The following is a 55,680-nucleotide window of genomic DNA, read 5'->3' on the forward strand; positions in this document are numbered from 1 at the left end:
TTATTAAGCTTGGCGCCTTTGCATGGCATAATGAGCATCTTTTAACTTATGAATAAAAAATTTATATTTTGTATCACTTGTTTTCGTATTCAACATTTCATGTTCACATTCAGTACAAATCAGTGACTGATACAGATGTATACCTGTTATTTTTTGCTGATCGCAAAATAAACATTTCTCCACATAAGGCTGGATGATTTTCTGCGAATTTATACTCACTGGCTCCACCTCCCTAAAAACAGTCTTGCCAATAATAAATACATGCATACAAAATTCAGATAATTTTAAATTTACCTTTACTTTAAAATAGGTGGCTAAAACACGCATTTTATTCATAGTCAGGCAATGGTACAATAAAATAGAGTTAAAAGGAAATGAGGAAGAACAGTGCATGAAATGACGCCTTTATATAATAGATTGGAAGAGTTTATTCAGAATAAACCTATTTCTTTTCATGTCCCAGGGCATAAAAATGGTTCTTTAATGGACAAACATAACTTGTTAAAGAATGCATGGAACTTTGATGTAACAGAGCTTAACGGGCTAGATGACTTGCATTCAGCAAGTGGGGTAATATTGGAGGCAGAGAAACTGCTAGCAGCTTTATATAACACAAAAAAAAGCTTTTTTTTGGTTAATGGCTCAACAGTAGGCAATTTAGCTATGATTATGTCTGCTGTGAATGAAGGAGACCAAATCCTTGTACAAAGGAACAGTCATAAATCTATTATGAATGGCATTAAACTCACAAAGGCAAAACCTATTCTGCTTAATCCGAGCTATGATTTAGAGTGGAAAGTAGAAGGGACTGTTTCATGTGAAACAATTTTAGAAGCAATAAAAAAATATCCGAGTGCAAAGGTCCTTATTCTCACCTCACCCAATTATTATGGAATGATTGGAGAGTTAGGAAGAATAATTGAAATAGCTCACAAGCATGGGGTAACAGTATTAGTAGACGAGGCTCATGGAGCCCATTTTGCTGGCTCAGCTCACTTTCCTCCGTCTGCTGTAGAATTAGGCGCGGACATAGTTGTCCAATCTGCACATAAAACACTACCTGCATTAACGATGGGTTCATATCTCCATTTCAACTCAGAACGGGTTTCTTTAAATAAACTGCAAATGTATTTAAGCATCCTTCAGTCAAGTAGCCCATCTTATTTAATTATGGCATCCCTTGATTTGGCGAGAAGTTATTTGGGTACTTATAAGGAAGAAGACTTTATATACTTATTAGAAAAGCTTCAAAAGTTTAAAGCTGAATTGTCAACATTAAGTCAACTGAAAGTAATGAATTATGGAAACAAAGCTGGTGACCCTCTAAAATTAACTATTCAAAGCAGATGTAAGTTAACAGGTTTTGAACTTCAAGAGAAGTTTGAGGAAGCTGGAGTCTATTGTGAAATGGCTGATTTACATAATGTCTTGCTTGTATTGCCTTTGCTGAAGAACAAGATGTCATATCCTTTTGAAGATGCTTTTGAGAAAATTAAGAAGGCTGTAAGTCCATATAAGGCGTTGAATTTGCCAGTGGAGGAAGATAAAGGTGCAGCTATAAATCTATATACTAATATAGTAGAATTAAAGATAAATGAATTGGAGCAACCTAAGTACTCTAAACACGAAATTTTATTAGAAGATTCAATAGACAAAATTAACGCAGATTCTATTATCCCTTATCCACCAGGTGTACCATTGCTGATGCCGGGAGAAGTAATTACTGGTAAACATATTGAAACATTAAAGGTGCTTGTAGCTAATGGCTGTAAGTTTCAAGGGAATTCATCTATATATGAAGGCAGAATTGCAGTTTTTATAAAGAAGTAAGGAGAATAACATGACAAGAGGTATTTTTATAACAATGGAAGGGCCAGAGGGCGCCGGAAAAACAACCATTTTAGAGATGCTGTATAAACACTACAAAGACAAAGGCATCAAGATTGTAAAGACAAGAGAGCCTGGAGGAATTAGGATTGCCGAAAAAATCCGCGAGATTATATTAAACCCTGACCATACAGAGATGGATGGAAGGACAGAGGCGTTATTATATGCTGCTGCTAGAAGACAGCATTTAGTTGAAAAGGTTATACCAGCATTAGCAGAAGGTAGTATTGTTCTTTCTGACCGCTTCATAGACAGTTCTCTTGCTTATCAGGGTTATGCCAGGGGGATAGGCATAGAAGAAATATGGAAGATAAATGAGTTTGCCATTGGCGGTGTAATGCCTGATTTAACCCTGTATTTTGACCTTGATCCAGAACTAGGGCTAGCAAGAATAAATAAATCAAATGAACGGGAAATAAATAGGCTTGATCTAGAGCAATTGGATTTCCATAAGCGTGTCCAAGCAGGATATTACAAAGTTATTGAGAAGTTTCCTGAAAGGCTGCATAAACTAGAAGCTTCACAAAGCATAGAGGATGTATTTGAACAAGCTCAACAAGCCATTAATCAGGTATTGAACAGAAACAGGTAAAGTGAGCTTTCATTTTTCCATTTATATATGCCTGTTTAATTATTTATTGTTATAATAGGAAAAAGCAGTAATTCTGGTAAAACTATAATAAAGGGGTTGGATAAAATGAAGTTAATTTTAACAGTAATCCAAGATAAAGACAGTGCTAAGTTATTGAATGCCCTTGTAGAACATAACTTTAGAGCTACTAAATTAGCTAGTACCGGGGGATTTTTGAAATCTGGGAATACAACCTTTATGATAGGGACAGAAGATATACGCGTGGAAAAAGCTTTGCAAATAATAAAAGAAAACTGCCAATCACGTGATCAGTTAGTTGCCCCTGTTTCACCTATGGGAGGAAATGCTGATTCGTATGTACCGTATCCTGTTGAGGTGGAGGTAGGTGGAGCAACTGTATTCGTGCTGCCTGTTGAACAGTTCAAGCAATTCTAAGGCTTAAGAATATGGTTGGAACTTAAATATATTACCTCTATATATAAAGGATTTTTTTAATGATGCTTTTATCGGAGGAAAAAAATGAAAATAAATAAAGACATTCGTGTGAGTACAGATGCTACTAAGCAAGAGATAAAAAGCGGACAAGTGGAAACGAAATTTAGGGAGCTTGTCACAAGGCAGAGTGAAAAGCTTCAATCTGGTCAACTGCAAACATTGATAAAGAGTATAGATGATACTGGCAACAGATTGGGCAGGTCACAAAATCTTAAGGATTTAAACAAGTTCAAATCGCTGGTCAAGCAGTTTGTAAAGGAAGCAGTAGATTACGGCATCGGATTGAAAAAAGATAAATCATGGGATCACTTCGGACAAGGCCGAGATTTGAGTGTTGTTCAGGTTGTGGATGAAAAGCTTGTCGAGCTTACTGAAGAAGTGATGAGTAAAGAAAAAAACAGCCTGAACATTTTAGGGAAAATAGGAGAAATTAAAGGCCTATTAATTAATATATATATGTAAGAGAGTGATCGTGTTGATAAAAACATGGGAACAGCTTGAACAGGAGCAGCCAATTGTTCTAAGAATGGTCCGAAACAGTCTGAAAAAGGACCGACTTGCACATGCTTATCTGTTTGAAGGAATGAGAGGAACTGGCAAAAAGGAAGTCAGCCAAATTCTTACGAAAAGCATACTTTGTACAAGGTTAATAGACGGTTATAAGCCTTGTGAGGAATGCTCTAATTGCAAACGAATAAATAACAGCAACCATCCGGACGTACATATTGTCGAACCGGATGGTTTGTCCATAAAGAAAAACCAGATTCAAAGCCTGCAGGAGGAGTTCTCCAAAACAGGGGTAGAATCAAAACAGAAGATTTATGTAATTGTACATGCTGATAAAATGACTACGAATGCAGCAAACAGTCTGCTGAAATTCCTGGAAGAACCACATGCAGAAACTACAGCAATCCTTTTGACTGAACAAATACATCAGATTCTCCCAACCATTTTATCGAGGTGCCAAGTCTTATCCTTTACTCCTCTTTCCCCAATAAAAATGCAGGAGCAGCTTATAGCAAATGGAATGAAAGCAAGTGGAGCGCCATTAATTGCGCAGATCACTAATGATTATGATGAAGCGTTTCGACTAAGTTCTGATGAATGGTTTGTACAAGCGCAAAAAATAGTGGTAAAATTGTATATGACTCTTAAAGGAAATCCTTTAGAAGCATTAGTTGCCCTTCAAAGAGAGTGGTTTGTTCATTTCAAAGAGAAAGATCAGTATGATAGGGGATTGGATTTACTGTTGCTGCTGTTTAAGGATTTATTATATATTCAACTAGGCAAGCAGGAGCAAATAGTCTATATAAATGATCGGCAACAGTTAGAAGAGCTTGCGCTTAAATCATCATCCCAAATGCTGACAGAGCAAATGACGTCCATCTTTGAAGCTAAACGAAAGCTGCAGGGTAATATGAATCCACAGTTATTGATGGAACAGCTTGTATTGAAGCTGCAGGAGGGATCTTCAGTTGTATAATGTTGTAGGAATCCGCTTTAAAAAAGCTGGAAAAATATATTACTTTGATCCGAATGATATGGATATCCAAAAAGGGGATTTCGTAATCGTAGAGACAGTGCGTGGAGTGGAATATGGAAAAGTTGTCATTGCTCCCAAGCAGGTTGACGAAAATGATGTAGTCTTACCTCTTAAAAAGGTACTCCGAGTCGCGGATCAGAAAGACCAATTAATTGTAGAGGAAAACCGGATTGCGGCAAAAGAAGCATATGAAGTTTGTTGTGAGAAGGTCAATCTGCATGAGTTAGATATGAAGCTTGTAGATGTAGAATATACATTTGATCGCAATAAAGTAATTTTTTATTTTACCGCAGACGGCAGAGTCGATTTTCGTGAACTCGTAAAGGATCTAGCTTCGATTTTTAGGACTAGAATTGAGCTGCGCCAGATTGGTGTTCGCGATGAGGCAAAAATGCTGGGCGGCATCGGTCCATGTGGTAGAATGCTTTGCTGTTCAACATTTTTAGGCGATTTTGAGCCAGTATCAATTAAAATGGCTAAAGACCAAAATCTTTCCCTAAATCCAACCAAAATATCAGGACTTTGCGGCAGACTTATGTGCTGTCTTAAATATGAGAACGATGAATATGAGTCTGCAAAAGAACAGCTTCCAGATTTGGGTGAGTGGATTAATACACCTGATGGAAGAGGTAAAGTAGTAGGTTTAAATATATTAGAACGTGTACTCCAAGTGGAAATTTCTGAACAAGAACGAGTGCTTGAATATACATTAGAAGAAATACTGCAAAAAGATACTGTTTCAGTTCAATCCACGGACTAATGAGGTGGCAGAGTGGATAAAAAAGAAATTTTTGATTCAGTAATTAATATGGAGAGTCAAATCGGCCATTTATATCAGCAATTAGGTGAGCTAAAGCAGCATGTGGCAGAACTGATTGAAGAAAATAATACATTGAAGCTGGAAAACGAAAATTTAAGAAGACATTTGGAGAGCCAGTCACAAAAAGAGAAGGAACAAAAGGAACAGACGAAAAAGAAAAATCGAAAGTCCACCAAGATTTTGGAAGAAAAGAATATGGATATTGGCGAAGGATATGACAATCTAGCGAGGCTTTATCAAGAGGGTTTTCATATTTGTAACCTTCATTTCGGAAGTCCAAGAAAAGATGGAGATTGTTTGTTCTGTCTATCCTTCCTTAATAAAAAATAGGGTGTGTCCTTCTAAATAGGGCACCCTATTTTTTTAGCTGTTAATGATTACAGCAAGATAATTAGAGAATGATTATGATAATATTTGCTTAGGCTAGTATTATGGAATACATATATAGATGGAGGTAACAAATTGGTTCAGCTAGTAGGAGATGAAAGGCTTGATTACTTGTTGGCAGAGAAGCTTAAAATTATTCAAAGTCCAACTGTGTTTTCGTTTTCTTTAGATGCCGTATTATTGGCAAACTTTGCAACTGTTCCTATTGCGAAAGGAAAAATTGTAGATCTTTGCAGTGGAAATGGTGTAATTCCGTTATTTTTAAGTTTGAGAACGAGAGGCTCTATAATAGGAGTGGAAATTCAGGAACGGTTATATGATATGGCTTGCAGAAGTGTTGCCTATAATAACTTAGAAGAAAAAATAAAGATGGTAAATGGTGATATTAAAGAAGCTCCTGCGCAGCTTGGGTTTGAAAAATATGATGCTGTTACTTGCAACCCTCCGTATTTCCAAACAGATTCTGTTGATGAAAGGAATACAAACGAACATTTGGCTATTGCACGACATGAGATTCTTTGCACGCTTGAGGATGCAATTCGAGCTGCAAGTCAGCTTGTTAAGCAGGGAGGAAAGGTTTCATTTGTGCACAGACCAGGAAGACTCCTTGATATTATTACATTAATGAGAGCATATCGACTAGAGCCAAAGCGGATAAGGTTTGTATATCCAAAGGAAGGAAAAGAAGCAAATATCCTGCTAGTCGAGGGAATAAAGGATGGCAAGCCGGACTTGAAAATACTGCCCCCTTTATATGTGTATAAAGGGTTAAATGAGTATACAGAGGAAATGAGCCGAATTTTGTATGGAGACAGCTAATCATTATTTTTATGTCTTACTTTGCAGAGATAATACTTATTATGCTGGATACACAAATAATCTGGAAAAACGCATTAAAACACATAATGAAGGAAAAGGCGCCAAGTATACTAGGGCAAGAAGGCCAGTCCAGTTAATTTATAAGGAAGTTTTTGCAGATAAATCTCAGGCTTTGAAGGCAGAATATGCTTTTAAACAATTGAGCAGGAAAGAAAAAGAGTCTTATATGAGGAAGGAAATTGGTGTTGAACATGTGGCAGCAAAAAAGCTATAAGAATGATAATGGTCTTCTTTATTTAGTCCCTACTCCAATAGGCAACTTGGAAGACATGAGTTTTCGGGCTGTAAGAATTTTGAAAGAAGCAGATGTAATTGCAGCAGAGGATACGAGGAATACAAAGAAACTGTGCAATCATTTTGAAATAACGACCCCAATCGTAAGCTATCATGAACATAATAAAGAAACGAGCGGCCGCAAGCTGATTGAATCATTGCAAGCTGGTAAAACAATAGCCTTAGTCAGCGATGCTGGAATGCCAACCATCGCAGACCCTGGGTATGAGCTTGTAGTGGCAGCAGTAGAAAGCAAGCTTCCCGTCGTTCCACTGCCTGGTGCAAATGCAGCCTTAACTGCTTTAATAGCATCAGGTTTGCCGACACACCCTTTTTATTTCTATGGTTTTCTTAACCGACAAAAAAAAGAGAAGAAAAAGGAGCTAGAGGCGTTAAAGAAAATTTCTGGAACTGTATTGCTATATGAATCTCCTCACAGGTTAAAGGAAACCTTACAGTTGATTAGAGAAATTCTCGGCAACAGAAATATCTCCCTTTGCAGGGAATTAACAAAAATCTTCGAGGAATTTATCAGAGGAACAGTAGATGAAGTTATCGAATGGGCAAATTCAGATGAGATACGAGGCGAATTTTGCATCGTTATTGAAAAGGGAGCTGCAGAAGAGGATCAGGACGAGCAATGGTGGATGAACTTAACAATTGTTGAGCATGTAAATCATTATATTGAAACAGATGGCCTGCAGGCAAAAGAGGCAATTAAGCGTACAGCTGTCGACAGAAGCATGCCAAAGCGGGAAGTATACCAAGAATATCATATAGATTAAAAAAAGCATGGAGCTCATCCCTTGAGCTGCCATGCTTTTTTATTATTACTTAGAAAGTTCAAATGAACTTTTGATTTCATTTATAAGCTGTTCTGCACCTTCACGGCTTAGGATTAGTTTACCGCCTGCTAATGACAGGTTATCATCAGAAACTTCACCAGTAACTTGGCAAGTCATGTTAGGTTTATATTTTTTCAAGATGATTTTTTCATCATCCACATAAATTTCTAAAGCATCTTTCTCAGCAATTCCTAATGTACGTCTTAATTCGATAGGTATTACAACACGACCTAATTCGTCAACTTTACGAACAATTCCAGTAGATTTCATTTCCTTTTCTCCTCCCGATGAACCTTATATATATTTTTTTCGCTAATATTCGACAAATTTCTTTGTTTGTATATATAATACCAGCCATTCCCATATACGTCAATTATTTTATTTTTAAATTGAGATAATTCCAGGAAAAACCTATATTTATAGGTTAAACAGCATATTATATATACTTTTAATACCAAAATAAGTGTATAAATGTAAAATGAATTAAAGCCAAAATAGAGAAATGTATTAAAGAGAATTCGACAAAACTCAACATTTTAATGTCGAATCAGCCATTCATTATAGTGAACAAAAATGAGGAGCAGAGAAGCATGCGGCCAGTTGCAAAAACTTTGGATTTTGGGTATATTTTGATGGTATGTAAGGGCACAATGGCAATGATTAGCTGCCATTTTTTATGGCATTTCTTCATTATGTAAGGAAGTCTACAAATATACCATAAAATTTTCCGATGCAATTATATGTCTTGTAGTTTTAAGATTAGTGTAAGTATTGATACAATAAGAATTATGCATATTACATAGCATTATTGAATTAGGAGGGAAAAAACGTTGAAAGAGCAAGAAACTTTCTATATAACAACCCCAATATATTATCCTAGCGGGAATCTTCATATTGGACATGCATACACAACGGTTGCTGGGGATGCAATGGCTAGATATAAGCGATTAAAGGGCTTTGATGTTCGTTATTTAACTGGGACTGATGAGCATGGCCAAAAAATCCAGCGAAAAGCAGAAGAAGCAGGTATTACGCCTCAACAATATGTAGACGGAATTGTTGCAGGAATAAAAGAACTTTGGGATATGATGGATATCTCATATGATGATTTCATCCGTACGACAGAAAAAAGACATACAGAAGTAGTTAGCAAAATGTTCCAAAAGCTTGTCGATCAAGGTGATATTTACTTGGATGAATATCAAGGATGGTACTCTGTTTCTGATGAAACATATTATACAGAACTTCAGCTTGTAGACCCTGTATATAATGAAAATGGTAAAGTCATCGGCGGAAAAAGTCCTGACAGTGGTCATCCTGTGGAGCTTGTAAAAGAAGAATCCTACTTCTTCCGTATGGGCAAGTATGCAGATCGACTTCTGAAGTTTTATGAAGAGAATCCTGGGTTCATTCAGCCAGAATCACGCAAAAATGAAATGATTAATAACTTTATTAAGCCAGGCCTTGAAGATCTAGCTGTTTCCCGTACAACATTTGACTGGGGAATTAAAGTTCCTGGAGATCCAAAACACGTTGTATATGTTTGGATTGATGCGTTGTCCAATTATATTACAGCACTAGGATATGGTTCAGATAACGATTCACTTTATCAGAAATTCTGGCCTGCAAATGTCCATTTAGTTGGGAAGGAAATCGTACGTTTTCATACAATTTACTGGCCAATCATGCTGATGGCATTAGATTTGCCGCTTCCTAATAAAGTGTTTGCTCATGGTTGGATTTTGATGAAAGACGGAAAGATGTCCAAATCAAAAGGCAATGTTGTTAATCCGGTAACATTAATTGAAAGATATGGACTTGACGCATTGCGTTATTATTTACTTCGTGAAGTGCCATTCGGTTCTGACGGTGTATTCACTCCAGAGGGATTTGTTGAAAGAGTGAATTTTGATTTAGCGAATGATTTAGGAAACCTGTTAAACAGAACAGTTGCTATGATCAACAAGTATTTTGACGGAGTTATTCCTGAATACAAAGGTTCTGAAGGTGGCTTTGAAAAGTCACTAGTAGAAGCTCATCAGGAAACGAAAGCACTGTACGAGAGTCATATGGATAATATGGAGTTTTCGGTTGTGTTAACGAATTTATGGCAGCTTGTCAGCAGAAACAATAAATATATTGATGAAACTCAACCATGGGTATTGGCGAAGGAAGGAAAAACGGATGAGCTTGCAACAGTAATGGTTCATCTAGCTGAATCCTTAAGACGTATTGCTGTCCTTTTAAAACCATTCTTAACAAAAACACCGGATAAGATCTTCCAGCAGCTGAATGTTCAGGAAGAACAGTTAAAAACATGGGCAAGCCTTGACCAGTTCGGTGTAATCCCTGCAGGAACAAAGGTAGAAAAAGGAGAACCTATCTTCCCAAGACTTGATATCGCAGAGGAAGTAGAATACATCAAAAAAGAGATGCAAGGACCTGCTGCTGAAGAGAAGAAGGAATCACAGCCGGCTGAGAAGCAAGAAGTTCCTGAGTCGGAAGAAATTACTATTGATGATTTTATGAAAGTGGATTTACGAGTAGCGCAAGTTCTTCAGGCAGAACCTGTGAAAAAAGCAGACAAGCTGCTGAAGCTTCAACTGGATTTAGGTTATGAGCAAAGACAAGTAGTCTCAGGTATTGCTCAATATTATAAACCAGAGGAATTAGTCGGCAAAAGAGTAATTTGTGTTACAAATTTGAAGCCTGTTAAGCTGAGAGGAGAATTATCTCAAGGTATGATTCTTGCAGGTAGCCAAGATGGTGTTCTAGCACTTGCTTCTGTTGCTGAATCGCTTCCATTAGGCTCAAAAGTTAAATAAAAACTGGTTGAAAAACATAGGAATTGCACTTAAGATGCATATTTCTATGTTTTTCTTTCAAAATAGAGGATATTTAGTCAGCAAGTTGGGGAATAGAAAATAAACATGAATAATTATGGATAAAGAAAGGGTTTCATTATGTTATTTGACACACATACACATTTAAATGCAGAACAATTTAATGACGATTTAGAAGAAGTAATCGGCAGGGCAATGGAAGCTGGAATGGAAAAAATGATCGTAGTCGGCTTTGATCGTCCAACGATTAAAAGGGCCATGGAATTAATCGAGCGGTATGATTTTATATATGCAAGTGTCGGCTGGCATCCTGTTGATGCAATTGACATGACTGAGGAAGATTTAGAATGGATTGAATCATTGGCTAAACATCCAAAAGTTGTAGCAATTGGGGAAATGGGCTTAGATTATCACTGGGATAAATCACCAAAAGATGTCCAAAAGGAAGTATTCAGAAAGCAAATTCACTTGGCAAAAAAAGTGAAGCTTCCAATTGTTATTCATAACAGGGAAGCAACTGCTGATATTGTTGAGATTCTCAAGGAAGAAGGCGCAGCGGAAGTTGGTGGAATTATGCACTGCTATGGAGGAAGTGTCGAGACTGCAAAGGAATGCATCGACATGAATTTTTATATCTCATTAGGTGGGACTGTCACTTTTAAAAACGCTAGAAAGCCGAAGGAAGCAGCAGCAGCAATTCCGTTGGACAAGCTGCTTATTGAGACAGATTGCCCTTACCTTGCGCCAACACCACATCGCGGCAAAAGAAATGAACCAAGCTATGTGAAGCTTGTAGCAGAAGAAATCGCAGCAATAAAAGGAATTAGTTATGAGGAAGTTGCTGCCAAAACAACAGAAAATGCAAAAAAATTATTCGGCATAAAATGATAAGAGATGGTGTCGAATCATTGAAAAGCTTGTCCTAATATTACTTTGTTCTAAGAAGTTCTACATTGCTTCCTTTTCTCATAGAATGTTCATGTCGAGATTTCTTTCTTTCCTTTCATGGAGTTTTTTTGCATAATAGGAGATACGTTCAAAGAATGTAGAAGGGTTGACAGCAGACACGATACTCTATATAATCACTCCGAGAGAAAAGGAGGCGTTTTTCATCGTAATCCAAAACATGAAAAGCCTGTTTTCCAAGTCTTTGAGCAGAAAGAAATGGCCCATTATTATTGCTAGCTTCATAGTTTTTCTAAGTGGTTTAGGATTTGTTGTTTACGAATCAACGAAAAAAACTGTGGCGCTGTCATTAGATGGGAAAGAGAAGGTCATCGAAACGCACTCATCCACTATTCAAGATATATTTGATGAACTTGATATTGCCATACGCTCAGAAGATGAGGTGTTTCCCACGTTAGACACAAGAGTGGCTGACGAGATGGAGGTTGTTTGGAAGCAAGCAAAACAGGTTGAATTGAGCAAAGACGACGAGAAGAAAACGGTATGGACAACAGCAGAAACGGTTAAGGAGTTTCTCGAGGAACAAAAAATCTCTTTGAATGAACACGATAAGATCAATCAAAAGCAGAATAAGCATATAAAGAACAATATGGAGATTGTTGTACATACTGCATTTCCAGTTACACTAGTAGACGCAGGATCGAAAAAAGAACTATGGTCCACTTCGACTACGGTCGCTGACTTTTTAAAACAACAGGAGATATCACTTACGAAATTAGACCGAGTTGAACCAGATCTAAAGGAAGTAGTGAACAAGAAGGACGTTGTAGAAATTACACGTATAGAAAAGGTCACCGATGTAGTGGAACAACCGATTAATTATGCTGTTGTTACCCAAAAGGATGATAGCCTTGAAAAGGGAACAGAAAAGGTACTAAAGGAAGGTAAAAACGGTCTAAAGTCTAAAACCTTCGAAGTTACTTTAGAAAACGGCAAAGAAGTTTCGAGAGAACTGCTTAGTGAAAAAGAAGTTAAGGAAAAACAGGACAAAGTAGTTGCAGTAGGCACAATTGAAGTTACGCAAATTGCTTCCCGCGGTGAAGATGCCAGCGAAGAAGGCACAGAACTTTACGTTAACTCAACAGCTTATACAGCCAGCTGCAATGGATGCTCGGGACATACTGCTACTGGAATTGACCTCAAATCAAATCCGAATGCAAAAGTAATTGCGGTTGACCCAAGTGTTATTCCGTTAGGAACAAAGGTATATGTTGAAGGCTACGGATACGCGGTAGCCGGTGATACAGGCGGTGCTGTGAAAGGTAAGAAAATCGACGTCTTTTTCCCGACGAAGGCAGAAGCCTATCGATGGGGAAATAAACAGGTAAGAATTAAGATTTTGAAGTAACCTTTTTTAAAGCTTCTTACATGCATGTGTTTGTTAGTGTCTGCAAAAACCTAATACACATTGAACATCTACTATTAGCACATCTTTAACAGAGGAGTTATTCCTCTGTTTTTTTCTTTTGAACGGATTTTGTTGAAAAGAAAAATTTGAGCTATAATAACCTTTAGAATTTCATTTAACTCTTTTCTATAATATATAGACGTTTATTGTTACAAAAATGTTTCATTTTTTTTGCAAAACTTAAATTTTTTTTTGGAGGCTTCATGAAACTTAGAGAAATCATTGTAGTGGAAGGAAGAGATGACACTACCGCTGTCAAAAGAGCAGTCGATGCTGATACAATTGAAACAAATGGTTCTGCCATCAATAAGGCAACAATTGAGGCAATAAAGCTGGCTAATGAAACGAGAGGAGTCATAATACTGACTGATCCAGACTTTCCTGGCCAAAAAATAAGAAATACAATAGAAAAGCACATACCTAATTGTAAACATGCATTCATTGCAAAGGAAAAGGCATTGCATAAGCATGGAAAGGGTGTTGGTGTAGAACATGCCTCAGTGGAAGTGATTAGAGAGGCGCTCAAAGAAGCCCATCACATGGAAGAAAGCATTATAGAGCAAATTACTAAAGAGGACTTACTAGATGCACAGCTGATTGGCGGACCTGGATCGAAGGAGCGAAGAGAAAAGCTGGGCAAGATATTAAAAATAGGGTATACAAATGGCAAACAGCTTCATAAAAGGCTGATGATGTTTAACATCTCCAAGCAGGACTTTGCAGCAGCGGTTAATGCTATTTGGCAGGAGGAAAAAGATGTATAAAGATATAGCAACACCAGTAAGAACAAAAGCTATCTTAGAGAAATATGGATTTTCTTTTAAAAAGAGTCTTGGTCAAAACTTTTTAATTGATACGAATATATTAAGAAATATTGTAGACCATGCAGAGTTGTCGGAGTCTTCAGGTGCAATTGAGGTTGGACCAGGAATTGGTGCATTAACAGAACAGCTGGCAAAGCGTGCAAAAAAAGTTGTTGCCTATGAGATTGACCAGCGTCTGTTGCCTATTTTGAGCGAAACGCTTGAGCCATATCCGAATGCTAAGGTGATCCATTCGGACGTACTGAAGGCAAATGTAAAGGAAATGATTGAGGAAGAATTCGCAGGTATTGATGATATTATGCTTGTGGCTAACTTACCTTATTATGTAACTACTCCAATCATTATGAAAATTTTGGAGGAGAACTTGCCGCTGCGCGGAATTGTCGTGATGCTCCAAAAGGAAGTAGCTGACCGTATATCAGCTCGTCCAAGTACGAAGGAATATGGTTCCCTATCAATAGCGATTCAATATTACACAGTTCCAGAGGTTGTAATGATCGTGCCTAAGACAGTATTTGTACCACAACCGAATGTCGATTCTGCTGTTATCAGGCTGACGATTAGGGAAAAGCCTTTAGTTGCAGTTAAAAGTGAGGAATTCTTCTTCCGAGTGACTAGAGCTAGCTTTGCTCAACGGAGAAAAACCATTTTAAATAATTTAACAAGCCAGCTTGAAAATGGTAAGGAGAAAAAAGAAGCGATTATAGCTGCCCTTGAAACTGCTGGAATTGAGCCTTCCAGACGAGGAGAATCTCTTTCTATTGAAGAATTTGCTGCACTTAGCGATGCGCTGTATGATTCGTTTTAAACCGTTAATAAACATTGAAGGACCGGCCCTTTTAATTGAGGGGCCGGTTTCTTTTTTATAGGTGACAGGTGATGGGGTAAATTGTTCCTCACATCTTTCTGGACTTTTGCATAGTTTAATGAGAGGTAGATAAGAAACATTAGCCCATTCATTAGGCAGGGCGTACTGGAGTGACGACTAGTGAGCATAAACATCATGGATATCGTCGGCAGAAAATCCTATCATTGTGATTTAGCTTTTCGAATTATTGATATAAAGGAAGAAAATGGACGCAAATATGCTGTTTTGTATGGGGAGGATTTCCGTCTCATTGCAGACGCTCCTTTTGATGACTTAATTTCTATCAATAAGCCGATGCAGAGAAAGATGGCGCAAGAGATTCAATTTTTAGAGGAACAATCATTAGCACTATTTAGGCAGGATGTAAACCTGCTGAAAAGGAAACAGGAGTATTCTTCTACAGATGCTTACAGTAAACCAATTAACTATTTTCAAATGCCTGGGAAGGTATTGCATTTGGATGGAGATCCTAACTACTTGAAGAAATGCCTTGATCTATATGAAAAAATAGGAATTCCTGTAACGGGGGTTCATTCTAATGAGAAGGAAATGCCGGGTAAAATCGGGAAGCTCCTTGAGTATTATCGGCCGGATATACTTGTAGTAACCGGCCATGATGCTTATTCTAAGTCATTAGGAGACAAGAAGGACATAAATGCGTACCGCCATTCTAAATATTTTGTGCAAACAGTTATGGAAGCAAGGCGGAGAGTTCCACATCTGGATCAGCTTGTAATTTTCGCAGGAGCTTGCCAATCGCACTTTGAATCCCTTATACATGCAGGAGCAAACTTTGCAAGCTCTCCTTCAAGGGTCAATATTCATGCTCTAGATCCTGTGTATATTGTAGCGAAAATAAGCTATACACCATTCATGGAAAGGGTAAACGTTTGGGATGTGCTGCGAAATACGCTCACAGGGGAAAAAGGGCTTGGTGGTATTGAAACAAAGGGAGTGCTGCGCACAGGCATGCCGTTTAACACGAATGCATCTGAATAGTCTAAGGACTTAAGAAAAGTGTATAATACAGAAAAATCACGATATAGATAACAGGTTTTCTCGAAAAGAGGGAGCTTGTTTTTTTTATTTAGAAAGGCTCCTTTATAAAAAAAACTTTAATACATAATTATGGTAGAATGGGAAAAAATAAAATTGTTGAAAAATAGAAGAAAAATAAGAATAAAAAATATTGACAACTTCTAAAAGAGACTGTTATAATTTATATTTTTGTTTGACTCTATTGTGTCAGTGTGATATACTTTACACAGTGAGGTGGACCGAAAATGGCAAAAACATTATCAGATATAAAAAAAGCTCTTGATTCGAATTTAGGGAAAAGATTGATGCTGAAGGCTAATGGCGGTCGTCGTAAAACGATTGAACGTTCAGGTGTATTGGCTGAAACATATCCCTCTGTGTTTGTGGTAGAGTTAGATCAGGATGAAAATGCATTTGAACGGGTATCGTACAGTTATGCAGATGTTTTAACAGAAACGGTTCAAATTACCTTCTATGAAGATACATCAGGACAAGTTGCTCTAAGCTAATATATATTGTAGAGACTAGCAGTTACCACGTGGTTGCTGCTTTTTTCATGGGGAAAATCTGTGATAACTGGAAATAGAAACAGTACATGAAAAAAAAACAGGGTTACATACTATAACTACCGTGAATAATGAAAGGAGAGGTTTAAGGTTGAGTAGACGAAGAGGAATTATGTCAGAAGGGCTAAAAGAAGAAATTGCAAAAGAACTAGGTTTTTATGATGTTGTCCAAAAGGATGGATGGGGCGGCATCCGAGCTAAGGATGCTGGGAACATGGTCAAGAGGGCAATTGAAATCGCTGAGCAGAGTCTTCTAAATAATCAAAAGTGAATTTTGATTCCTTTAAATTAAATCCTGTTTACAAAAATTAACTATCAAGGATTTATTCACGGCATCAGGTTTAACTCTGCACCCTTTTCACTATAGGGAAGGGTGTAGGGTTAGGTCTTTTTTTGCACCTTTTTTCTAACAAGTAAAAAAGCTAGGAAACGAGCGGAAAAAACATAAATGATTCTTAGTATTTTGCTTTAAATGACATATTTTATGGTAAAATCACTATAGCCATAAAATGCTGTGAATTTATTCATTAAACATAAAGCAATCAATAGTTTGCTTCTTTGTTTTTTGTTTCATACATAGAAGAATTGGGTTATTATATCAGTCATTCTTTTTATTTCCTATTGTGTGGTACAATAGGACGAAAAAGCGGACTTATGAAAATGTTAAGTAGGTGGAAATATTGAAGCTTTTGGTGAAGGCACCAGCTAAAATCAACTTATCGTTGGATGTATTGAGTAAAAGGCCGGATGGCTATCATGAGGTAGAAATGATCATGACAACCATTGACCTTGCAGACAGAATTGAACTTATTCTGGAAGAGAAGGATTCCATAAAGATAAATTCCCTTAATCGATTTGTACCCGATGACCAAAGGAATCTTGCTTATCAAGCAGCAAATCTATTAAAGAAAAAGTTTAATGTTAAAAAGGGAGTTACAATTAAAATTGAAAAGAACATCCCGGTTGCAGCAGGACTTGCAGGGGGAAGCAGCGATGCTGCAGCAGTATTGAGGGGTCTAAACAAGCTGTGGGACCTTCAATTGACCCTTGATGAGCTTGCTGAGATTGGAGCGGAAATCGGCTCTGATGTGAGCTTTTGTGTATATGGGGGCACGGCCCTCGCAACTGGCAGAGGAGAAATGATTAAGGAAATCCCTGCTCCGCCTATTTGCTGGGTAGTGTTGGCCAAGCCCTTTATAGGCGTGTCTACAGCGGATATTTACAAAAAGTTGAATGTCTCGCAAATTAATCACCCTGATACTGAAGGTATGATTGAGTGCATTCGCACAGGCGATTATGAAGCAATGTGCAATAATGTCGGGAATGTACTAGAAGATGTAACGTTAAATCTGTATCCTGAGGTGGCTCAAATAAAGGACCAGATGAAAAAGTTCGGGGCAGATGCAGTATTGATGAGCGGCAGCGGTCCGACTGTCTTTGGATTAATCCAGCATGATTCAAGAATGAACCGTGTATATAATGGATTAAGAGGTTTTTGCGACCAAGTATTTGCAGTCCGCATGATGGGGAATCGTCATACCCTTGATTAAATCCGTATAATACTGTAATATTAACTGTAAAATATTCGGATTTTTGGAGGTTCGCCTTATGAAATTTCGTCGTAGTGAACGTTTAATAGACATGACGAATTATTTATTAGAGCATCCAAGGCAATTAGTTTCCTTATCTTATTTTTCCGAAAGGTATGGTTCTGCTAAATCTTCCATCAGTGAAGACTTAGCGATAATAAAAGAAACCTTTGAGGAAAGAGGAATAGGGATTCTGCAAACATTGCCAGGTGCTGCAGGTGGCGTGAAATATCACGCTAAAGTTAATGAAGAGGAAGCAAAAGCATTCATAGAGGAGCTCTGTCAATTAATAATGAAACCTGACAGGCTGCTTCCCGGTGGATATCTTTATATGACAGATATTCTAGGAGATACGGCTCTTGTACAAAGGGTAGGGAAAATCTTTGCGTCTGCTTTTGCTGAAACAAATATTGATGTTGTGATGACAGTGGCAACAAAAGGGATCCCGCTTGCCTATGCTGTTGCTTCATTCTTGAATGTTCCAGTTGTGATGGTAAGAAGGGACAGTAAAGTAACGGAAGGATCAACAGTGAGCATTAATTATGTATCAGGCTCATCCAAGCGGATTCAAACGATGGTTCTTTCAAAACGAAGCTTAGAGCAAGGCTCCAACGTACTTATTGTCGATGATTTCATGAAGGCAGGCGGCACAGTGAATGGCATGATCAGCCTATTGGATGAATTTAATGCTAACGTTGCCGGTATTGCCGTCTTGATTGAGGCGGAAGAAGCGGAGGAAAGGCTTGTTGATGATTATTTGTCATTGGTAAAACTTTCTGGTGTGGATGTTAAAGAAAAGAAAATATCTGTTGAAGTTGGAAATTTTTTTGATAAGAACCAATAGGGGGATAATGAAAATGAAAATTGTACAAACAAATGATGCGCCAGCAGCAATTGGTCCATATTCTCAAGGAATTATTGTCAATAACATGTTCTACAGCTCCGGCCAAATCCCTTTGACTGCAGAAGGAGAATTAGTTACTGGTGACGTACAGGAACAAACACACCAAGTATTTAAAAATCTTGCAGCGGTACTGAAAGAAGCAAATGCTTCTTTTGAAACTGTCGTGAAAGCTACTGTTTTCATTAAAAACATGGATGACTTTGCAGCAATTAATGAAGTGTACGGTCAATATTTTAATGTACATAAACCTGCACGTTCTTGTGTAGAAGTAGCAAGATTGCCTAAAGATGTACTAGTTGAAATGGAAGTAATCGCATTAAGTAAGTAACTTTAGGTAGGAATATGTTAGTTTTTGTAACTAAAGCTAGCGTTTTTTAGGATTTTATCTTAAATATTCTAAAAAATTTTGCTGATTAAGAAGGAGTTATGGAAATTCTGTTGAATTACTTAACTAGATTTTATCTTCTAGTAAAGGTGGTGAACAGAATGGAAGTAACTGACGTAAGACTACGCCGAGTCAATACGGATGGACGAATGAGAGCCATTGCCTCTATTACTCTAGATAATGAGTTTGTTGTTCACGATATTAGGGTCATTGACGGAAATAACGGTTTATTTGTCGCAATGCCTAGCAAACGGACACCAGATGGTGAATTTAGGGATATTGCTCATCCGATTAACTCCGGGACAAGAGGTAAAATCCAGGAAGCTGTTTTAACAGAGTACCACCGTTTAGGTGAATTAGAAGTTGAATTTGAAGAAGCTGGTGCTTCCTAAAGAATAATGAGCAGCTAGAGCCTACTTCCGAAGAGTAAGGCTCTTTTTTTTGCGACTACAGATAGTTGAAGCATAATTTTATATAGATATAGAAATAATTTGCACATGTGAATTATTACAGTGGAAAAAAGGTAAGCGGATTCTTAGCATCCGTAAGAAAAGTAAATAAAAAAATCATTGATGAGAAACCCTTATACACCTTATTATTTCAGCTGTTTTTCATATATTTGGATACAAACATTCCTTGAAATCATGCTGTAATTAGGATATATTTTTAATGGATAAAAAGGTTAAATTGGAGGCCCGTTAATGATAAATCGATACGCAGTGATTTTGGCCGCAGGACAAGGAACAAGAATGAAGTCTAAGCTATATAAAGTGCTTCATCCAGTTTGCGGCAAGCCGATGGTGCAGCATGTAGTCGATCAAGTATCAAAGCTTCAAATGGAGCGTATTGTAACTGTTATAGGCCACGGTTCGGATCAAGTTAAAGCACAGCTTGGAGATAAAATCAGTTATGCTTATCAGGCTGAACAGTTAGGAACTGCACACGCAGTTATGCAGGCTAAGGAGTTTCTTCAAGATAAAGAAGGAGTCACAGTCGTTGTTTGCGGTGATACACCTTTGATTACATCGGAGACGTTAGAGGCTCTTTGCAGTTATCATTTAGAAGTTTCCGCTAAAGCAACAGTATTGACTGCAGTTGCAGACGACCCGACAGGTTATGGACGGATTGTACGGAACGATATTGGTGAAGTTGAAAAAATTGTTGAACATAAAGATGCTTCGGATGACGAAAAGAAAATTGTCGAAATAAATACTGGTACGTACTGTTTTGATAATGCAGCTCTGTTTGAGGCATTGAATAATGTCACAAATGAAAATGCTCAAGGGGAGTACTATTTGCCTGATGTCATTGAGATTTTCAAAAAACAAGGTGAAATAGTATCTGCATATAAGACAGAGGACTTTAATGAGACGATTGGCGTGAATGACCGGATTGCATTGGCTGAAGCTGAAAGACTCCTTAAGAAACGTGTCAATGAAGCTCATATGCGCAATGGTGTCACGATTGTAGATCCATCAAATACTTATATCGGCACAGATGTTACGATTGGAAATGATACGGTCATCTTGCCAGGCACAATAATTTCAGGGCAAACAGCTATTGCTTCCGATTGTGTTATTGGACCAAATACGGAAATAAGCAATTGTGTTATTGGAGAAAATACTGAAATCAGGCAATCTGCTGCATTTGACAGCAAAATTGGTTCGAATGTAAATATTGGACCTTTCGCCCATATCCGTCCTGCCTCCGCTATAGGTGATGACGTGAAAATAGGTAATTTTGTTGAAATCAAAAAGGCGGAATTTGGGGACAGAAGCAAAGCTTCCCATTTAAGCTATATCGGTGATGCGACAGTTGGCAGTGATGTCAATATAGGCTGTGGTACGATAACAGTCAATTACGACGGCGAAAATAAGTTTTTGACAACCATAGAAGATGGTGCATTCATTGGCTGTAATTCCAATTTGATAGCACCAGTCAAAGTAGGCAAAGGAGCTTACGTTGCAGCTGGTTCTACTATTACAGATGATGTTCCAGCGGATGCGTTATCCATTGCACGGGCCCGACAAGTTAATAAAGATGAGTACGTGAAAAAGTCAAAGCAAGATTGAAAGAAGTAAAAAGTGGAATAAGAGGGAATTAATCCTGTCTTATTCCTTGCTGAAATTAGGACAAGCTATTAATTAGGAATAAAGCCAGTGGAGGTTCATCATGCTAGTTAAAAATACAGATCCAAACTTAAAGGTATTTACCTTAAATTCCAATCCGGCGTTGGCAGCGGAAATTGCCAAAACAATCGGCGTAGAACTAGGTAAGTGCTCTGTTACACGTTTCAGTGATGGAGAAATTCAAATCAATATTGAAGAGAGCATTCGTGGTTGTGATGTTTATATTATTCAATCAACAAGTTCTCCTGTAAATGAGCACATCATGGAGCTTCTTATCATGATTGATGCTTTAAAACGCGCTTCTGCTAAAACAATTAACTTGGTAATACCTTACTATGGTTATGCACGTCAAGATCGTAAAGCTCGTGCACGTGAACCAATTACAGCTAAGCTGGTAGCGAATCTGTTGGAAACTGCAGGAGCTACTCGTGTTATAACGTTAGACTTGCATGCACCGCAAATTCAAGGATTCTTCGATATTCCTATCGATCACTTGATGGGTGTGCCAATTTTAGGTGAATATTTCAGCAAAAGGGAATTCGACGGCGATATTGTCATCGTATCACCAGACCATGGCGGTGTAACAAGAGCTCGTAAGCTTGCAGAGCGTCTTAAAGCACCAATTGCTATCATTGATAAACGACGTCCTAAACCGAATGTGGCTGAAGTCATGAACATCGTCGGAAATATCGAAGGAAAAATTGCTATTCTTATTGACGACATCATTGACACTGCTGGCACAATTACTCTTGGAGCAAATGCTCTTGCTGAGAATGGAGCGAAGGAAGTGTACGCTTGCTGTACACACCCTGTTCTGTCTGGACCTGCAATGGAAAGAATTAAGAATTCAAAAATAAAAGAGCTTGTAGTTACAAACTCTATTGAGCTTCCAGAAGAAAAGCTTACAGATAACGTAATTCAACTTTCTGTAGCAGAATTGCTTGGAGAAGCAATAATCAGAGTTCATTCCGATCAGTCAGTAAGCTATCTTTTTGATTAAGAAATATGTCGCTCTCTGTTAAGGGGAGCGACTTATTTCTATTGGGATATTGGTCTTCTGTATTCTTTCACTCTTAGGAAAAAATTACCTAGTTACTAACTAGTATGTTTAAAATAGCTAGTTTTAGGGAATTTTTTATATATAGTGATTTGAATATAATGGAGGCGAATTTTATTATGAGTGCAACATTACAAGCAAAAAAGCGTACGGTTTCTAAGCATTCGGTGTTAACGGATTTAAGGACTAAAGGAGACATTCCAGGCGTGGTTTATGGTTCCAAAGTGGACAGCACATCTATTACGCTAAATGAAGCGAACTTTTTAAAAGTATTGAAGGATGTTGGACGCAATGGAGTTATTTCCTTGGATGTCGATGGTGATAAGCACAATGTTGTGCTGAACGAATATCATTCTGATCCGATTAAACGAACAATTCTACATGTTGACTTTTTAGCGGTTGATTTATCAAAAGAAATAACTGCAACAGTCAGAATCAATCTTACTGGCGAATCAAGCGGCGTAAAGGATGGCGGCGTTCTGCAGCAGGCGCTGCATGAAGTCGAAGTAACAGCAAAGCCTAACGATATTCCTGCTGCTATTGATATTGATATCAGCAGCCTGCAGGTTGGCGAAACGCTATCTATCTCTGATATTAAAGGATATGACAATCTGGAAATTAACCATGAGGCAGAAGAAACCATTGCTTCCATACTTCCTCCAAGACAAGAGGAAGAAATAAGCACTGGTGAGCAGCAAGATGGTGGAATTCCAGAAAATGTAGAAGGCAGAGAAACGACTGTTGAGGAAACAGATTAATTTTTATTAGGTAATATGGACCTTTTGTATGTATTTAATGATTAAATGCTTAAAAAAGGAAGGTATGCATTAAATGGATGTAGAATATCAAATAGGATGGCAAGTTGTGCTTGTTCCTATTTGATATATACATACAAGCTGTGATAATCAATAATGGAGGCTTGGCCGATTGAGAAGTTATTGGCAAGCCTTCTTTTTCTGTATATAAACAAGAATAAAAGGGTGAATTTCATGAAATTGGTAGTAGGCTTGGGCAACCCAGGAAAGCAATACGAAAAAACAAGGCATAATATTGGCTTTGAAGTTATAGATTATATATCTAAAGAGTATGGAATCCCTTTGGATAAATCTAAATTCAAGGGACAATATGGCATCGGGATGATTAATGGAGAAAAGGCAGTACTGTTAAAGCCGCTGACGTACATGAACTTGTCTGGGGAATCCATCCGCCCAATCATGGACTATTATGATATTAAAACAGAGGATATCGTTGTAATATACGACGATTTAGATTTGCCAGTCGGCAAAATAAGATTGCGACAAAAAGGAAGCTCTGGCGGACATAATGGGATTAAATCGACGATTGCCCATACAGGCACTGAAAAATTTAATCGTATTCGTGTCGGAATTGACAGGCCCCAGAATGGGATGAAAGTGACAGATTATGTTTTAGGAAGATTTACGAAGGAAGAGCAAGAGGCTTTGGAAATCATTGTGAAGAAATGTTCTGATGCTTGTGAACAGTGGATGAAAGAACCATTCCTGCAAGTGATGAATATATATAATATCCAGTAAGCGTTTTAAGGCCGCTGTGCTTTTAGATTCTTAAGTATAACTTCCCTCCAAAAGGTAAATACTAGCACTAGTATAAAGCTTTAAGGAGGCCTGCTTTATGGCTATACATTATAATTGCCGTCATTGTGGAGTAAAGATAGGAAGTATTGAAGCGAAGTCTGTTGAAACTTCCCGGCTGGGCTTTGATATCTTGACAGAACAAGAAAGAGCAGAGATGATAAATTACAGCGGGTCAGGCGATATTCATATCAAGTCCATTTGTGAGGATTGCCAAGAATCATTAGCTAAAAATCCAGGTTATTATGAAACCGATTATTTGATTCATTAATGTTATGAAAGCATTTCATGGCGAAAGAAGCTTTGGAGCGATTCCAAAGCATTTTTCCGTTTGCTTGTTTACAGAATTTTGGAGACTTAATGTAATATAATATTATTGATCTAAACAAAAAAATTATAAATAGATAAACAGGCTTCAAGGGGCAGATAAAATGTATGATAGGTGTAATTTGTACGAAAAAACAAGATTGTTTTTTCATTTTTTAAGTAGGGAGGGAATCTTCTATTGTTAGGCCTAAAAAAATTATTCAATAAACAGGAAGACATTAAAAATGTCATGTCTGGTGTTGAGGCGGGGTTGAAGGAACAAATAGTTTCTGGTTTATCTAACTCTGCAAGAACACTATTTATGACTTCTATATATGAGCAAACAAAAAGACCAGTGGTTGTAGTAGCACCAAATCTGCTTCAGGCACAAAAACTTTATGATGATATAACTAATGTAGTGGACGAGAAGGAAGTATTCTTGTACCCTGCCAATGAGCTTATAGCTGCTGAAATTAGTATCTCCAGTCCAGAATTAAAGGCACAGCGGATTGAAGTGCTGAACCACTGGACAAATGATAAAACAGCTAAAGGGATACTGATTGTCCCTGTTGCGGGTTTGAGAAAGATGCTTCCACCAAAAAGTCTGTGGCAAGCACAGCAAATTGAACTTGAAGTCGGTAAGGATATTAATCTGGAAGAGCTCATCCAACGCTTTGTTACGACTGGATATGTACGAACAGATATGGTTTCTGCCCCTGGTGACTTCAGTTTAAGAGGGGGTATATTGGATATTTATCCTTTAACTGAGGAGTATCCCCTACGTATGGAATTGTTTGATACAGAAATTGATTCTATTCGAACATTCTCACTAGAAGACCAGCGTTCAAAAGATAAGCTCTCTTCCATAACAATTGGTCCAGCAACAGAGGTTATTATTGATACAGTTGAGCTGGAGGCTTTTGCAGCAAAGGTCGAGACTGGCTTGGCAAAAAGTCTGAAAAAGATTAAAGATGAAAAGACGAAGACACTGCTTGCACAGAATATAGGACATGAGATTGAGCAGCTGAAAAATGGCCAGAAGCCGGAGCAGCTCTATAAATATTTATCTCTTCTATATCCTGATCATACAAGTTTGATAGACTATTTACCAAAAAATGGTCTGGTTTTTATTGATGAAATTAGTAGAGTTCAAGAAATGAACGATACATTGGAGAAGGAAGAGGCTGATTGGTATACTGGCCTGCTGAATGAAGGGGAAATCATTCATGACATGAAGCTTTCGCAAAATGTCCAAGATTTGCTTCATAAGGCTGTGCAGCCAATTGTTTATATGTCTTTATTCCTGCGCCATGTTCCGAATACGAATCCGCAGAATATCATTAATGTTACGTGTAAACAAATGCAAAGCTTCCACGGGCAAATGAATGTGCTTAAATCTGAGATGGATCGTTGGAAGAAGAATAAGTACTCTGTCCTTGTTTTAGCGAACAATCAGGAAAGGTTAGAGAAGCTAGAACAAGTGCTTCAAGATTATGATATTCAGGCAGATATTCAAACAGACAATGACAGGATTGCGACAGGCAAAATTCAGCTGCTGGAGGGAAGCCTTCAGTCTGGCTTTGAAATGCCATTATTAAAGCTTGCTGTTATTACTGAGGAAGAGCTGTTTAAGACTAAAGTGAAAAAATCATCTGCACGGAGGCAAAAGCTTTCTAATGCAGAAAGAATAAAGAGCTATTCTGAGTTGAAAATTGGCGATTATGTTGTGCATGTAAATCACGGGATTGGTAAGTACTTAGGAATTGAAACATTGCAAATCAATGGTATTCATAAAGATTACCTCCATTTACGCTATCAAGGCAGCGACAAGCTGTATGTTCCTGTTGATCAGATAGACTTAGTGCAAAAATATGTAGGGTCAGAGAGCAAAGAGCCAAAAATATATAAATTGGGCGGCAATGATTGGAAGAAGGTTAAGAAGAAGGTTGAATCATCTGTTCAGGACATTGCTGATGATCTTATTAAGCTATATGCAGAGCGGGAAGCAGCCGTCGGCTATGGTTTCTCTCCAGATGGAGAAATGCAGCGGGAATTTGAATCATCCTTTGCATACCAAGAGACAGAAGATCAGCTACGCTCTATCCATGAGATCAAAAAGGATATGGAAAGAGAACGCCCAATGGATAGACTGTTATGTGGAGATGTTGGCTATGGGAAAACGGAAGTTGCCATTCGTGCAGCCTTCAAAGCAATTGCAGATGGAAAGCAAGTCGCTTTTCTTGTGCCTACAACAATCTTAGCACAGCAGCATTATGAGACTTTGAGAGAGCGATTCCAGGATTATCCGATTGAAATAGGATTATTAAGCAGATTTAGGACAAGAAAGCAGCAGACAGACACTATTAAAGGGTTAAAAGCAGGCACCTTTGATATCGTTGTGGGAACACATCGTATTCTTTCAAAGGATATTACTTATCGTGATTTAGGTTTGCTGATCATTGATGAAGAACAGCGTTTTGGTGTTACGCATAAAGAAAAAATCAAGCAGCTAAAAACTAACGTAGATGTTCTGACATTAACAGCAACTCCTATTCCGAGAACGCTGCATATGTCAATGCTGGGTGTGCGCGACCTTTCTGTTATTGAGACACCGCCGGAGAACCGCTTCCCAATACAGACATATGTAATGGAATATAACGGAGCACTAGTGCGTGAAGCGATTGAAAGGGAATTGGCACGTAACGGGCAAATCTACTTCCTGTATAACCGGGTTGAAGATATTGAACGGAAAGCAGAGGAAATATCGATGCTTGTCCCAGATGCAAGGGTAACATATGCCCACGGGCAAATGACCGAAAATGAGCTGGAATCGGTTATGCTCAGCTTCCTAGAGGGAGAGTTTGATGTGTTGGTTAGCACAACCATCATTGAGACAGGTGTAGATATCCCGAATGTAAATACACTAATTGTTCAGGATGCTGATCGCATGGGTCTTTCCCAGCTTTACCAGCTGCGCGGACGTGTGGGACGCTCAAACCGGGTTGCCTATGCATACTTTACTTACCGCAAGGATAAAGTTCTCACAGAAGTAGCAGAAAAAAGGCTGCAGGCAATCAAGGAATTTACTGAACTTGGTTCAGGCTTCAAAATTGCCATGAGAGATTTGACGATAAGAGGAGCAGGTAATCTTCTCGGAGCACAGCAGCATGGATTTATTGATTCAGTCGGATTTGATTTGTATTCTCAAATGCTCAAGGATGCTATTGAAGAAAGAAAAGGTACATTTGATGAGCAGCAGAAACAGACAATTGATCTAGATCTGGATATTGATGCTTATATCCCAGACTTTTATATTAGTGATGGTCAGCAGAAGATTGAAATGTATAAGAGGTTCAGAGGGGTTGCGTCCTTTGATGAGCTTTCAGAGCTTCAGGATGAAATGGTCGACAGATTTGGAGATTATCCATCTGAGGTTGCTTATTTGTTCAAATTGACAGAAATGAAGCTGTATGGAAAAGCTGCTGGAGTAGAGCTTATTAAACAATCGAAAGAAGAAGTTCTGATTCTATTGTCTGAGCATGGCAGCAGTTTAATGGACGGACAGAAGATTTTCGAGAAGAGTTCGAAGTTTGGCCGTATGATTGGTTTAGGAATGGATGGCAAAAAATTAAAAATCGTCCTCCATGTAAAAGGAATTGAAACAGATAAGTGGCTAAATGCTTGTTATGAAATGGTAGAGGCCTTGAGCACATTTAAAAAAGAGCCTCAAGAGGCAAGCTGAAAATATGATAACTGAAAACTGTTTGGAGAGGGCATCATGCTTGTATCCAAACAGTTTTTTTGTCTTATTATGCCTATGCGCAGGTTTATCTAATATGGACAGGGGTAAAGAAAACCAGAGATATAATTGCTAAAAGGCAGCTTTTTAATGGATTCCGCTTTTTTGTCAAAGCAATGCCAATGTTTATGTTTTGTTTTGGAAAAAATGTCTTTAGCCGCAACTGTAAATTTTGCAGAAAATGTCCCGTGTTACCTAAGATGGTAATATTCACATCGAAGAGAAAATTTTACGTAGTTAATGTATAGAACTTTCCATATGAAAGATACTAAGTTTAAATATGGTAGCATTTCATATTTTACAGAAGAAATACTTACCAATATTAAAAAATCATCTGATGAAAGTGAGGCAACATGAAATGAAAGCAACTGGAATTGTGCGTCGAATCGATGATTTGGGTCGTGTCGTTATCCCAAAAGAAATCAGAAGAACTTTACGTATCCGTGAAGGAGATCCACTGGAAATATTCGTAGATCGCGATGGGGAAGTAATTTTGAAGAAGTATTCTCCTATTAGCGAGCTAAGTGATTTTGCTAAAGAGTATGCAGAAGCTCTTTATGATAGCTTAGGAAACTCTGTATTAATTTGTGACAGGGATACCTATATCGCAGTTGCCGGTGGGTCGAAGAAGGAATATTTAAACAAGAATATCAGTGAAGTTATTGAGAAGGCAATGGAGGACAGAGGATCAGTCCTTATTACACAGCAAGAGCAAATTGCACTCGTAGATAACAATACAGAAACTGTTTCTGCCTATACCATCGGACCAATCATTGCAAATGGTGATCCAATTGGTGCAGTTATCATTTTTTCTAAAGAAGGTACTCTTGGCGAGGTAGAAAAGAAAGCAGTAGAAACTGCTGCTGGCTTTTTAGCTAGACAAATGGAATCCTAATCTTAATATTGTTAAGGGCAGCTATATTGGCTGCCTTTTTTGTTGTTTTTAAAAGAAAATCAGTGTCTTGTTATATGAAGTGTAGAACAAATCTGTTATAATAAAGGTATAACAAGTAAGGAGAATAAAAATGTATATTAAATTAGACCCTCAATCAGACTTCCCTATTTATTCGCAATTAATACATCAATTAATGGAGGGAATTTTAAAAGGGGAATTAAAGGAGGGAGACATGCTTCCTTCTGTAAGGTCCTTAGCAGCTGACCTAGGTATTAACATGCATACAGTTAATAAAAGCTATCATGAGCTCGAAAAGAGAGGGATTATTCAAATTATCCCGAAATCAGGGGCGATTGTAAGACTTCAACATGCGAATCCTGGGTCTGAGCATTATGAGCGGCTTGTTAGAGAAATGAAGCCAGTATTGCTTGAGGCAATGACATTAGGAATGGGGAAAGCAGAGATAAACGGTCTTGTAGAATTGCTGATCAATGAATATAAGGGGGAATAAACATGGAACAAGGAATATTTATAGTGTTAATGGTTTTTCAAACAGTGATGCAAAGTATTATCCCTGTTGTCATGAGAAAAACACATGTGTTTGGTGTGTATGTACCGGATGAGTATAAAGATGAAAAGAGGGTGCAGTTTTATAAAAAACTATATGTGATCAGTTACTCAGCCGGTTCACTGGCTATTATTGCTGGTTATGCAATATGGATGAATGAACTGAATCCAAGTGTTAGAGCAGCTTTAGGTATGGTGCTTCTATTATCTTCGATGCTTTGGGGACTAATCTTATATTTTTACTGCCATGGAAAGATGTCGGAGTTGAAGAAGCGTACAGGTTGGTCTGCCGCTTTAAAGGAAGTGAAGATTACAGACTTGAGCGTCAGAAAGCTCGACGAAATGCTGCCATGGTTTATAGTAGCTATGCCGATTCTTTTAACACTAGGTTTAAGTGTGCTTACCCTCACGCAATATACTCAAATACCAGACAGTATTCCAACCCACTGGGGAGCTAATGGTCAACCCGACAGTTTTACGGAAAAAAGCTATCTTTCCGTTCTTTCCCATCTGCTGCTCCTATTGGTTATGCAGTCCATGTTTGTTGCCATCCACGAATTTACTAGAAAATCGGGAATCAAGATTAGCGCTTCTAACAAATCTGGTTCTAAGACAAGGCAGCTGCTTATGAGAAAGTACAACAGCTGGTTTTTAGCGATCATCTCTTTAGTAATAACGGTATTGTTGTCCTTCCTGCAATTATCCATTATTTATCCCGGCATATTTGCCGAGACTCTAATGCTGTTATTCCCGTTAGCATTTCTAGCGGTAGTATTGATTGGGACTCTTGTATATGCAATTAAAGTAGGAAAGCTAAATGTGCAGCTTGAGGCATTGACAAAAGCTGACGTCACGAAGGAAGTTTCTGATTTTGACTCAGACTATCATTGGAAGGGAGGACTTTTCTATTTCAATAAAAATGATCCATCGTTGTTCGTAGAGAAAAGGTTCGGAATAGGCTGGAGCATCAACTTTGCACAACCGTTAGGATATGCCATCATTTTTGGACCTCTCATTCTTATTATAATTGTGACATCTTTTCTGTAACAGAAAAAAGGAAAATGCTTTTTGTATTTTCCTTTTTTTAGCATTTTTGATGTAGTGTGCAAAGGCAACTAGGGTGGAATTGTGCTATAATACAAGCGAAACAGAAGATGGAAGGGGCCTTGCTTGTGCCTAAACAATCAAATAATTGGTTCACAGGTGCTATCATCCTGACAGTTGGAGCGCTTGTCGTAAAAATATTGAGCGCTGTATACAGAATACCCTTTCAAAATATAGTCGGAGATACAGGTTTTTATATATATCAACAGGTTTATCCAATCTATGGTGTGGCAATAGCTTTAAGTACATATGGATTTCCCGTTGTTATATCTAAGCTATATACAGAAATGAAATCAAAGGGCGATGTAATTGGACTGGAAGGACTTATTCGTTCCTCCTTTTTGCTTTTATACTCCTTGGGAATAGGCTCATTCTTGTTCTTATTCTTTGGAGCAGAGTATTTGTCAGCTGCTATGGGTGATGAAGAGTTAGCTATTCTGATTAAAGTGATATCATTTGCCTTTTTATTCACACCTTTTGTTGCTACATCTAGGGGATTGCTCCAAGGAGAAGGCAACATGGTTCCAACTGCTTTTTCTCAAGTTGCTGAACAGTTGATGAGGGTAGGCACCATTCTTTTTTGCTCCGTTTATTTCATAAGCAAAGGCTATTCGTTATATGCGGTTGGAGCAGGTGCGATGCTTGGCTCTGTAACAGGAGGTTTGCTTTCCTTTTTAGTGTTGTTTTACTTTTATAAAAAGCATCACTCTCTGCGTAGTATCTCGTCTGTTCGCAAATTATGGAACAGTGATAATAGAAAAATTATAAAAAGAATCATATATGAAGGAATTACTATTTCAATAAGCAGTATGCTGCTCATCTTATTACAGCTTGCTGACTCTTTAACAATTTATACTCAGCTTCTTTCTGCTGGAATTAATGAAGAAGAGGCAAAGGTGCTTAAAGGAATATATGACAGAGGACAGCCGTTAATACAGCTTGGGACAGTCATTTCTACTTCAATGGCTTTAACATTAGTACCATTTATTACAGGTGAAAGAATGAAAAAGGAAAAGAGCATTTTAGCTGAAAAGGTAAGATTTTCACTAGTGGTCAGCCTTTTCTTTGGGTTTGGTGCCTCCGTTGGTCTGCTAAGCATGATTAGTGAAGTAAACAGCATGCTGTTCCAAAATGAACAAGGGTCCCAGGTACTAGCGGTTTTATGCTTTGTCATTCTGCTTAATGCAATGATTGTTACATGTACTGCAGTACTTCAAGGATTGGGTTCTACTCTTTTCCCAGCTGTTATTGTTTTATTTGGGTTTGTCATTAAGTATGTGTTAAACGGCCCGTTTGTTTCTGCGTTTGGAACGAGCGGAGCAGCCTATGCGACTAACTTAACACTGCTTATCATTCTTGTATTAATGGCTGTTAAATTATATATGCTATTGAAAGTGCCGCTTGTAAATAGCAAGCATATAGTCATTATTTTGTTTGCGGCTATATGTATGTACTTATCTGTTGAAGGGTATATTCTTCTGACAGATATATTTATGCAAAGAGAAGACAGCCGTTTGCTGTCCGCATTTCAATCTCTGACGGGAGTAGTGCTTGGAGGATTTGTTTATGTCTTCCTCGTTCTTAGAGGCAATGTGTTTAAAGAGCAAGATTTGCTGGTATTGCCGTTCGGAAGGAAGTTAAGCTGGTTTTTACCTAAGAAAGGAAGAAAATAGCATGAGAAACATTGAAGTAATAGGACTAGGTGCAGGTGATATTGACCAGCTTCCGCTTGGTGTTTATAGAAGCTTAATGAATAATAAGCAAAAGGTTTATGTGCGTACGAAGGATCATCCTGTTCTTGCTGTACTTGAAGAAGAGGGCGGCGAATTTATTTATATGGATTATATATATGAGAAGCATGATCAATTTGACGCTGTTTATAGTGAAATCGTGGATGTTTTAATGGTAGAGGCAGAGAAAGAAGCTATCGTGTATGCAGTGCCAGGTCATCCTCTTGTAGCAGAAAAAACAGTTCAGCTCCTTATTGAAAAAAGTGAAAAGGGTGAGGTTAACTTAAAGATTGGCGGAGGTCAAAGCTTTTTAGATAATATCTTTCAAGCGTTGAAAATTGACCCTATCGATGGTTTTCAGCTACTGGATGGTACAGACTTGCGAAAAGATGAGTTGCAGTTCACGCAACATCTTATCATTGGACAAGTGTATGATGCTTTTTCAGCATCTGAAGTTAAGCTTACCTTAATGGAAAAGCTTCCTTATGACTATCCTGTAGTGATTGTAACAGCTGCAGGCAGTGCGCAGGAGCGCATCAAGGAAATTGAGCTTCATGAATTGGATAGAGAGGTAGAGTTGAATAACTTAACATCGTTATATATTCCACCAGTGCAAGAGGAGCGAATGCTTTATAAACAGTTTGCAAAGTTGCGGCAGATTATTGCAACATTAAGAGGTCCCGAAGGATGTCCCTGGGATAAGGAACAGACCCACGAGTCGCTTAGAAAATATTTAATTGAAGAATCATTTGAACTTATTGAGGCAATCAATGAGGGTGATATCGATAATATAATAGAAGAACTCGGAGATGTATTGCTGCAGGTTATGCTTCATAGCCAAATAGGTGAAGATGAAGGCTATTTCTCCATTGATGATGTGATAGAAGGAATATCAGAAAAAATGGTGCGGAGACATCCTCATGTTTTTGGAAAAGAGAAGTTAGAAACAGTGGAAGATGTCTTGGATACATGGCAGCAAGCAAAAACTGCGGAAAAGCCAGAAAAGCAAGCTTCCTTGCTTGATGGGGTTTTAAGTAGCTCGCCTAATCTTTCCAGAGCTTATGATCTTCAAAGTAAAGCCGCAAAAGCTGGATTCGATTGGCCGGAAGTTGCAGAAGCTTGGGATAAAGTGAAAGAAGAAATGATAGAGTTCAGAGAAGAAGTAGAGAATGGGGCAAGTAAAGAAGAAATGGAAAAAGAATTTGGCGACATTCTGTTCTCGTTTGTAAATGTAGCTAGATATTACAAGATAGATCCAGAATTAGCTGTTTTCCGCACAAATCAAAAGTTCATCAGCCGTTTTCATTTTATTGAAGCAAAGGTTAAGGAATTGGGTAAGGAAGTGCAGGAGCTGCCATTAGAAATTTTAGATAGTTATTGGGAAGAAGCTAAACAGATGGAGAAAGGATAAGGAGTGAATAGACATGCGATTAGATAAATTTTTAAAAATTTCCAGATTAATTAAAAGAAGAACATTGGCTAAAGAGGTTGCAGATCAAGGACGTATTCTTATAAACGGAATTCAGGCAAAAGCCAGCAGTAATGTTAAAGTGGGCGATGAACTGCAAGTCCGTTTTGGCCAAAAGCTAGTGACGGTCCAAATAGAAATACTGCAAGAATCTACAAAAAAAGAAGATGCGGCTAATATGTATAAAATCATTAAAGAAGAGACAGTATCCTAGTTTAACTAAAGGAATTACCGGGGAATAAAAGACAGAGTAACCAAGCGATCAATTTTTGGGAAAAGAGCTTGTTCTTTTTTCGACTCCCTCCTCATACACTTGTACAAATGATTGTACTTTTGTGATTGTGAGGGATAAGGATATGAACCAAAATTATGATTCCAATACTGCGAAAACGAGCAACATAGAGCATGATGTTATCATGAGAGGAAGAAGATTGCTTGACATTACAGGAGTTAAGCAAGTGGAAAGCTTTGATAATGAAGAGTTTTTGCTGGAGACAGTGATGGGTTTCTTATCTATTCGAGGACAAAACCTGCAAATGAAAAACCTGGATGTGGAAAAAGGAATTGTTTCTATTAAGGGCAAAGTGTTTGAATTGATTTATGTTGATGAACAAAGCGGAGAAAAAGCTAAGGGTTTCTTTAGCAAGATATTCCGATGACACTATCTACACAATTCATGACCATGCTGGCTATGGTTGGCATGGGTTTGTTTTTTGGGATAAGCTTAGATACGTATCAGTTCTTTTTGAAAAGAGCTGAAAGGAAAAGAACCATTGTCTTTTTCCATGACCTCCTTTTTTGGGTTTTGCAGGCTTTGTTAATATTTTATGTGCTATTTTTAGTGAACCAAGGTGAAATTAGAATCTATTTGGTACTAGCAGTGTTATTAGGTTTTGCAGCATACCAAGCCTTATTGAAATCAATTTATCTTTCGTTTTTGAAGCTTATTATTTCTGTTAGTGTCCGATTCTACCAGCTTACTGTCAAGTTAGTGGTAAATCTTATCTATAAACCTATAAAAACACTTCTCTTATTTATGGTTTCTGTGGTAATTTTCTTGTTAAAGGGACTTATGGCACTTGTCAACTTTATTATCAGGGTATTAAGATTTATTCTGAAGGTAGTTTTGTTGCCGTTTAAATGGCTATTGTCCTTAATATGGCTGATTTTGCCGAAAAGGATTAAATTATTCGTCGAGAAATATTCTGGGAAATTGGCAGGATATTATACCATGATAAAGAAATATGTTAAGGAATGGATAAAAAATAGAAAAAAACAGTAAGGAAGGGAGGAGCAGAGTATGAGTGTATTAAAAAAACCAGATGTGACAAAATTACAAACAGAATATACAGTACAGCAAGAAGAACTGAGTATCAGTGCAGCAAGAAAAAAGAAGCTGTTGTTCCGAAGGTTAACTGCTTTCTCTATCTGTGCACTGGCTATCGGCTTTTTCATGATTTCAACACTCATATCCCAAAGCTCCACTTTGGAAGAAAAGGCTGCTGAAAAGGAAAAGCTTGATGGAAAGATCGCTATGTTGGAGAAGGAAGAAAAGCAGTTAAAGGAACAAATTGTGAAATTGAATGATGAAGATTATTTGGCCAAGCTTGCAAGGAAAGATTTGCTTCTTTCTGAAAAAGGGGAAATTATCTTCAGTATCCCAGATAAGAACGATTAAACAGGCGCTGATGGAAAATAATAAGGTCAACAGTTATATTGACACCCTTTTTTTTTATTTTGTATAATATAGTATAAGTATGATTTTTTATATCCTTAAGGAGGCAAAACTTTTTTATGTCAATCGAAGTAGGCAGCAAGTTACAAGGAAAGGTAACAGGAATTACTAATTTTGGTGCGTTTGTAGAACTCCCAGAAGGTGCAACTGGTCTTGTTCACATTAGTGAAGTCGCAGATAATTATGTAAAAGACATTAATGATCACTTAAAGGTCGGAGACGTAGTGGAAGTGAAAGTCATTAATGTGGAGAAAGATGGCAAGATTGGCCTGTCTATTAAAAAGGCAAAAGATAGACCGGAAAGACCAGAAAGACCAGAAAGATCCCATGATCGTGGGGAGCGCAGAGAGTCTAGAGGCGGCTACTCCAATAACGCATCAAGACCTCGCAATGCGAAATCGCATGATAACCGTGCTCCAAAGGAAAACTTTGAATCAAAGATGGCTCGTTTCCTAAAAGACAGTGAAGATCGGTTAGCTTCTCTTAAACGAAATACTGAGTCTAAACGCGGGGGAAGAGGCGCTAGACGAGGGTAACTTGCTGCTGAATTTTTTATAAAAAAGCAGGGTTTATCGTTCGTATATTCCCATAGCTTAAAGCAAGCCATAACGGCTTGCTTTTTTTGTTTTTATTGTTAAAGAACAAAAAAAGGACGTTAGATTAATCTATCGTCCTTTTTAAAGGATAGCGGCGGAGGGGATCGAACCCCCGACCTCACGGGTATGAACCGTACGCTCTAGCCAGCTGAGCTACACCGCCATGTATGAAAGGCGCCTTAGGCACAAGATATATAATACAAACTTTTTCGATAAAAGTCAACTGCTTTTTTTTATGACAAAGTAAACATGGTGATTAATATAAAAAGTCGAAGCTGACACTCATTTTTTGACAAATAAAACAAGGCCTAGAAGATTACAGGAAAAGATAGGAGCAAGGTTATTCATGCAGTTAATGGTAAGCAAACACAGGCGCTGATTAGTTAATTATAATCTTTAGTCGAAAAGAGAAACAGGAATATGTCAGCTATAGCTTTAGCGAATTTTGTTTAAATGCAAGAAATTGCTTGAAAGAAGTCGAGCGAAATATATAGGCTTGTCCGCTCTTTTGACAAACTTTTACTATTACAACTCTTATAATTGTGTGCAACGATACCTGATAGGGAGTTGAGTTAAATGGAAAAAGTGGAAAGGGATATTATGGACGGTATTGCAGATGTAGACTTTGGCAAATCAAAAGAGGGATTTGGCGTTATATATCATAAATTCCATACGAAAGTAGAAAGCTTTTTTTTGGCCAAAGGCTATATACTTTTGGTTATTGGTTTTCTTTTGGGGAGAGCGCTAATTCTGGCTAAACTGACCCCGTTTGTCCTCCCTTTCTTTGCGGCGGTGTACTTAACGCGAAAGGATAAGGCGCCTTTAGCGCTAGTAGGCTTAATTGGAGGAGCTGCTACTCTTTCCTTAAGGGAGGCTTTTATTAGTTTTATACTCGCATTTTTATTCCTCATTATTTATAAACCTCTCAGTAAGTGGAGAAAAAATGAGAATAATAATAATTTTGTCCCTGTTCTTGTACTTTCAACTGTTTTGTTAGTTAGCTTAGGCGAGTCTTATATTATTTCGGGCGCAATTACAATGTATGGAGCGATGATGGCGCTTGTTGAAGCGAGTCTAGGATATATTCTTACTTTAATTTTTATGCAGAGTCTGCCATTATTGACTATCGGCAAAAGGAGACAAGCATTAAAAACAGAAGAAATCGTATGTCTCATTATTATGCTGGCTTCTGTTATGACGGGAACAATCGGGTGGAGTCTGTATGACTTGTCAATCGAACATATTATGTCACGCTACTTAGTGCTTTTATTTGCATTTATGGCAGGTGCAACAATTGGCTCGACAGTAGGGGTTGTAACTGGTCTTATATTTAGTCTGGCAAGCATTTCGAGTTTCTATCATATGAGCTTGCTTGCGTTCTCTGGTTTACTTGGCGGATTATTGAAGGAAGGCAGAAAGGTAGGTGTTGCATTAGGACTTTATATTGCAACACTATTAATCGGCATGTATGGAGAAGGTGGCGGTGTGCTGTCAGTTTCTCTTATGGAAACAACTGTCTCTGTTTTTCTATTTATGCTTACGCCATCTTTACTTACGTCACGGATAGCTAAGCATATTCCAGGTACTGCCGAATATTCGCAGGAGCAGCAACAATATATGAGGAAAATGCGTGACGTCACAGCTCAAAGAGTCTCCCAATTTTCCACAGTGTTTGAAGCACTTTCAAATAGTTTTTCTGCGAATAATATACAAAAAGATATAGACGATTCAGATAGAGAGCTTGATTATTTCTTAAGCAATGTGACAGAAAAAACATGTCAAACTTGCTTTAGAAAAGAAGCTTGCTGGGCAAGGAACTTTAATACAACTTATGACTATATGAAAGATATTATGACAGAAATGTCAGAGACGGATGGTAGTATTTCATTAGGGTTATCACGAGAATGGGAGAAGCATTGTACAAGATCGAAAAAAGTAGTAGATGCGATTCATCAGGAATTAACACTGTATCAAGCAAACCAGAAACTTAAAAAGCAAGTTCAAGAAAGCAGAAAGCTAGTTGCAGACCAATTATTAGGTGTTTCAGAGGTGATGGGGGATTTTGCGAAAGAAATACAAAGAGAAAGAGAAAACCACCATAAACAGGAGGAATTAATACTTGAAGCTATCCAAGAATTTGGCATTCATATTGAGAATGTGGAAATTTACAGTCTAGAACAAGGAAATGTTGATATTGACATAACCATTCCATATAACACAGGATTCGGAGAGTGTGAAAAGCTTATAGCGCCAATGCTGTCAGATATTTTAAATGAAACAATCATTGTCAATAAAGAAGAGACTGGAGCTTATGGGAATGATTACAGCCATGCAACATTCCGTTCTGCAAAAGCATTTGTCGTTGAAACAGGTGTTGCTCATGCTGCAAAGGATGGTGGGTTTATCTCGGGAGACAGTTATTCAACGATCGAACTTGGATTAGGCAAATATGCTGTAGCAATAAGTGACGGGATGGGTAATGGAGAGCGGGCGCATATCGAAAGTGAGGAAACATTGCAGCTTCTCCAGAAAATACTTCAATCTGGAATTGAAGAACAGGTTGCGATCAAATCTATCAACTCTGTGCTGTCATTAAGAACAACTGATGAGGTATTTGCAACTCTAGATTTGGCGATGATTGATTTGCAAAATGCAAATGCTAAGTTTCTTAAAATTGGGTCCACACCAAGTTTTATAAAAAGGGGATCAAAAGTAATTAAAATACAAGCTAGCAACTTGCCGATGGGGATTGTTCAGGAATTTGATGTTGATGTGGTAAGTGAGCAATTAAAAGCAGGAGATTTATTGATCATGATGAGTGATGGGGTATTTGAGGGACCAAAGCATGTCGAAAACTTTGACTTGTGGATGAAGAGGAAAATCAAAGAGCTTAAAACAGAAAGTCCACAGGAGGTTGCTGACCTTATTATGGAAGAGGTTATCAGGTCTCGGTCTGGTCTAATTGAGGATGATATGACTGTGCTTGTAGCACAGATTAACCATAATATACCGAAATGGGCTTCTATCCCAATGAGAGGATTTCATCAAAAAGCAAACTAGTTCACTAAAATAGAGGTATAAATGCTCTCTTTTCCGTCGAAAATGGGACTAACTCATTAATAGATGGAGGGGAGAAATATGAAAACAGGTACAATAAAACAAATATTGCTTATAACAGACGGGTGTTCTAATCAGGGAAATGATCCAATTGCAATGGCTGCATTAGCGAACGAACAAGGAATTACTGTAAACGTAATCGGGGTAATGGAAAAGGATATTATTGATGATCGTGGTTTGAAAGAAATAGAGGAAATTGCCCTTTCAGGCGGAGGGGTGAGTCAGGTTGTATACGCTCAAGCTTTAGCGCAAACAGTTCAAATGGTAACAAAAAAAGCAATGACTCAAACATTGCAGGGCGTTGTCAACAAAGAGCTGCAGCAGATATTAGGAAAATCAAGCAGTGTGGAAGATTTACCACCGGAAAAACGGGGAGAAGTGATGGAGGTTGTCGATGAGCTCGGTGAAACAGTTGAGCTGGAGGTGCTTGTTTTAGTTGATACTAGTGCGAGTATGAAGCATAAGCTTCCTACAGTGAAAGAAGCTTTGATTGACTTGTCTTTGAGTTTGAATGCAAGATCAGGTGAAAACAGATATTCAGTATTTGTATTTCCCGGGAAAAAGAAAGATGTCGAAAAGTTGCTTGACTGGACTCCGCGGCTAGAATCATTAACAAGTATTTTTTCTAGGCTTACAACTGGGGGTATTACACCTACTGGTCCGGCTTTAAAAGAAGCAATCCAATACTTTAAGCAAAAACGTTCATTAAGGAGTCTGATTAGACGTGACGATGATGAATTCTATGAAGAGTCCATTTAAGATTAATCGCGGAACAATAATCAAAGGGAAATGGCATCGGAAGGATTATACCATAATTAAAGAGCTTGGCTTTGGGGCAAATGGGACTGTGTTTCTCGCAGACTCTGCCCTTGGAAAGGTTGCTTTAAAGCTAAGTGATAATGGCATGTCGATTATTTCAGAGGTAAATGTATTAAAATCCTTTGCTAAGGTCCAAGGTTACAGCCTTGGACCTTCTTTAATAGATGTTGATGATTGGGTCACGACGAGTGGAACAGTATCTTTTTATGTTATGGAGTATATAAATGGACCTGATTTATTAACTTATATTGAAAATAAGGATAGTTCTTGGGTCAATGTATTAATGATACAGCTATTAAAGGATCTTCAAGTTCTACATGATAACAATTGGGTGTTCGGAGATTTAAAGCCGGAAAACTTAATTATAAATGGGCCTCCTACTAGAATAAGATGTATTGATGTAGGTGGTACTACTATTATAGGCAGAGCAATAAAAGAGTTCACAGAATTTTATGACCGCGGCTACTGGGGACTCGGATCAAGAAAGGCAGAGCCTTCTTATGATCTGTTTGCTGTCGCTATGATTATGATAAATATTTTTTATCCGAAGAGATTTAATAAGCTAGAAGGAGGACTTAAGCAGCTCCAAATGATGATTCAAAAGAAGCGGGAATTATTACCTTATGAACAGGTGCTAACAAAAGCGCTAACTGGTAGATACGGCAGTGCTAATGAGATGAGAGGCGAGCTGATTAAACTTTCTAGCGGCCAAGAAGCTAGGACAAATACAAGGACAAGCAACTCTGGCAAAACAAAGGCTCCATCTATAAAAAACAGAGGGGCTAGTCCAAAAAGAGCACAGGCACAGCAAAAAAAGATGGCCAAAAAGAAAAAAAGGACAGGTTATCTAGAATCTATTCTATTAATAGTAGTCATATCATTGCTTTATATTGTATATATTTATGGTCAATTGACTTAATATACGATAGGAAACATAAGGGAAAGCATTTGATGTAGCTTTCGCAAAAATGTTATTCTTACATAAGCAGACTGCATGCTTACATAAAAAGGTCATAACAGATTACTATGCAGAATAGTGATAAATTAAGGAAGTATTTTAATGTTGGAAGAAAAGGTAGTAGAGTATCTGAAAAAGAAGGAATTGTCGCTTAGCGGTGCGAGAGTGCTTGTTGGAGTGTCTGGTGGACCAGATTCCTTGGCACTGCTTCACTTCCTTTGGAGCAAAGAGTCAGCCTGGAATATAAAGGTGATAGCGGCACATGTTGATCATATGTTCAGAGGGGAGGAATCTTTAGAAGATGCAAAATTTGTAGAAGAATTTTGCAAGGGAAAATCCATTCCATTCATTTGGAAGCAAATCGATATGCCGGCTATTATAAAGCAAACCGGAAAAAATGGCCAGCTGGCTTCACGAGAATGCCGATATGCATTTTACAAAGAAATTATGGAAGAGAGCGGTATATCCCTTCTTGCCCTCGGTCATCATGCAGATGATCAGATTGAGACGATTTTAATGCGCTTGACGAGAGGAAGTAGTGCTAAGTCGAGAGCTGGAATTCCCTTCAGCCGCCCTTTTGGGCCGGGAAGATTATTTAGGCCATTTTTATGTTTAGAAAAGCAGGAAATAGAGGAATACTGTAATAGGCATATGCTTTTCCCTAGAAGAGATCCGAGCAATGATAAAGAAGTATACAGCAGGAACAGATTTCGAAAGCATGTTCTGCCATTCTTAAAGCAGGAAAATCCGAATGCCGCAGCCCATTTTCAGCGTTTTAGCGAGGAAGCGGAGGAGGACGAGGCCTTTTTATTGGCAGCAACGAAATCAGTTTGGAGTAAAGTGGTAAAGAGCCAGAGAGAAAATGAGATAACAGTTGATATTAACGCATTCCTCTCAATAGCTATTTCTTTACAAAGAAGATGTATTCATCTAATATTAAATTATCTCTATAAAGAGAAGATATCTTCCTTATCCGCATTACATACTAACCAAATTATTGCATTGTTTCAGAATCCTCATTCTTCCGGAAACATTGATCTCCCAGAAGGTTTGAAGGTAATTAAATCCTACCATTTGGCACACTTTCAATTAAATATTTCACCAAATGAACCCTTTTATCATGAATTTTTGAAATCGGGAGAGATATTATTACCAAATGGGCATTATATTAGGGTAGAATATACTAGCAGCATTCAAACTCCGATTGCAGATGCTATCCTTGTTGATCCTGAATCAATTACCTTTCCGCTTGTTATAAGGACAAGGAAAAACGGGGATAAGATACAAGTTAGAGGAATGAATGGGATGAAGAAAGTGAAGAAACTGTTCATCGATGCAAAGATTCCTCTGCAAGAGAGAGACGGATGGCCAATCATTACAGATGGGAACGATAACATATTATGGGTTCCTGGGCTAAAAAAATCTGTTTTTTCTTTAAAGCAGGCGAATAGTGGTTATAATCTATTAATAACATATAAAAAGCAATGATCTTCTAGGGGGCACACAAGCAATGAAACATGATATCGAAAAAATATTGATTTCTGAAGATGAACTACAAGGCAAGATTAAGGACCTTGGTTTTCAATTAACAGAGGATTATAAGGATAAATTTCCTTTAGCTGTAGGAGTGCTTAAAGGAGCTATGCCATTTATGGCTGACCTTTTGAAACGCATGGATACATATCTGGAAATGGACTTTATGGATGTTTCTAGCTATGGAAACTCAACAGTATCTTCTGGTGAAGTGAAAATCTTAAAGGATTTGGATACTTCTGTAGAAGGAAGAGATATCCTTATTATTGAAGACATAATTGACAGCGGCTTAACATTAAGCTACCTTGTTGAGCTATTCCGTTACCGCAAAGCAAAGTCCATCAAGATTGTGACGCTGCTTGATAAGCCTTCTGGAAGGAAAGTAGATTTACAAGCTGATTACATTGGATTTATCGTTCCAGATGAATTTGTTGTAGGTTATGGACTTGATTATGCTGAAAGATACCGTAATTTGCCTTACATTGGTGTTTTAAAACCAGAAGTTTATACTAACAATAACGAGTAATTGGAGTGACAGGGAAGTTTTGTGTTCAAGAGGGTAATTTCTTGAATTTACACAATTTTCTATGTTACTATACAATATAGTTTGTTTACCGTGGGAGGAGGTAAGGGATGAACCGTATTTTCCGTAATACCATCTTTTATTTATTAATATTTTTAGTAATTATTGGTGTGGTAAGTTTCTTTAATGGTAATAACGAGCCAACCAAGCAATTATCGTATACCGATCTGATTAAGCACCTTGAAGAAGGTGATGTCAGTTCCATTACACAGCAGCCTGAACGAGGCGTTTTAGAATTACGCGGGCAGTTAGATTCTTACAGTGAAGATGAATACTTCGTTTCTTACGTAACGAATAATGAAACTGTTCAAAACCGCATTGATAAAGCGGCTACAGAAGGATCAAAAATTGATGTCCTTCCTGCTCAAGAAACGAGCAGCTGGGTGACATTCTTTACTTCTATTATTCCTTTTGTCATTATATTCATCTTGTTCTTCTTCTTGCTCAACCAAGCGCAAGGCGGCGGCAGTCGAGTAATGAACTTTGGAAAGAGCAAAGCGAAGCTTTATAATGAAGAGAAGAAGAAAGTCCGTTTTAAAGATGTAGCAGGAGCGGATGAAGAGAAGCAAGAGTTAGTAGAAGTTGTAGAATTCCTGAAAGACCCAAGAAAATTTGCTGAGCTAGGAGCAAGAATTCCGAAGGGTGTCCTTCTTAATGGACCTCCAGGAACAGGTAAAACATTATTAGCAAGAGCTGTCGCAGGTGAAGCAGGAGTTCCATTCTTCTCCATCAGCGGATCTGACTTTGTGGAAATGTTTGTTGGGGTCGGTGCATCTCGTGTACGTGACCTATTTGAAACAGCGAAAAAGAATGCACCATGTATTATCTTTATAGATGAGATTGACGCAGTAGGTCGTCAGCGTGGGGCAGGGCTCGGCGGAGGCCATGATGAGCGTGAACAAACTCTGAACCAATTGTTGGTTGAGATGGATGGTTTTGGAGCAAACGAAGGGATCATCATTATCGCTGCGACTAACCGACCGGACATTCTTGACCCAGCGTTATTGCGTCCAGGACGTTTTGACCGTCAAATCACTGTTGACCGACCTGATGTTACTGGCCGTGAAGCAGTATTGCGTGTACATGCCCGCAACAAGCCATTAGATCCATCAGTAGATTTAAAAAGCATTGCGATGCGTACACCTGGTTTCTCAGGCGCAGATTTAGAAAACTTGCTTAACGAAGCAGCACTTGTCGCTGCAAGAGCAGATAAGAAAAAGATTGATATGGAAGATATGGATGAGGCAACAGACCGTGTAATTGCTGGTCCGTCCAAAAAGAGCCGTGTCATTTCTAAAAAAGAAAGAAATATTGTGGCATACCACGAAGCTGGTCATACAATCATAGGTGTTGTCCTTGATGAGGCAGATATGGTGCATAAAGTTACCATCGTACCAAGGGGTCAAGCTGGAGGCTATGCAGTTATGCTTCCAAAAGAAGACCGCTTCTTACTGACAAGGCAAGAGTTGTTAGACAAAATTACTGGATTGCTTGGCGGCCGTGTGGCAGAGGATATAGTCTTCGGTGAAGTCAGCACTGGTGCACATAATGATTTCCAAAGAGCAACAAACATTGCTCGCAAAATGGTTACTGAATATGGAATGAGCGAAAAGCTTGGACCGCTTCAATTCGGTCAAGCGCAAGGAGGTCAAGTCTTCCTTGGCAGAGATTTGAATAATGAACAAAACTATTCAGATGCTATCGCATATGATATTGACCAAGAAATTCAACGCATCATTAAAGAGAGCTATGAAAGAGCGAAAACAATCTTAACTGAAAACAGGGAGAAGCTAAACTTGATTGCCGAAACATTGTTAGAAATCGAAACATTGGATGCGGAACAAATCACTAGCCTGTATAAAGATGGAGTTCTTCCAGACCGTTCTAAAAAAGCTGAATCATTCACAAATGATGATGTGAAAGTCAACATCAATATGAAAAAAGAAGATGAAGAGACTAAAGAAGATTAAAACCTTCACTATAAGGGAATGCACACTTGTGCATTCCCTTTTTTCTTCCGTAAAGTTCATTGGATTTCACTTACATATGCTCGTATGTTATGATATTTTAGTGCTAATAATCCATACATCTATTAAGGGCAACAGCTGCTTAAATAGATGGTGTTTGAAGAATAATAAAAAAGTGGTGACTGACTTTGATTTTTGTTTTTGATATTGGGAATACAAATATAGTGCTAGGTGTATACGAAGGCGATAAGCTGACACAACACTGGAGAATAGAAACGAACCGCTTTAAAACGGAAGATGAATATGGCATGATAATCAAGTCTCTGTTTGACCATGTGGGCTTAAAGTTTTCGGATATTGACGGAATTATTATTTCCTCTGTAGTACCGCCGATTATGTTCTCTCTAGAAAGAATGTGTCATAAATACTTTAATATTAAACCGTTAGTAGTTGGTCCTGGAACGAAAACAGGGCTGAACATTAAATATGATAATCCAAAAGAGGTAGGTGCAGACAGGATTGTTAATGCAGTTGCTGCGATACATGAATACGGGAGCCCATTAATAATTGTAGACTTTGGAACTGCAACAACATTCTGCTATGTTAATGAGCATAAACAATATATGGGTGGAGCTATTGCACCTGGTATTAATATTGCGACAGAAGCTCTATATTCTAAAGCTGCTAAGCTGCCGAGAATAGAAATTGCCCGACCGGATGGAGTGGTAGGCAAAAACACAGTATCTGCTATGCAGTCTGGAATATTATATGGATATGTTGGACAAGTTGAGGGTATTGTAAAGAGAATGAAAGAGCAGAGCTCAGAAAATCCAAAGGTAATTGCAACAGGCGGACTAGCTAATCTCATCAGTCAAGAATCAAATGCAATTGACGTAGTAGATCCATTTTTAACATTAAAAGGTTTACAGCTTATATATAAGAAAAATAAGGAAAAGTAAGTAATAAGAATATAGGAAAAGAGGTATTTTATGAGTGATTATTTAGTAAAGGCTTTAGCCTTTAACGATCAAGTACGTGCATATGCTGTTAGAAGCACAGAGACAGTTGCTGAGGCTCAACGCAGGCACTACACTTGGCCTACTGCATCTGCGGCATTAGGAAGAACTTTATCTGCTACAGCAATGTTGGGAGCAATGCTTAAAGGTGATCAAAAGCTAACGGTGAAAGTAGATGGAGATGGACCTATAGGGCTAATCCTTGTTGATGGAAATGCGAAAGGTGAAGTAAGGGGCTATGTAACGAATCCACAAACTCATTTTGATTTAAACGAACATGGAAAGCTGGATGTTAGAAGAGCGGTAGGAACAGAGGGAACACTGTCTGTTGTTAAAGATATCGGAATGCGTGACTACTTCACAGGGCAAGTGCCGATTGTATCTGGGGAGCTTGGAGAAGATTTTACTTACTACTTGGTGACATCAGAGCAAGTACCTTCATCTGTCGGTGTCGGAGTACTTGTTAATCCAGATAACTCAATCTTAGCGGCTGGCGGATTCATCATTCAGCTTATGCCAGGAACAGATGATGAAACCATCACAAAAATTGAGAAGAGATTACAAGAAATACCGCCGATTTCTAAGCTGATTGAAAAAGGTCTTACTCCGGAAGAAATTCTGGAAGAAATCTTTGGAAAAGATAATATGAAAATTATTGAGAAGATGCCCGTATCGTTCACATGTACATGCTCAAAGGAGCGATTTTCAACGGCAATTATCAGTTTAGGCAAGGCAGAAATAGAAGATATGATCGCAACAGATGAAAAGGCTGAAGCACACTGCCACTTCTGTAATGAAAAATACCTTTTCTCCAAAACTGAATTAGAGGAGCTTCTTGAAGAAGCGCTATAAAAAATAAGCCTGGTGCATGTTTGCACCAGGCTTATTTTTTTATTCTGGTAAGTAGATTTTCAATCAAGGATTATGTTTGGATTTTTTCGAAAATAAGAACAAATCAATTGACAAAATGGGCATTCATTGATAAATTAATAATTAATAGAATACCAATTAAGATACTCGGATTAAGAGATAAGGGAGAGATTAAGAATGACTCGTATAGCTAATTCAGTTGTAGATTTAATAGGTCAAACTCCTATTGTAAAATTAAACCGTTTAACAGATGAAGCAAGTGCAGATGTATATCTTAAACTAGAATATATGAATCCAGGTAGCAGTGTTAAAGACCGTATTGCTCTAGCGATGATTGAAGCTGCTGAGCAGAGCGGTGATTTGAAGCCTGGCAGCACACTTATTGAGCCTACTAGCGGAAACACAGGGATTGGCTTAGCAATGGTTGCAGCTGCAAAAGGATATAAAGCAATTCTTGTTATGCCTGAAACAATGAGCTTGGAGCGCCGTAACTTGCTAAGAGCATACGGTGCAGAACTAGTATTAACACCAGGACCTGAGGGCATGGGTGGCGCAATTCGCAAAGCGGAAGAATTGTCTAAAGAAAATGGATATTTCCTACCACAGCAGTTTAAAAATGTTTCTAATCCTGAAGTTCATAGAAGCACTACTGGTCCAGAAATCGTGGCAGCTTTTGGTGATGAAGGCTTAGATGCGTTTATCGCAGGAATTGGCACTGGCGGAACAATTACAGGAGCCGGAGAAGTATTAAAAGAAAAATATAATGATATTAAAATATATGCAGTAGAACCAACGGATTCTCCGGTATTATCTGGAGGAAAACCAGGTCCTCACAAAATTCAAGGAATTGGGGCAGGTTTTGTGCCAGAAATCCTGAATAGTGAAGTTTATGATGATATTATTCAAGTAACAACAGATCAAGCATTCGAATATGCTAGAAAAGCAGGTAAAGAAGAAGGTATTCTTGGTGGAATCTCTTCTGGTGCTGCTATCTATGCTGCCATTAAGGTTGCTAAAGAACTAGGAAAAGGCAAAAAAGTCTTGGCTGTAATTCCAAGTAACGGAGAGCGTTATTTGAGCACAGCTTTATACCAATTTGATGAAGAGTAATCATGCAAGAAAAAGACAGCCGGTGGGCTGTCTTTTTTTGCTTAGCAATATAGACGGCCACCTGAAAAATGCCGGCAAATTTTTTTGTTTTTCCTCTGCTTCATCATGTATGATGATAAAAGAGAAATAGAAGGAGCGAGAGTGAATTGAAAAAATTTAAGGTTTTCAGCAAGAGTTTAAGTATTTCATATGCTCAATTTTATGAGCAGTTCATTCAGTTATCCCAAGAATCACAGTATTATGCCATCTTGGAAAGCGGCAGGGGTGGAAGATACAGCATTGCTGCAATGAACCCTATTGCCACGATGATCGGAAAAGACAATACATTAGAAGTAGTGGGCATAGAGGGAACAACTATACATAAAGGCAATCCGCTCCATACAGTTAAACAGATAATGAAGGAGTATGAAGTAGAAGCTAACCATGAATCTCCAGAGTTTCAAGGGGGAGCGATTGGATTCATAAGCTATGATTATATCCGCTATATTGAAGAAATCCCGAATATTGCAGTTGATGATTTAGAAACACCAGATGTATTTTTTATGCTTTTTGATAATTGGTTTGTTTATGATCTGAAGGAAAACAAATTATGGCTGTCAGCCTTATACACAGAAGCAACTTCCTCCGAAGTGGAAGATAGAATAGATAAAGCAGTGGAAAAGCTACAGGAGAACAGGAAAGTTGAACACCAAATGCTGACTCCTGAAAAAACAATGGGACAAGAGGTTTCTATTAAGGATAATGAATTTCAACAGTCAGTCAGGAAAATACAAGAATATATTTCTCAAGGAGACGTTTTTCAAGTAAACTTGTCTGTTCGCCAAATGAAGTCACTAAACGTTTCAGCTTTGGAAGTGTATAATCAGCTGCGCATCCTCAACCCATCACCGTATATGGGGTATTTTCACACACCTGATTTTCAGCTTGTTTCCGGTTCGCCTGAGCTGTTAGTGAAGAAAAAAGGTGATGAGGTTAGTACTCGCCCGATTGCAGGCACAAGATCGAGAGGTAAAGATAATGATGAGGATCAGAAGCTTGCTGATGAACTCATTAACAGTGAAAAGGAACGGGCAGAGCATGTGATGCTCGTTGATCTCGAACGGAATGACCTAGGAAGGGTTTGTGAGTACGGTTCAGTTGAAGTTGATGAGTTCATGGCAATAGAAAAGTACTCTCATGTGATGCATATTGTTTCTAATGTCCGTGGGAAATTAGCTGCTAAGTATGATGAATATGACCTGATTGACAGTATGTTCCCGGGAGGAACGATAACAGGAGCCCCGAAAATACGAACAATGGAAATTATTGAAGAACTCGAGCCTGTAAGAAGAGGACCTTATACCGGGTCAATGGGCTGGATTGGTTTTAATAAAGATATTGAATTAAATATTATGATTAGAACGATGCTTGTGAAAGATAAGAAATCGTATGTACAAGCTGGGGCTGGGATTGTCATAGATTCTGTCCCAAGTAATGAGTATAAGGAATCAATGAAAAAAGCCAGAGCTCTATGGAATGCGAAAGAACTGGCAGAAGAGAAATAGGTGAAGAAATGATATATATGATCGATAATTATGATTCATTTACGTATAATCTTGTGCAGTATTTAGGTTCATTAGGCAGTGATCTGACTGTCAGCCGCAATAATAAAACTTCTTTAGAAGAAATCAGAAGAGTAAATCCTGAATACTTAATGATATCTCCAGGACCTTGTACGCCAAATGAGGCGGGGATAAGTCTTGAGGCGATAAGTGCATTTGCTGGAGAGTTGCCTATCTTTGGTGTGTGTTTAGGACATCAAGCAATTGCTCAAGCATTCGGTGGAAAGGTAATCCGAGCTGAAAATTTAATGCACGGCAAAACTTCTCCAATCTACCATGATAATAAGACTATATTTGAAGGCTTGCCGAACCCCTTCCCAGCAACAAGATATCATTCTCTTCTTGTCGAAAAAACTTCCTTGCCTGACTGTCTGGAAGTTTCTGCATGGACTAAGGAGGGGGAAATAATGGCGCTGCGCCATAAGGAGCTTCCTATAGAGGCAGTGCAATTTCATCCAGAATCAATCATGACAACAGCTGGTATGGATATTCTAGCCAACTTTGTTGAGTTATATAAAAAAGGGGCTGCTTCCTGATAGTGTATATTTATATAAATGGAGAAATCATCCCTCACGAAAAGGCACAGATTTCTGTTTTCGATCATGGGTTTATGTACGGTGCTGGTCTGTTTGAAACTTTCCGCACATACAGAGGACATCCGTTCCTATTGGACAGTCATCTGGGCCGGCTTAATAAAGGGTTAAGGCAGCTGAATATAGACCGTTCCTTTTACAGAGAAGAAACAAATCAAATCATTCAGCGATTATTGAATGAAAATAAGCTGGAAAATGCATATATTCGCTTTAATGTTTCGGCCGGAATCGGTGGTATAGGACTTCAAACATCCTCTTATACCGAACCAAACGTTATAATGTATATGAAATCATTGCAAACCGGTGAATCACTTGGAGAGAAAAAAGCGGAATGGCTGAGGATACGGCGGAATACTCCTGAGGGTGATGAAAGACTGAAGTCCCATCATTATTTGAATAACCTTTTAGCTAAGAGAGAGATAGGTGAGGATGTTCAGATGGAGGGACTTTTTTTGACAAAAGAAGGTTACGTGGCTGAAGGGATAACATCTAATTTATTTTGGATAAGAAATGGGATTTTATATACTCCAAGTGTGGAAACAGGTATATTGAACGGAATTACTAGACGGTTTATCCTAGCGTTGGCAGCTCAATCAGGGTTAGAGGTGCGGGAAGGACTATATAAGCAGGAAAATTTATTGGAGGCAGATGAGGTATTTATCACAAATTCCATTCAGGAAATTGTCGCAATCAAAAGTATTGGGTCAGAATCGTACAAAGGAGTCAGTGGTCCCATTGTGCAGATGCTCTATACAAGATATAAAGATAATTGTTCATACTTATGGTCAATTGATGAGTTAGGAGGACATAGATAAGGATGCAGAATATAAAATGCGGGAAGTACAAACTGCCGTTTCAAGAAAGAACAATTGTGATGGGCATATTAAATGTTAATCCAGATTCCTTCTCAGATGGGGGCAAGTATAACGAGCGAGACAAAGCACTATTGCATGCTCAGGAAATGGTTGAAAACGGCGCGGATATTTTAGATATTGGCGGAGAATCAACAAGACCAGGGTATACAGAAATCTCTGCAGAAGAGGAAATAGAAAGGGTTGCTCCTATCATTGAGTTGATCTCGAATGAAGTAGACGTTCCTATTTCCATTGACACTTATAAGGCAAAGGTTGCAAGAGCAGCTATGGCATCCGGGGCTCATATTATTAATGATATTTGGGGAGCAAAACGAGAACCAGAAATTGCAGCTGTAGCTGTAGAGTATGATGCACCGATTGTGCTTATGCATAATCGCAATGACAAGGACTATCAATCATTTGTAGAAGATGTTATTGCTGATATGAACGAAAGTATTGATATCTCCGTAAAAGCGGGTGTGAAAAAAGACAAAATCATTCTTGATCCAGGTATTGGTTTTGCGAAGGATTTAACGTATAACCTTGAAATGATGCGTAATTTGGACAAGCTCGTAGCACTAGGTTACCCTGTGCTGCTTGGCACCTCTAAAAAGTCCATGATTGGAAAGATCTTAGACTTGCCAGTAGCGGAAAGACTAGAAGGCACTGGTGCAACTGTATGTTTTGGAATTCAGAAAGGCTGCCAAATTATCCGGGTGCATGATGTCAAGGAGATGACAAGAATGGCTCGTATGATGGATGCTTTAATGGGAAAGGGGCAGTACGGTGGATAAGATAGCATTAAACAAAATGGAGTTCTATGGGTATCATGGAGTTTTCAAAGAAGAAACAAAACTGGGGCAAAGATTTATTATTGACCTAGAAGTTGAGACAGATCTACAACAAGCAGGAACTACTGATAATCTGGAGTATTCCATTAATTATGGACAGCTTTATTTCGATGTGAAGGAAGTTGTAGAAGGTGACCCTGTTAAACTGATTGAGTCTGTTGCAGAGGCAATAGCACAAAAGTTGCTGGGTAGCTACGAGCGCATTTTTAGTGTGATGGTACGCGTGATTAAGCCGGACCCGCCAATTCCGGGTCATTATCAATCTGTTTCTGTTGAGATAACGAGGAAGCGCGGATGAATAACGCGGCGTTCTTATCATTAGGATCAAATATAGGCAATCGATTGCAGAATTTGGAGGAAGCCGTCCGAAAGCTGAACCAATACGAGGATATAAAAGTGGTAAGTGTTTCCTCCATTTATGAAACAGATCCTGTAGGTTATAGGGATCAGGAAATGTTCTTAAATATAGCTGTTGAAGTATGCACTTCATTATCGCCGTTTGCATTATTAGAAGTTTGCCAAAGTATTGAGCAAAAACTTGGAAGGAAAAGGATAATTAAATGGGGCCCAAGGACAATAGACCTTGACATTTTATTGTATAATCACGAAAATATAGAATCAGAGAAGCTAATTGTTCCACATCCAAGAATAGAGGAAAGGGCTTTTGTTCTAATTCCATTAATAGAGATAGCTCCTTTCGTGAAGATACCGAATAAATCCACACGTTTACAAGAAAGTCTAGAGCTTTTGCAGGATAAAGAAGGAGTAAGAGTATGGAGACATCAGAAAAATGGGGAAGACGTATTCGAGCTTTTCGAAAACTAAAAGGATATACACAAGAGAATCTTGCTAAAGAACTGCTTGTGTCTGTATCTATATTAGGAGAAATAGAAAGAGGTAACCGAGTTCCCTCTGATGAGATAATTGATTCAATCGTTAAAGTGTTAAAGATAAGCAGAGAAGAGCTAGATCCGAATATTAATAGCTGAAAACAAAGGGAGGTAAAAATTTGTTTAAGATAGGCAATGTTGAGATGAATAACCGTGTTGTTTTAGCGCCAATGGCAGGAATATCTAACTCGGCATTTCGCTTAACAGTAAAGGAATTCGGCGCAGGTTTAGTTTGTGCAGAAATGATCAGCGATAAAGGGATTGTCTCAAAAAATCAAAAAACAATGAACATGTTATATATAGATGAAAGAGAAAATCCTCTAAGCTTGCAGATTTTCGGCGGAGAAAAGGAAACGTTGGTTGAGGCTGCTCGATTTGTTGATAAGAATACTAATGCTGATATTATTGATATCAACATGGGTTGCCCTGTTCCTAAAATTACGAAATGCGATGCAGGAGCTAAATGGCTGCTTGATCCCAACAAAATATATGATATGGTATCAGCTGTAGTTGAAGCGGTAGATAAGCCAGTTACAGTAAAGATGCGCATGGGTTGGGATGAAGAGCATATATATGCTGTGCGCAATGCCCAGGCAGTGGAGCGTGCTGGTGGTTCAGCAGTAGCACTGCATGGACGGACACGTGTGCAATTGTATGAGGGCCAAGCGAATTGGGATATTATCCGTGAGGTTAAGCAATCCATCAACATCCCGCTGATTGGGAATGGAGATGTTAATACGCCCCAAGATGCAAAAAGAATGCTTGATGAAACTGGTTGTGATGCAGTAATGATCGGCAGAGCTGCTTTAGGAAACCCATGGATGATCTATCGTACTGTAAACTATCTTGAAACAGGGAAGCTTGCAGGTGAACCATCTGTACGTGAAAAGATAGATGTTTGTATCCTTCATTTAGATCGTTTAATAAATTTAAAAGATGAATATATCGCCGTTAGAGAAATGAGAAAGCATGCAGCCTGGTACTTAAAGGGTATTCGAGGAAATGCGAAAGCACGCAATGGAGTGAATGAATGTGAAACTCGCGAGCAGCTCGTTTCGTTATTAAATGGTTTAGTATTGGAAGAAGAAGCGAAAGAAAGGGAAATTCAAGTAGGATAATACCTTATTTCTTATTTCATACACGACCAAAAGGCTGCCGGTGAAAAAAACTGGCGGTTTTTTTTCTTTTTTAGTGTCTGTAGTTGTAACATTGTGTAGAATAATAAAGTATGTAATTAAAGTCACGACTACCTTAAAAGGTGTCATACATAAATAAAGATGGTGGAGTTGATTTAAGCATGAGTCATGAAGAATTGAATTTAAATGACCAATTACAAGTTAGACGAAACAAAATGACTGATCTTCGTGATCAAGGTATAGATCCTTTCGGCAAAAGATTTGAACGTACCCATTTATCGGAGGAGTTAAAAAGCCAATTTGATTCTCTTTCTAAGGAAGAACTTGAAGAGAAGGGGATTATTGTTTCTCTTGCAGGACGAGTAATGACTAAAAGAGGAAAAGGTAAAGCAGGTTTTGCTCATATTCAAGATCTTGCAGGACAAATCCAGCTTTATGTTAGAAAAGATGCTGTTGGAGAGGACCAATACGCAATTTTTAACACAGTAGATCTAGGGGATATTGTCGGAGTGGAAGGAACTCTATTTAAAACGAATGTTGGAGAGCTGTCTATAAAGGTTAAGGATTTCACTTTGCTTACAAAAGCATTGCGCCCGCTTCCTGATAAGTTCCATGGATTAAAAGATATTGAACAGCGCTACCGTCAGCGTTATCTTGATTTAATTTCTAGTGAAGAAAGCAAGCATACATTTATTCTTCGCAGTAAAATTATTCAGGCTATGCGCAGATACTTAGACGACCATGGTTATTTAGAAGTAGAAACACCGATGATGCATTCGATTGCAGGTGGTGCATCTGCACGTCCGTTTATTACACATCATAATGCTTTAGATATGCCGTTATACATGCGTATTGCGATTGAACTACATCTGAAAAGATTAATTGTCGGCGGTATGGAGAAGGTTTATGAAATAGGCCGTGTATTTAGGAACGAAGGGGTTTCTACTAGACATAATCCTGAATTTACAATGATTGAACTTTATGAAGCGTATGCTGATTACCGTGATATCATGAGTCTGACAGAAAATTTAGTTGCACATATTGCTCAAGAAATTCATGGTACGACAACAATACCATACGGAGAATATGAAGTAGATCTTAAACCAGAATGGACAAGACTTCATATGGTTGATGCAATTAAACAATATACAGGTGTTGATTTCTGGCCTGAGATGTCAGTAGAGGAAGCAAGAAAACTAGCTAAAGAAAACAATATTGAAATCAATGAGCACATGACTTATGGACATATAGTTAATGAGTTCTTTGAGCAAAGAGTAGAAGAGAAGCTGATTCAACCAACATTTATTTTCGGGCACCCGCTTGAAATCTCACCATTAGCGAAGAAAAATGATGAGGATCCGCGATTCACTGATCGTTTCGAATTGTTTATCGTAGGTAGAGAGCATGCGAATGCATTTACAGAGTTAAATGATCCAATTGATCAAAGAGAAAGATTTGAAGCACAGCTGAAAGAAAGAGAGCAAGGAAATGATGAAGCTCATCTAATGGATGACGACTTTGTAGAGGCGCTTGAATATGGTATGCCTCCAACAGGTGGACTAGGTATCGGTATCGACAGACTAGTTATGCTATTGACAAATGCACCATCTATCAGAGATGTACTATTATTCCCATTAATGAGACACCGCTCATAATTAAAAAAGACCTGGAATG

Annotated in this window: 58 protein-coding genes and 1 tRNA gene; 56 read left to right on the top strand and 3 right to left on the bottom strand. The window is 38.3% G+C overall.

Going from position 1 to position 55,680, the window contains the following annotated elements; genetic code table 11:
* Nucleotides 1-3 precede the first annotated feature (3 nt).
* Nucleotides 4-219 carry a sigma factor G inhibitor Gin gene (locus ACLIJJ_RS24615; RefSeq protein WP_282581411.1) on the bottom strand — a complete coding sequence of 72 codons (216 nt, stop codon included), beginning with the start codon at nucleotides 217-219 and terminating at the stop codon, nucleotides 4-6.
* A gap of 177 nt (nucleotides 220-396) precedes the next feature.
* Here ACLIJJ_RS24615 and ACLIJJ_RS24620 point away from each other — a divergent pair, with 177 nt between their 5' ends.
* From ACLIJJ_RS24620 to rsmI, 10 genes are all read left to right on the top strand, one after another.
* Nucleotides 397-1,830, top strand: coding sequence for an aminotransferase class I/II-fold pyridoxal phosphate-dependent enzyme (locus tag ACLIJJ_RS24620; RefSeq protein WP_233318838.1), 1,434 nt, complete (start codon nucleotides 397-399; stop codon nucleotides 1,828-1,830).
* Nucleotides 1,831-1,840: 10 nt separating this feature from the next.
* Nucleotides 1,841-2,479, top strand: coding sequence for a dTMP kinase (gene tmk, locus ACLIJJ_RS24625; protein ID WP_233318829.1), 639 nt, complete (start codon nucleotides 1,841-1,843; stop codon nucleotides 2,477-2,479).
* Between the two features lie 105 nt (nucleotides 2,480-2,584).
* Nucleotides 2,585-2,914 (top strand): cyclic di-AMP receptor DarA, encoded by a 330-nt coding sequence (locus ACLIJJ_RS24630; protein WP_127742579.1) that lies wholly within the window; start codon nucleotides 2,585-2,587, stop codon nucleotides 2,912-2,914.
* A gap of 84 nt (nucleotides 2,915-2,998) precedes the next feature.
* Entirely contained in the window at nucleotides 2,999-3,436 is a 438-nt protein-coding gene (locus ACLIJJ_RS24635; protein ID WP_233318827.1) for a YaaR family protein, read from the top strand.
* 13 nt (nucleotides 3,437-3,449) lie between these two features.
* Nucleotides 3,450-4,457, top strand: a complete 1,008-nt coding sequence (holB, locus tag ACLIJJ_RS24640) for a DNA polymerase III subunit delta' (RefSeq protein WP_233318825.1) — start codon at nucleotides 3,450-3,452, stop codon at nucleotides 4,455-4,457.
* Nucleotides 4,450-5,277 (top strand): competence/sporulation regulator complex protein RicT, encoded by an 828-nt coding sequence (gene ricT / locus ACLIJJ_RS24645; RefSeq protein ID WP_233318824.1) that lies wholly within the window; start codon nucleotides 4,450-4,452, stop codon nucleotides 5,275-5,277. Before holB ends, ricT begins: the two co-directional genes overlap by 8 nt.
* Nucleotides 5,278-5,289: 12 nt before the next feature.
* Nucleotides 5,290-5,667, top strand: a complete 378-nt coding sequence (gene yabA, locus ACLIJJ_RS24650) for a DNA replication initiation control protein YabA (protein ID WP_233318822.1) — start codon at nucleotides 5,290-5,292, stop codon at nucleotides 5,665-5,667.
* Nucleotides 5,668-5,799: 132 nt separating this feature from the next.
* A complete protein-coding gene (locus ACLIJJ_RS24655) occupies nucleotides 5,800-6,543 on the top strand; it encodes a tRNA1(Val) (adenine(37)-N6)-methyltransferase (RefSeq protein ID WP_233318819.1) in 744 nt (247 codons plus the stop codon).
* Nucleotides 6,530-6,817, top strand: coding sequence for a GIY-YIG nuclease family protein (locus tag ACLIJJ_RS24660; RefSeq protein WP_233318817.1), 288 nt, complete (start codon nucleotides 6,530-6,532; stop codon nucleotides 6,815-6,817). Before ACLIJJ_RS24655 ends, ACLIJJ_RS24660 begins: the two co-directional genes overlap by 14 nt.
* Nucleotides 6,795-7,661, top strand: coding sequence for a 16S rRNA (cytidine(1402)-2'-O)-methyltransferase (gene rsmI / locus ACLIJJ_RS24665; RefSeq protein WP_233318836.1), 867 nt, complete (start codon nucleotides 6,795-6,797; stop codon nucleotides 7,659-7,661). The genes ACLIJJ_RS24660 and rsmI overlap by 23 nt, the downstream gene beginning before the upstream one ends.
* Before the next feature lie 45 nt (nucleotides 7,662-7,706).
* Here the strand turns inward: rsmI and abrB are convergent, their stop codons facing one another.
* Nucleotides 7,707-7,991, bottom strand: coding sequence for a transition state genes transcriptional regulator AbrB (abrB, locus tag ACLIJJ_RS24670; protein ID WP_233318815.1), 285 nt, complete (start codon nucleotides 7,989-7,991; stop codon nucleotides 7,707-7,709).
* A 560-nt stretch (nucleotides 7,992-8,551) separates the two neighbouring features.
* On the opposite strand from abrB, the gene metG reads away from it, so the two are divergent.
* From metG to ACLIJJ_RS24810, 28 genes are all read left to right on the top strand, one after another.
* A complete protein-coding gene (gene metG, locus ACLIJJ_RS24675) occupies nucleotides 8,552-10,546 on the top strand; it encodes a methionine--tRNA ligase (protein ID WP_411411842.1) in 1,995 nt (664 codons plus the stop codon).
* Nucleotides 10,547-10,684: 138 nt separating this feature from the next.
* A complete protein-coding gene (locus ACLIJJ_RS24680; protein WP_233318811.1) occupies nucleotides 10,685-11,452 on the top strand; it encodes a TatD family hydrolase in 768 nt (255 codons plus the stop codon).
* Nucleotides 11,453-11,690: 238 nt separating this feature from the next.
* On the top strand, nucleotides 11,691-12,878 hold the full coding sequence (locus ACLIJJ_RS24685; RefSeq protein WP_233318834.1) for a resuscitation-promoting factor: 1,188 nt from the start codon (nucleotides 11,691-11,693) through the stop codon (nucleotides 12,876-12,878).
* Nucleotides 12,879-13,141: 263 nt separating this feature from the next.
* Complete coding sequence (gene rnmV / locus ACLIJJ_RS24690) at nucleotides 13,142-13,702, top strand: ribonuclease M5 (protein WP_233318809.1); 561 nt, start codon at nucleotides 13,142-13,144, stop codon at nucleotides 13,700-13,702.
* On the top strand, nucleotides 13,695-14,570 hold the full coding sequence (rsmA, locus tag ACLIJJ_RS24695) for a 16S rRNA (adenine(1518)-N(6)/adenine(1519)-N(6))-dimethyltransferase RsmA (RefSeq protein ID WP_233318806.1): 876 nt from the start codon (nucleotides 13,695-13,697) through the stop codon (nucleotides 14,568-14,570). Before rnmV ends, rsmA begins: the two co-directional genes overlap by 8 nt.
* Before the next feature lie 180 nt (nucleotides 14,571-14,750).
* Nucleotides 14,751-15,629, top strand: a complete 879-nt coding sequence (yabG, locus tag ACLIJJ_RS24700; RefSeq protein ID WP_192486456.1) for a sporulation peptidase YabG — start codon at nucleotides 14,751-14,753, stop codon at nucleotides 15,627-15,629.
* A 284-nt stretch (nucleotides 15,630-15,913) separates the two neighbouring features.
* A complete protein-coding gene (gene veg, locus ACLIJJ_RS24705) occupies nucleotides 15,914-16,177 on the top strand; it encodes a biofilm formation stimulator Veg (RefSeq protein WP_192486457.1) in 264 nt (87 codons plus the stop codon).
* A 148-nt stretch (nucleotides 16,178-16,325) separates the two neighbouring features.
* Nucleotides 16,326-16,505: a small, acid-soluble spore protein, alpha/beta type gene (locus ACLIJJ_RS24710; protein WP_192486458.1), complete on the top strand. Its 180-nt coding sequence runs from the start codon at nucleotides 16,326-16,328 to the stop codon at nucleotides 16,503-16,505.
* A 409-nt stretch (nucleotides 16,506-16,914) separates the two neighbouring features.
* Nucleotides 16,915-17,784, top strand: coding sequence for a 4-(cytidine 5'-diphospho)-2-C-methyl-D-erythritol kinase (gene ispE / locus ACLIJJ_RS24715; protein WP_192486459.1), 870 nt, complete (start codon nucleotides 16,915-16,917; stop codon nucleotides 17,782-17,784).
* Nucleotides 17,785-17,842: 58 nt separating this feature from the next.
* A complete protein-coding gene (gene purR, locus ACLIJJ_RS24720) occupies nucleotides 17,843-18,667 on the top strand; it encodes a pur operon repressor (RefSeq protein WP_192486460.1) in 825 nt (274 codons plus the stop codon).
* A gap of 13 nt (nucleotides 18,668-18,680) precedes the next feature.
* A complete protein-coding gene (locus ACLIJJ_RS24725) occupies nucleotides 18,681-19,055 on the top strand; it encodes a RidA family protein (protein ID WP_233318805.1) in 375 nt (124 codons plus the stop codon).
* A gap of 158 nt (nucleotides 19,056-19,213) precedes the next feature.
* The gene (gene spoVG / locus ACLIJJ_RS24730) at nucleotides 19,214-19,504 is read left to right on the top strand and encodes a septation regulator SpoVG (RefSeq protein WP_101658244.1); all 291 of its coding nucleotides are present in this window, start codon (nucleotides 19,214-19,216) and stop codon (nucleotides 19,502-19,504) included.
* A 309-nt stretch (nucleotides 19,505-19,813) separates the two neighbouring features.
* Nucleotides 19,814-21,184, top strand: a complete 1,371-nt coding sequence (gene glmU / locus ACLIJJ_RS24735) for a bifunctional UDP-N-acetylglucosamine diphosphorylase/glucosamine-1-phosphate N-acetyltransferase GlmU (protein ID WP_192486462.1) — start codon at nucleotides 19,814-19,816, stop codon at nucleotides 21,182-21,184.
* A gap of 100 nt (nucleotides 21,185-21,284) precedes the next feature.
* Entirely contained in the window at nucleotides 21,285-22,241 is a 957-nt protein-coding gene (locus ACLIJJ_RS24740) for a ribose-phosphate diphosphokinase (protein WP_192486463.1), read from the top strand.
* 176 nt (nucleotides 22,242-22,417) lie between these two features.
* Nucleotides 22,418-23,056: a 50S ribosomal protein L25/general stress protein Ctc gene (locus tag ACLIJJ_RS24745; RefSeq protein WP_411411843.1), complete on the top strand. Its 639-nt coding sequence runs from the start codon at nucleotides 22,418-22,420 to the stop codon at nucleotides 23,054-23,056.
* A 231-nt stretch (nucleotides 23,057-23,287) separates the two neighbouring features.
* Entirely contained in the window at nucleotides 23,288-23,851 is a 564-nt protein-coding gene (gene pth / locus ACLIJJ_RS24750) for an aminoacyl-tRNA hydrolase (protein ID WP_192486465.1), read from the top strand.
* A gap of 97 nt (nucleotides 23,852-23,948) precedes the next feature.
* Nucleotides 23,949-24,179: an anti-sigma-F factor Fin gene (gene fin / locus ACLIJJ_RS24755; protein ID WP_192486466.1), complete on the top strand. Its 231-nt coding sequence runs from the start codon at nucleotides 23,949-23,951 to the stop codon at nucleotides 24,177-24,179.
* Between the two features lie 234 nt (nucleotides 24,180-24,413).
* Nucleotides 24,414-27,956, top strand: coding sequence for a transcription-repair coupling factor (gene mfd, locus ACLIJJ_RS24760; protein ID WP_411411844.1), 3,543 nt, complete (start codon nucleotides 24,414-24,416; stop codon nucleotides 27,954-27,956).
* A 415-nt stretch (nucleotides 27,957-28,371) separates the two neighbouring features.
* The gene (gene spoVT / locus ACLIJJ_RS24765; RefSeq protein WP_192486470.1) at nucleotides 28,372-28,908 is read left to right on the top strand and encodes a stage V sporulation protein T; all 537 of its coding nucleotides are present in this window, start codon (nucleotides 28,372-28,374) and stop codon (nucleotides 28,906-28,908) included.
* A 130-nt stretch (nucleotides 28,909-29,038) separates the two neighbouring features.
* Nucleotides 29,039-29,419, top strand: a complete 381-nt coding sequence (locus ACLIJJ_RS24770) for a GntR family transcriptional regulator (protein ID WP_233318800.1) — start codon at nucleotides 29,039-29,041, stop codon at nucleotides 29,417-29,419.
* Nucleotides 29,420-29,421: 2 nt separating this feature from the next.
* The gene (locus ACLIJJ_RS24775; RefSeq protein WP_233318798.1) at nucleotides 29,422-30,522 is read left to right on the top strand and encodes a DUF1648 domain-containing protein; all 1,101 of its coding nucleotides are present in this window, start codon (nucleotides 29,422-29,424) and stop codon (nucleotides 30,520-30,522) included.
* A 125-nt stretch (nucleotides 30,523-30,647) separates the two neighbouring features.
* The gene (locus tag ACLIJJ_RS24780; RefSeq protein WP_233318797.1) at nucleotides 30,648-32,252 is read left to right on the top strand and encodes a putative polysaccharide biosynthesis protein; all 1,605 of its coding nucleotides are present in this window, start codon (nucleotides 30,648-30,650) and stop codon (nucleotides 32,250-32,252) included.
* A 1-nt stretch (nucleotide 32,253) separates the two neighbouring features.
* Nucleotides 32,254-33,720 (top strand): bifunctional methyltransferase/pyrophosphohydrolase YabN, encoded by a 1,467-nt coding sequence (gene yabN, locus ACLIJJ_RS24785; RefSeq protein ID WP_411411845.1) that lies wholly within the window; start codon nucleotides 32,254-32,256, stop codon nucleotides 33,718-33,720.
* A gap of 13 nt (nucleotides 33,721-33,733) precedes the next feature.
* On the top strand, nucleotides 33,734-33,991 hold the full coding sequence (locus tag ACLIJJ_RS24790) for an RNA-binding S4 domain-containing protein (RefSeq protein ID WP_233318792.1): 258 nt from the start codon (nucleotides 33,734-33,736) through the stop codon (nucleotides 33,989-33,991).
* Between the two features lie 142 nt (nucleotides 33,992-34,133).
* Nucleotides 34,134-34,436, top strand: a complete 303-nt coding sequence (gene yabP / locus ACLIJJ_RS24795; RefSeq protein WP_233318790.1) for a sporulation protein YabP — start codon at nucleotides 34,134-34,136, stop codon at nucleotides 34,434-34,436.
* On the top strand, nucleotides 34,433-35,059 hold the full coding sequence (yabQ, locus tag ACLIJJ_RS24800; protein ID WP_411411846.1) for a spore cortex biosynthesis protein YabQ: 627 nt from the start codon (nucleotides 34,433-34,435) through the stop codon (nucleotides 35,057-35,059). The genes yabP and yabQ overlap by 4 nt, the downstream gene beginning before the upstream one ends.
* 18 nt (nucleotides 35,060-35,077) lie before the next feature.
* A complete protein-coding gene (locus ACLIJJ_RS24805) occupies nucleotides 35,078-35,455 on the top strand; it encodes an FtsB family cell division protein (protein ID WP_233318786.1) in 378 nt (125 codons plus the stop codon).
* 116 nt (nucleotides 35,456-35,571) lie between these two features.
* Nucleotides 35,572-36,048 carry a S1 domain-containing RNA-binding protein gene (locus ACLIJJ_RS24810; RefSeq protein ID WP_233318785.1) on the top strand — a complete coding sequence of 159 codons (477 nt, stop codon included), beginning with the start codon at nucleotides 35,572-35,574 and terminating at the stop codon, nucleotides 36,046-36,048.
* 149 nt (nucleotides 36,049-36,197) lie between these two features.
* Here ACLIJJ_RS24810 and ACLIJJ_RS24815 read toward each other — a convergent pair.
* A tRNA-Met gene (locus ACLIJJ_RS24815) sits at nucleotides 36,198-36,271 on the bottom strand.
* Nucleotides 36,272-36,684: 413 nt separating this feature from the next.
* Between ACLIJJ_RS24815 and spoIIE the strand changes: the two genes are divergently transcribed.
* The 18 genes from spoIIE (at nucleotide 36,685) to lysS (ending at nucleotide 55,661) form a co-directional block, all read left to right on the top strand.
* Nucleotides 36,685-39,168: a stage II sporulation protein E gene (gene spoIIE, locus ACLIJJ_RS24820; RefSeq protein ID WP_237940520.1), complete on the top strand. Its 2,484-nt coding sequence runs from the start codon at nucleotides 36,685-36,687 to the stop codon at nucleotides 39,166-39,168.
* Between the two features lie 78 nt (nucleotides 39,169-39,246).
* Complete coding sequence (locus tag ACLIJJ_RS24825) at nucleotides 39,247-39,984, top strand: vWA domain-containing protein (protein WP_237940522.1); 738 nt, start codon at nucleotides 39,247-39,249, stop codon at nucleotides 39,982-39,984.
* Nucleotides 39,956-40,963 carry a protein kinase domain-containing protein gene (locus tag ACLIJJ_RS24830; protein ID WP_233318832.1) on the top strand — a complete coding sequence of 336 codons (1,008 nt, stop codon included), beginning with the start codon at nucleotides 39,956-39,958 and terminating at the stop codon, nucleotides 40,961-40,963. Before ACLIJJ_RS24825 ends, ACLIJJ_RS24830 begins: the two co-directional genes overlap by 29 nt.
* 141 nt (nucleotides 40,964-41,104) lie before the next feature.
* Complete coding sequence (tilS, locus tag ACLIJJ_RS24835; RefSeq protein WP_237940524.1) at nucleotides 41,105-42,490, top strand: tRNA lysidine(34) synthetase TilS; 1,386 nt, start codon at nucleotides 41,105-41,107, stop codon at nucleotides 42,488-42,490.
* 22 nt (nucleotides 42,491-42,512) lie between these two features.
* Nucleotides 42,513-43,061 carry a hypoxanthine phosphoribosyltransferase gene (gene hpt, locus ACLIJJ_RS24840; RefSeq protein ID WP_233318777.1) on the top strand — a complete coding sequence of 183 codons (549 nt, stop codon included), beginning with the start codon at nucleotides 42,513-42,515 and terminating at the stop codon, nucleotides 43,059-43,061.
* A gap of 107 nt (nucleotides 43,062-43,168) precedes the next feature.
* On the top strand, nucleotides 43,169-45,088 hold the full coding sequence (gene ftsH, locus ACLIJJ_RS24845) for an ATP-dependent zinc metalloprotease FtsH (RefSeq protein WP_233318775.1): 1,920 nt from the start codon (nucleotides 43,169-43,171) through the stop codon (nucleotides 45,086-45,088).
* 185 nt (nucleotides 45,089-45,273) lie between these two features.
* Nucleotides 45,274-46,044, top strand: a complete 771-nt coding sequence (locus ACLIJJ_RS24850) for a type III pantothenate kinase (RefSeq protein ID WP_233318773.1) — start codon at nucleotides 45,274-45,276, stop codon at nucleotides 46,042-46,044.
* A 30-nt stretch (nucleotides 46,045-46,074) separates the two neighbouring features.
* Nucleotides 46,075-46,953 carry an Hsp33 family molecular chaperone HslO gene (hslO, locus tag ACLIJJ_RS24855; RefSeq protein WP_233318771.1) on the top strand — a complete coding sequence of 293 codons (879 nt, stop codon included), beginning with the start codon at nucleotides 46,075-46,077 and terminating at the stop codon, nucleotides 46,951-46,953.
* Nucleotides 46,954-47,148: 195 nt separating this feature from the next.
* Nucleotides 47,149-48,081, top strand: a complete 933-nt coding sequence (cysK, locus tag ACLIJJ_RS24860; protein WP_233318769.1) for a cysteine synthase A — start codon at nucleotides 47,149-47,151, stop codon at nucleotides 48,079-48,081.
* Between the two features lie 146 nt (nucleotides 48,082-48,227).
* Nucleotides 48,228-49,625, top strand: a complete 1,398-nt coding sequence (locus ACLIJJ_RS24865; protein ID WP_233318766.1) for an anthranilate synthase component I family protein — start codon at nucleotides 48,228-48,230, stop codon at nucleotides 49,623-49,625.
* An 8-nt stretch (nucleotides 49,626-49,633) separates the two neighbouring features.
* Entirely contained in the window at nucleotides 49,634-50,218 is a 585-nt protein-coding gene (gene pabA, locus ACLIJJ_RS24870) for an aminodeoxychorismate/anthranilate synthase component II (protein ID WP_411411847.1), read from the top strand.
* A 2-nt stretch (nucleotides 50,219-50,220) separates the two neighbouring features.
* Nucleotides 50,221-51,090: an aminodeoxychorismate lyase gene (gene pabC / locus ACLIJJ_RS24875; protein WP_233318761.1), complete on the top strand. Its 870-nt coding sequence runs from the start codon at nucleotides 50,221-50,223 to the stop codon at nucleotides 51,088-51,090.
* A gap of 2 nt (nucleotides 51,091-51,092) precedes the next feature.
* Nucleotides 51,093-51,923: a dihydropteroate synthase gene (folP, locus tag ACLIJJ_RS24880; RefSeq protein ID WP_233318759.1), complete on the top strand. Its 831-nt coding sequence runs from the start codon at nucleotides 51,093-51,095 to the stop codon at nucleotides 51,921-51,923.
* Entirely contained in the window at nucleotides 51,916-52,278 is a 363-nt protein-coding gene (gene folB, locus ACLIJJ_RS24885; RefSeq protein WP_251648007.1) for a dihydroneopterin aldolase, read from the top strand. The genes folP and folB overlap by 8 nt, the downstream gene beginning before the upstream one ends.
* Complete coding sequence (gene folK / locus ACLIJJ_RS24890; RefSeq protein ID WP_237940527.1) at nucleotides 52,275-52,805, top strand: 2-amino-4-hydroxy-6-hydroxymethyldihydropteridine diphosphokinase; 531 nt, start codon at nucleotides 52,275-52,277, stop codon at nucleotides 52,803-52,805. The genes folB and folK overlap by 4 nt, the downstream gene beginning before the upstream one ends.
* The gene (locus ACLIJJ_RS24895; RefSeq protein ID WP_233318752.1) at nucleotides 52,754-52,969 is read left to right on the top strand and encodes a helix-turn-helix domain-containing protein; all 216 of its coding nucleotides are present in this window, start codon (nucleotides 52,754-52,756) and stop codon (nucleotides 52,967-52,969) included. The genes folK and ACLIJJ_RS24895 overlap by 52 nt, the downstream gene beginning before the upstream one ends.
* A gap of 20 nt (nucleotides 52,970-52,989) precedes the next feature.
* Complete coding sequence (gene dusB / locus ACLIJJ_RS24900) at nucleotides 52,990-53,988, top strand: tRNA dihydrouridine synthase DusB (protein WP_233318750.1); 999 nt, start codon at nucleotides 52,990-52,992, stop codon at nucleotides 53,986-53,988.
* A gap of 179 nt (nucleotides 53,989-54,167) precedes the next feature.
* The gene (gene lysS, locus ACLIJJ_RS24905; RefSeq protein WP_237940529.1) at nucleotides 54,168-55,661 is read left to right on the top strand and encodes a lysine--tRNA ligase; all 1,494 of its coding nucleotides are present in this window, start codon (nucleotides 54,168-54,170) and stop codon (nucleotides 55,659-55,661) included.
* Nucleotides 55,662-55,680 lie beyond the last annotated feature (19 nt).

It is taken from the genome of Niallia laureatilytica, from assembly GCF_046613985.1.
Classification (GTDB): domain Bacteria; phylum Bacillota; class Bacilli; order Bacillales; family Cytobacillaceae; genus Niallia.

Excerpts from the sequence above, each read along its gene's own strand:
- ACLIJJ_RS24830 (WP_233318832.1), top strand. The coding sequence starts at position 39,956 with ATGATGAATTCTATGAAGAGTCCATTTAAGATTAATCGCGGAACAATA.
- ACLIJJ_RS24740 (WP_192486463.1), top strand. The coding sequence starts at position 21,285 with ATGCTAGTTAAAAATACAGATCCAAACTTAAAGGTATTTACCTTAAAT.
- yabP (WP_233318790.1), top strand. The coding sequence starts at position 34,134 with ATGAACCAAAATTATGATTCCAATACTGCGAAAACGAGCAACATAGAG.
- ACLIJJ_RS24660 (WP_233318817.1), top strand. The coding sequence starts at position 6,530 with ATGGAGACAGCTAATCATTATTTTTATGTCTTACTTTGCAGAGATAAT.
- fin (WP_192486466.1), top strand. The coding sequence starts at position 23,949 with ATGGCTATACATTATAATTGCCGTCATTGTGGAGTAAAGATAGGAAGT.
- ACLIJJ_RS24620 (WP_233318838.1), top strand. The coding sequence starts at position 397 with ATGACGCCTTTATATAATAGATTGGAAGAGTTTATTCAGAATAAACCT.
- yabN (WP_411411845.1), top strand. The coding sequence starts at position 32,254 with ATGAGAAACATTGAAGTAATAGGACTAGGTGCAGGTGATATTGACCAG.
- purR (WP_192486460.1), top strand. The coding sequence starts at position 17,843 with ATGAAATTTCGTCGTAGTGAACGTTTAATAGACATGACGAATTATTTA.
- ACLIJJ_RS24685 (WP_233318834.1), top strand. The coding sequence starts at position 11,691 with ATGAAAAGCCTGTTTTCCAAGTCTTTGAGCAGAAAGAAATGGCCCATT.
- rnmV (WP_233318809.1), top strand. The coding sequence starts at position 13,142 with ATGAAACTTAGAGAAATCATTGTAGTGGAAGGAAGAGATGACACTACC.
- ACLIJJ_RS24680 (WP_233318811.1), top strand. The coding sequence starts at position 10,685 with ATGTTATTTGACACACATACACATTTAAATGCAGAACAATTTAATGAC.
- ACLIJJ_RS24630 (WP_127742579.1), top strand. The coding sequence starts at position 2,585 with ATGAAGTTAATTTTAACAGTAATCCAAGATAAAGACAGTGCTAAGTTA.
- tmk (WP_233318829.1), top strand. The coding sequence starts at position 1,841 with ATGACAAGAGGTATTTTTATAACAATGGAAGGGCCAGAGGGCGCCGGA.
- ACLIJJ_RS24790 (WP_233318792.1), top strand. The coding sequence starts at position 33,734 with ATGCGATTAGATAAATTTTTAAAAATTTCCAGATTAATTAAAAGAAGA.
- rsmA (WP_233318806.1), top strand. The coding sequence starts at position 13,695 with ATGTATAAAGATATAGCAACACCAGTAAGAACAAAAGCTATCTTAGAG.
- ACLIJJ_RS24775 (WP_233318798.1), top strand. The coding sequence starts at position 29,422 with ATGGAACAAGGAATATTTATAGTGTTAATGGTTTTTCAAACAGTGATG.
- spoVG (WP_101658244.1), top strand. The coding sequence starts at position 19,214 with ATGGAAGTAACTGACGTAAGACTACGCCGAGTCAATACGGATGGACGA.
- lysS (WP_237940529.1), top strand. The coding sequence starts at position 54,168 with ATGAGTCATGAAGAATTGAATTTAAATGACCAATTACAAGTTAGACGA.
- tilS (WP_237940524.1), top strand. The coding sequence starts at position 41,105 with ATGTTGGAAGAAAAGGTAGTAGAGTATCTGAAAAAGAAGGAATTGTCG.
- rsmI (WP_233318836.1), top strand. The coding sequence starts at position 6,795 with ATGTGGCAGCAAAAAAGCTATAAGAATGATAATGGTCTTCTTTATTTA.
- folK (WP_237940527.1), top strand. The coding sequence starts at position 52,275 with ATGAATAACGCGGCGTTCTTATCATTAGGATCAAATATAGGCAATCGA.
- ACLIJJ_RS24725 (WP_233318805.1), top strand. The coding sequence starts at position 18,681 with ATGAAAATTGTACAAACAAATGATGCGCCAGCAGCAATTGGTCCATAT.
- ACLIJJ_RS24895 (WP_233318752.1), top strand. The coding sequence starts at position 52,754 with ATGGAGACATCAGAAAAATGGGGAAGACGTATTCGAGCTTTTCGAAAA.
- hslO (WP_233318771.1), top strand. The coding sequence starts at position 46,075 with ATGAGTGATTATTTAGTAAAGGCTTTAGCCTTTAACGATCAAGTACGT.
- pabA (WP_411411847.1), top strand. The coding sequence starts at position 49,634 with ATGATATATATGATCGATAATTATGATTCATTTACGTATAATCTTGTG.
- spoVT (WP_192486470.1), top strand. The coding sequence starts at position 28,372 with ATGAAAGCAACTGGAATTGTGCGTCGAATCGATGATTTGGGTCGTGTC.
- folP (WP_233318759.1), top strand. The coding sequence starts at position 51,093 with ATGCAGAATATAAAATGCGGGAAGTACAAACTGCCGTTTCAAGAAAGA.
- spoIIE (WP_237940520.1), top strand. The coding sequence starts at position 36,685 with ATGGAAAAAGTGGAAAGGGATATTATGGACGGTATTGCAGATGTAGAC.
- veg (WP_192486457.1), top strand. The coding sequence starts at position 15,914 with ATGGCAAAAACATTATCAGATATAAAAAAAGCTCTTGATTCGAATTTA.
- ACLIJJ_RS24810 (WP_233318785.1), top strand. The coding sequence starts at position 35,572 with ATGTCAATCGAAGTAGGCAGCAAGTTACAAGGAAAGGTAACAGGAATT.
- ftsH (WP_233318775.1), top strand. The coding sequence starts at position 43,169 with ATGAACCGTATTTTCCGTAATACCATCTTTTATTTATTAATATTTTTA.
- abrB (WP_233318815.1), bottom strand. The coding sequence starts at position 7,991 with ATGAAATCTACTGGAATTGTTCGTAAAGTTGACGAATTAGGTCGTGTT.
- pth (WP_192486465.1), top strand. The coding sequence starts at position 23,288 with ATGAAATTGGTAGTAGGCTTGGGCAACCCAGGAAAGCAATACGAAAAA.
- hpt (WP_233318777.1), top strand. The coding sequence starts at position 42,513 with ATGAAACATGATATCGAAAAAATATTGATTTCTGAAGATGAACTACAA.
- cysK (WP_233318769.1), top strand. The coding sequence starts at position 47,149 with ATGACTCGTATAGCTAATTCAGTTGTAGATTTAATAGGTCAAACTCCT.
- ACLIJJ_RS24745 (WP_411411843.1), top strand. The coding sequence starts at position 22,418 with ATGAGTGCAACATTACAAGCAAAAAAGCGTACGGTTTCTAAGCATTCG.
- glmU (WP_192486462.1), top strand. The coding sequence starts at position 19,814 with ATGATAAATCGATACGCAGTGATTTTGGCCGCAGGACAAGGAACAAGA.
- yabQ (WP_411411846.1), top strand. The coding sequence starts at position 34,433 with ATGACACTATCTACACAATTCATGACCATGCTGGCTATGGTTGGCATG.
- ACLIJJ_RS24770 (WP_233318800.1), top strand. The coding sequence starts at position 29,039 with ATGTATATTAAATTAGACCCTCAATCAGACTTCCCTATTTATTCGCAA.
- ACLIJJ_RS24825 (WP_237940522.1), top strand. The coding sequence starts at position 39,247 with ATGAAAACAGGTACAATAAAACAAATATTGCTTATAACAGACGGGTGT.
- ACLIJJ_RS24805 (WP_233318786.1), top strand. The coding sequence starts at position 35,078 with ATGAGTGTATTAAAAAAACCAGATGTGACAAAATTACAAACAGAATAT.
- ACLIJJ_RS24635 (WP_233318827.1), top strand. The coding sequence starts at position 2,999 with ATGAAAATAAATAAAGACATTCGTGTGAGTACAGATGCTACTAAGCAA.